The organism is Myroides odoratimimus (genome assembly GCF_038039805.1).
GTDB classification, from domain to species: domain Bacteria; phylum Bacteroidota; class Bacteroidia; order Flavobacteriales; family Flavobacteriaceae; genus Flavobacterium; species Flavobacterium odoratimimum_B.
In genome coordinates, this window is sequence record NZ_JBBPHK010000002.1 from 288358 (window position 1) to 346028 (window position 57671).

At 33.0% G+C, this 57671-nt stretch carries 50 protein-coding genes (2 of these 50 only partly in view); 37 read left to right on the top strand and 13 right to left on the bottom strand.

Features of this window, described 5'->3' with window-relative positions; translation table 11 throughout:
• The 3 genes from AABL85_RS03135 to AABL85_RS03145 form a co-directional block, all read right to left on the bottom strand.
• Positions 1–260, bottom strand: partial view of a PLP-dependent aminotransferase family protein gene (locus AABL85_RS03135; RefSeq protein ID WP_341309171.1) — the start only. Its footprint begins 1153 nt before the window's first position; 260 of the gene's 1413 nt are visible here — the first part of the coding sequence; it begins with the start codon at positions 258–260; its stop codon lies beyond the left edge, outside the window.
• A gap of 145 nt (positions 261–405) precedes the next feature.
• Complete coding sequence (locus AABL85_RS03140) at positions 406–882, bottom strand: hypothetical protein (RefSeq protein WP_341309172.1); 477 nt, start codon at positions 880–882, stop codon at positions 406–408.
• A gap of 108 nt (positions 883–990) precedes the next feature.
• Positions 991–1236 (bottom strand): hypothetical protein, encoded by a 246-nt coding sequence (locus AABL85_RS03145; protein WP_341309173.1) that lies wholly within the window; start codon positions 1234–1236, stop codon positions 991–993.
• A 409-nt stretch (positions 1237–1645) separates the two neighbouring features.
• Here AABL85_RS03145 and AABL85_RS03150 point away from each other — a divergent pair, with 409 nt between their 5' ends.
• Positions 1646–2383 (top strand): OmpA family protein, encoded by a 738-nt coding sequence (locus tag AABL85_RS03150; protein WP_341309174.1) that lies wholly within the window; start codon positions 1646–1648, stop codon positions 2381–2383.
• 162 nt (positions 2384–2545) lie between these two features.
• Positions 2546–3229, top strand: a complete 684-nt coding sequence (locus AABL85_RS03155) for a phosphoribosylaminoimidazolesuccinocarboxamide synthase (protein WP_341309175.1) — start codon at positions 2546–2548, stop codon at positions 3227–3229.
• Positions 3230–3281: 52 nt separating this feature from the next.
• On the opposite strand, the gene AABL85_RS03160 is transcribed toward AABL85_RS03155, so the two are convergent.
• The 6 genes from AABL85_RS03160 to AABL85_RS03185 form a co-directional block, all read right to left on the bottom strand.
• Entirely contained in the window at positions 3282–3521 is a 240-nt protein-coding gene (locus AABL85_RS03160) for a twin-arginine translocase TatA/TatE family subunit (RefSeq protein WP_341309176.1), read from the bottom strand.
• A 94-nt stretch (positions 3522–3615) separates the two neighbouring features.
• Entirely contained in the window at positions 3616–4695 is a 1080-nt protein-coding gene (locus AABL85_RS03165) for an alanine racemase (protein ID WP_341309177.1), read from the bottom strand.
• A 4-nt stretch (positions 4696–4699) separates the two neighbouring features.
• Positions 4700–5143 (bottom strand): GNAT family N-acetyltransferase, encoded by a 444-nt coding sequence (locus tag AABL85_RS03170; protein ID WP_341309178.1) that lies wholly within the window; start codon positions 5141–5143, stop codon positions 4700–4702.
• 421 nt (positions 5144–5564) lie between these two features.
• The gene (locus AABL85_RS03175; RefSeq protein WP_341309179.1) at positions 5565–6683 is read right to left on the bottom strand and encodes a GNAT family N-acetyltransferase; all 1119 of its coding nucleotides are present in this window, start codon (positions 6681–6683) and stop codon (positions 5565–5567) included.
• Positions 6684–6771: 88 nt separating this feature from the next.
• Positions 6772–7440 (bottom strand): spermidine synthase, encoded by a 669-nt coding sequence (locus tag AABL85_RS03180; RefSeq protein ID WP_341309180.1) that lies wholly within the window; start codon positions 7438–7440, stop codon positions 6772–6774.
• 83 nt (positions 7441–7523) lie between these two features.
• On the bottom strand, positions 7524–8036 hold the full coding sequence (locus AABL85_RS03185) for a helix-turn-helix transcriptional regulator (RefSeq protein WP_341309181.1): 513 nt from the start codon (positions 8034–8036) through the stop codon (positions 7524–7526).
• 304 nt (positions 8037–8340) lie between these two features.
• On the opposite strand from AABL85_RS03185, the gene AABL85_RS03190 reads away from it, so the two are divergent.
• The 10 genes from AABL85_RS03190 to AABL85_RS03235 all read left to right on the top strand — a co-directional run bounded on the left by AABL85_RS03190 (position 8341) and on the right by AABL85_RS03235 (position 17060).
• Complete coding sequence (locus AABL85_RS03190) at positions 8341–9492, top strand: M14 metallopeptidase family protein (RefSeq protein ID WP_341309182.1); 1152 nt, start codon at positions 8341–8343, stop codon at positions 9490–9492.
• 88 nt (positions 9493–9580) lie between these two features.
• Positions 9581–10060 (top strand): Lrp/AsnC family transcriptional regulator, encoded by a 480-nt coding sequence (locus AABL85_RS03195; RefSeq protein ID WP_006258948.1) that lies wholly within the window; start codon positions 9581–9583, stop codon positions 10058–10060.
• Between the two features lie 148 nt (positions 10061–10208).
• Positions 10209–11213: a metal-dependent hydrolase gene (locus AABL85_RS03200; protein WP_341309183.1), complete on the top strand. Its 1005-nt coding sequence runs from the start codon at positions 10209–10211 to the stop codon at positions 11211–11213.
• 33 nt (positions 11214–11246) lie between these two features.
• A complete protein-coding gene (locus tag AABL85_RS03205; protein WP_341309184.1) occupies positions 11247–12197 on the top strand; it encodes a hypothetical protein in 951 nt (316 codons plus the stop codon).
• A gap of 121 nt (positions 12198–12318) precedes the next feature.
• The gene (kynU, locus tag AABL85_RS03210) at positions 12319–13608 is read left to right on the top strand and encodes a kynureninase (RefSeq protein ID WP_341309185.1); all 1290 of its coding nucleotides are present in this window, start codon (positions 12319–12321) and stop codon (positions 13606–13608) included.
• Between the two features lie 276 nt (positions 13609–13884).
• Positions 13885–14472 carry a hypothetical protein gene (locus AABL85_RS03215; RefSeq protein ID WP_341309186.1) on the top strand — a complete coding sequence of 196 codons (588 nt, stop codon included), beginning with the start codon at positions 13885–13887 and terminating at the stop codon, positions 14470–14472.
• Between the two features lie 70 nt (positions 14473–14542).
• Positions 14543–15190: a DUF4240 domain-containing protein gene (locus tag AABL85_RS03220; protein ID WP_341309187.1), complete on the top strand. Its 648-nt coding sequence runs from the start codon at positions 14543–14545 to the stop codon at positions 15188–15190.
• Between the two features lie 63 nt (positions 15191–15253).
• Complete coding sequence (locus AABL85_RS03225) at positions 15254–15922, top strand: hypothetical protein (RefSeq protein WP_341309188.1); 669 nt, start codon at positions 15254–15256, stop codon at positions 15920–15922.
• Positions 15900–16511: an SMI1/KNR4 family protein gene (locus AABL85_RS03230; protein WP_341309189.1), complete on the top strand. Its 612-nt coding sequence runs from the start codon at positions 15900–15902 to the stop codon at positions 16509–16511. The genes AABL85_RS03225 and AABL85_RS03230 overlap by 23 nt, the downstream gene beginning before the upstream one ends.
• A 15-nt stretch (positions 16512–16526) precedes the next feature.
• Positions 16527–17060, top strand: a complete 534-nt coding sequence (locus AABL85_RS03235; protein WP_341309190.1) for a DUF4303 domain-containing protein — start codon at positions 16527–16529, stop codon at positions 17058–17060.
• A 38-nt stretch (positions 17061–17098) separates the two neighbouring features.
• On the opposite strand, the gene AABL85_RS03240 is transcribed toward AABL85_RS03235, so the two are convergent.
• Entirely contained in the window at positions 17099–18328 is a 1230-nt protein-coding gene (locus AABL85_RS03240) for an MFS transporter (protein WP_341309191.1), read from the bottom strand.
• A gap of 315 nt (positions 18329–18643) precedes the next feature.
• Here AABL85_RS03240 and AABL85_RS03245 point away from each other — a divergent pair, with 315 nt between their 5' ends.
• Both AABL85_RS03245 and AABL85_RS03250 read left to right on the top strand, forming a co-directional pair.
• The gene (locus tag AABL85_RS03245; protein WP_341309192.1) at positions 18644–19402 is read left to right on the top strand and encodes a hypothetical protein; all 759 of its coding nucleotides are present in this window, start codon (positions 18644–18646) and stop codon (positions 19400–19402) included.
• A 365-nt stretch (positions 19403–19767) separates the two neighbouring features.
• The gene (locus AABL85_RS03250) at positions 19768–21735 is read left to right on the top strand and encodes an OmpA family protein (RefSeq protein ID WP_341309193.1); all 1968 of its coding nucleotides are present in this window, start codon (positions 19768–19770) and stop codon (positions 21733–21735) included.
• A gap of 234 nt (positions 21736–21969) precedes the next feature.
• Here AABL85_RS03250 and AABL85_RS03255 read toward each other — a convergent pair whose 3' ends face one another.
• Complete coding sequence (locus AABL85_RS03255; RefSeq protein ID WP_341309194.1) at positions 21970–22956, bottom strand: diaminopimelate dehydrogenase; 987 nt, start codon at positions 22954–22956, stop codon at positions 21970–21972.
• A gap of 790 nt (positions 22957–23746) precedes the next feature.
• Here AABL85_RS03255 and AABL85_RS03260 point away from each other — a divergent pair.
• The 13 genes from AABL85_RS03260 (at position 23747) to sucD (ending at position 39214) form a co-directional block, all read left to right on the top strand.
• Positions 23747–24670, top strand: coding sequence for a DUF6985 domain-containing protein (locus tag AABL85_RS03260; RefSeq protein WP_341309195.1), 924 nt, complete (start codon positions 23747–23749; stop codon positions 24668–24670).
• 221 nt (positions 24671–24891) lie between these two features.
• Positions 24892–26382, top strand: coding sequence for a hypothetical protein (locus AABL85_RS03265; protein WP_341309196.1), 1491 nt, complete (start codon positions 24892–24894; stop codon positions 26380–26382).
• Positions 26383–26452: 70 nt separating this feature from the next.
• On the top strand, positions 26453–28243 hold the full coding sequence (locus tag AABL85_RS03270) for a cytochrome-c peroxidase (protein WP_341309197.1): 1791 nt from the start codon (positions 26453–26455) through the stop codon (positions 28241–28243).
• A gap of 141 nt (positions 28244–28384) precedes the next feature.
• Positions 28385–29485, top strand: a complete 1101-nt coding sequence (locus tag AABL85_RS03275) for a DUF695 domain-containing protein (protein ID WP_341309198.1) — start codon at positions 28385–28387, stop codon at positions 29483–29485.
• A 232-nt stretch (positions 29486–29717) separates the two neighbouring features.
• Positions 29718–30485, top strand: coding sequence for a peroxide stress protein YaaA (gene yaaA / locus AABL85_RS03280; protein WP_341309199.1), 768 nt, complete (start codon positions 29718–29720; stop codon positions 30483–30485).
• Positions 30486–30511: 26 nt separating this feature from the next.
• The gene (hutH, locus tag AABL85_RS03285; protein ID WP_341309200.1) at positions 30512–32014 is read left to right on the top strand and encodes a histidine ammonia-lyase; all 1503 of its coding nucleotides are present in this window, start codon (positions 30512–30514) and stop codon (positions 32012–32014) included.
• Positions 32015–32126: 112 nt separating this feature from the next.
• Positions 32127–33365 carry an HD domain-containing protein gene (locus tag AABL85_RS03290; protein WP_341309201.1) on the top strand — a complete coding sequence of 413 codons (1239 nt, stop codon included), beginning with the start codon at positions 32127–32129 and terminating at the stop codon, positions 33363–33365.
• A 30-nt stretch (positions 33366–33395) separates the two neighbouring features.
• Entirely contained in the window at positions 33396–34418 is a 1023-nt protein-coding gene (lpxD, locus tag AABL85_RS03295; RefSeq protein WP_341309202.1) for a UDP-3-O-(3-hydroxymyristoyl)glucosamine N-acyltransferase, read from the top strand.
• Positions 34419–34448: 30 nt separating this feature from the next.
• Positions 34449–35843: a bifunctional UDP-3-O-[3-hydroxymyristoyl] N-acetylglucosamine deacetylase/3-hydroxyacyl-ACP dehydratase gene (locus tag AABL85_RS03300; protein WP_341309203.1), complete on the top strand. Its 1395-nt coding sequence runs from the start codon at positions 34449–34451 to the stop codon at positions 35841–35843.
• Positions 35844–35847: 4 nt separating this feature from the next.
• Positions 35848–36633, top strand: coding sequence for an acyl-ACP--UDP-N-acetylglucosamine O-acyltransferase (gene lpxA, locus AABL85_RS03305; RefSeq protein WP_341309204.1), 786 nt, complete (start codon positions 35848–35850; stop codon positions 36631–36633).
• Positions 36634–36654: 21 nt separating this feature from the next.
• Positions 36655–37221, top strand: a complete 567-nt coding sequence (gene efp / locus AABL85_RS03310) for an elongation factor P (protein ID WP_341309205.1) — start codon at positions 36655–36657, stop codon at positions 37219–37221.
• A gap of 20 nt (positions 37222–37241) precedes the next feature.
• The gene (locus AABL85_RS03315) at positions 37242–38177 is read left to right on the top strand and encodes a UDP-3-O-(3-hydroxymyristoyl)glucosamine N-acyltransferase (RefSeq protein WP_341309206.1); all 936 of its coding nucleotides are present in this window, start codon (positions 37242–37244) and stop codon (positions 38175–38177) included.
• Between the two features lie 164 nt (positions 38178–38341).
• Positions 38342–39214, top strand: coding sequence for a succinate--CoA ligase subunit alpha (gene sucD, locus AABL85_RS03320; RefSeq protein ID WP_006258918.1), 873 nt, complete (start codon positions 38342–38344; stop codon positions 39212–39214).
• Between the two features lie 457 nt (positions 39215–39671).
• On the opposite strand, the gene AABL85_RS03325 is transcribed toward sucD, so the two are convergent.
• Entirely contained in the window at positions 39672–40757 is a 1086-nt protein-coding gene (locus tag AABL85_RS03325) for a lipase family protein (protein WP_341309207.1), read from the bottom strand.
• A gap of 124 nt (positions 40758–40881) precedes the next feature.
• Between AABL85_RS03325 and AABL85_RS03330 the strand changes: the two genes are divergently transcribed.
• The 8 genes from AABL85_RS03330 to AABL85_RS03365 all read left to right on the top strand — a co-directional run bounded on the left by AABL85_RS03330 (position 40882) and on the right by AABL85_RS03365 (position 53940).
• On the top strand, positions 40882–41523 hold the full coding sequence (locus tag AABL85_RS03330; protein WP_341309208.1) for an HdeD family acid-resistance protein: 642 nt from the start codon (positions 40882–40884) through the stop codon (positions 41521–41523).
• A 73-nt stretch (positions 41524–41596) separates the two neighbouring features.
• Positions 41597–42166, top strand: coding sequence for a hypothetical protein (locus AABL85_RS03335; RefSeq protein ID WP_341309209.1), 570 nt, complete (start codon positions 41597–41599; stop codon positions 42164–42166).
• 211 nt (positions 42167–42377) lie between these two features.
• Positions 42378–44564 carry a glutamine synthetase III gene (locus AABL85_RS03340; protein ID WP_341309210.1) on the top strand — a complete coding sequence of 729 codons (2187 nt, stop codon included), beginning with the start codon at positions 42378–42380 and terminating at the stop codon, positions 44562–44564.
• Between the two features lie 202 nt (positions 44565–44766).
• Positions 44767–50538, top strand: a complete 5772-nt coding sequence (locus tag AABL85_RS03345) for a DUF3320 domain-containing protein (protein WP_341309211.1) — start codon at positions 44767–44769, stop codon at positions 50536–50538.
• Positions 50539–50647: 109 nt separating this feature from the next.
• Complete coding sequence (gene bcp / locus AABL85_RS03350) at positions 50648–51106, top strand: thioredoxin-dependent thiol peroxidase (protein WP_341309212.1); 459 nt, start codon at positions 50648–50650, stop codon at positions 51104–51106.
• Positions 51107–51304: 198 nt separating this feature from the next.
• On the top strand, positions 51305–52285 hold the full coding sequence (locus tag AABL85_RS03355; protein ID WP_341309213.1) for a DUF2157 domain-containing protein: 981 nt from the start codon (positions 51305–51307) through the stop codon (positions 52283–52285).
• Positions 52275–53345 carry a DUF4401 domain-containing protein gene (locus tag AABL85_RS03360; RefSeq protein WP_341309214.1) on the top strand — a complete coding sequence of 357 codons (1071 nt, stop codon included), beginning with the start codon at positions 52275–52277 and terminating at the stop codon, positions 53343–53345. The genes AABL85_RS03355 and AABL85_RS03360 overlap by 11 nt, the downstream gene beginning before the upstream one ends.
• Complete coding sequence (locus AABL85_RS03365; protein ID WP_341309215.1) at positions 53335–53940, top strand: GDYXXLXY domain-containing protein; 606 nt, start codon at positions 53335–53337, stop codon at positions 53938–53940. The genes AABL85_RS03360 and AABL85_RS03365 overlap by 11 nt, the downstream gene beginning before the upstream one ends.
• An 84-nt stretch (positions 53941–54024) precedes the next feature.
• Here AABL85_RS03365 and AABL85_RS03370 read toward each other — a convergent pair whose 3' ends face one another.
• Positions 54025–54789 carry a class I SAM-dependent methyltransferase gene (locus AABL85_RS03370; protein ID WP_341309216.1) on the bottom strand — a complete coding sequence of 255 codons (765 nt, stop codon included), beginning with the start codon at positions 54787–54789 and terminating at the stop codon, positions 54025–54027.
• 853 nt (positions 54790–55642) lie between these two features.
• Here AABL85_RS03370 and AABL85_RS03375 point away from each other — a divergent pair.
• Together AABL85_RS03375 and rocD are read left to right on the top strand one after the other, a co-directional pair.
• Positions 55643–57241, top strand: a complete 1599-nt coding sequence (locus AABL85_RS03375; protein WP_341309217.1) for an ABC-F family ATP-binding cassette domain-containing protein — start codon at positions 55643–55645, stop codon at positions 57239–57241.
• A gap of 140 nt (positions 57242–57381) precedes the next feature.
• Positions 57382–57671, top strand: the 5' portion of a protein-coding gene (gene rocD, locus AABL85_RS03380; RefSeq protein ID WP_286420138.1) for an ornithine--oxo-acid transaminase. Its footprint extends 952 nt past the window's final position; 290 of the gene's 1242 nt are visible here — the first part of the coding sequence; it begins with the start codon at positions 57382–57384; the stop codon falls past the right edge of the window.

The following is a 57671-nucleotide window of genomic DNA, read 5'->3' on the forward strand; positions in this document are numbered from 1 at the left end:
TCAGCAAGTTTAGAAACGAAAGTACCACTACGCGATTTGGATATAATCCAACCTTCGCTTAATAAGACATCATAGGCTTCAATAACTGTATTTCTGTTTACTCCTAAGATTTCTGCTAGTTTTCGACTACCTGGGAGAGCTTCTTCTTCTTTTAATTGTCCTGTTTTTATAGCTTCTATAATAGCATCAGCTATTTGAAGATAGATAGCTTTCTTTTCTGCATTAATAATCTGTATCTGTAAAGGCCAAGGTCTAAGCATATTAATAAAGTGTGTAAAATAAGTCAATGAATTTACGTCAATCTCAAGCTATTTATTGCAAGATATAAGTTGGATATAAAGTGAAATCAAAGGTACAATGAAAAAGAGAATTATATTTTTTAATTTATACAGACACTGAAGTTTGTTAATTGCTTTTGTTTTTTTTGGTTATTAGTTTTCTACAAGAAGGATGTTTTTCCACACAAGAGGTGCCGTCTGACGAAGGATAGCAGTTGGCGCTATTATTAGGTGTGATGCAATGGTTACTACCATAGATAAGATACTCGCTTTCTATACGTGGTATAGATACTAAATGGGCAAGAGAAATAAGGGTGTAATCTTTATTTTTACTGATAAAGTAGTAATTGTTGTTTAATTTTAAAATCGCTAATGTAGGAGAAGTAACTTTAGAAAAATGGGGAGTAAAATATTCTTCTATCTCGGTTTTAAGAACCTTAGGCTTAATCAAGAATTGATAAGATTCTTTACCTATAGAGTCTTTTATAATTCTGACAATATTTTTTTCTTGTAAAGTTTTCTTTTGATAGGCAGTAATTGTGGTCTTTTTTTTCTGTGCAAGACAGTAAAAAGAACATAGAAGGAAAATAATCAAGGCTCTCATTATCAATATTTTTATATAAGGATAAGAGCACAAACACTATTCCAAATTTAAGATCTAATAGCAATAAAAGAGTAGTAAGGTGAGAAGTTCTATTATTCGCAAGATTCACTAAAACTGGATTAGAAAATACTTTATTTTTTTCTTTTTGAAGAGAAAGTAGTTGTACTTGTACTTATAGATAGGAATGATAATAAAACCTTTTTCTTTCAATTTCTTCGATATAGAAGTTGGCAAATTATTTATAATACATGAGTTTTTTCCTTTTATAGCTGATTCTTTTAGTTGATTTATTATTTTTTTGTACTGATCATTAAGAGCATTTTCTGCAATAACATTGAGTTCTTCTGCTGTCATTCGATTCTTAATTAAATGTTTTTTGTGCTTGTAAAATTATATAAATGATTAAAATAATTCGTAAAAAGTGTTTTTTTTATATTATTTACATCATATATGAGGCTTTTTTTATTGAATTAATTATTTAGAAGTACAGCTACTAATAATGTTTCTTTTTTGAAAGTGAAATTAGTATCAATGAGTTTATAAATTAACAATAAGTGACAACTATGGTGAAATGTTTGAATATTTTAATTCAAATTAGAATAAAGACTGAAATAGAATCTCGAATATAGATATATTATTAGGTAAAAAGTAAAAACAGAATGAATCTGTTTAAATAAAATAAGTATAATGTTAAAAATTATAAAATAAAGTGTAGTTTTGTGTAAGAGGAATAATAATGTTTATTAGTCTATACTAGAATGATATGAAAAAATTACAATTAATAACTTTAGGGCTTTCTTTATTTGGTGTTATATCTATATCTGCTCAGAAGATAGAGGGAAGAGTATTTGATAAAAAAACAAATAATCCGATAGAAGAAGGAGAAGTTACTTTCTTTAATTCAACAGGGGATAGAATAGCTACAGTATATACTTCTGCAGATGGTGCTTATGTCTTTGAACCAAAGAGAATGGCAGATATTCATAAGGTATCTACAGCTGCAAAAAATTACAGTAAAGCAGAGGTTCTCTTGAATCAAATGGACAATGGTGTAGTTGCTAATTTTGGATTGACAAGTATAGTAAGTGAATCTCAAAATAGAGGTAACGCAATGGCAAGTGGAAATTATAATACGTCCACAGCTACTGCTTTAAATTATGATAGTTCTACGTTACCATCTTTTTATTATGATTTTAATAGTTCTTATTTAAATGCTGATAATAAAGCATCGGTGGATGAGATAGTAGCTTATATGTATAATAATAGAGAGGCTAGAGTGAGAGTTCATGTTTATTTTGACACAAGAGGAAATGCCAAATATGATGAATGGTTAGCAGATAGACGAGCAGATAGAGTTATTAATTATATGATCATGAAAGGAATCTCTCCTTCGAGATTATTAAAATTAGTAGAAACTGTATATCAGAATGTACCTCCTAAAGAAGGAAGTTATAAAGGTGGAGCATCAGAAAATAGAAGATGTGATTTTGATCTTATTTAAATGATAAATGTAAAGTATAAAGAGCTGAAAGTATTCATTACTTTCAGCTTTTTTTATGTTGTCTACTTTAGGCGATAGTAACTATAAATAAAGTTTCTGAAAAATAGTTAGAGTTGGGACATTTGTCTTATTTTTGAACTTTAATAACAACACTAACACACAATGACATTAAAGTATCAAGGGAAGACTAAAGATGTATATAGTCTACCAAATAATCAAGTTCTTTTAAAGTTTAAAGATGATGTAACAGGAGAAGATGGAGTATTCGATCCAGGGGCAAATACAGTAGGATTAACTATCGATGGGGCTGGTAAAAGTGGGTTGAAAATGACAAAACACTTTTTTGAAGTTTTAGCACAAAAAGATGTTCCTACACATTATGTATCTGCTGATATAGAAGATGTATCCATGATAGTAAAAGAAGCTATACCTTTTGGTAAAGGATTAGAAGTAATCTGTCGTTATAGAGCTGTAGGAAGCTTCTTTAGAAGATATGGAGCTTATTGTACAGAAGGACAACCATTAGATAGCTTTGTAGAAGTAACCATTAAAGATGACGAAAGAGCTGATCCAACTATTTCTGACGATGCACTAGAAATGTTAGGTATATTGTCAAAAGAAGAATATGCAATTTTAAAATCTCGTACTAAAGAGATTTGCCAAATTATAAAAGATGAGTTAGCTACTAAAAACTTGGAGTTATATGATATCAAATTAGAGTTTGGAAGAGATAAAGCAACTAATGATATTATTTTAATAGACGAAATTTCTGGAGGTAATATGAGAGTTTATAAAGATAATGTTTATATTGCTCCATTAGACTTGGAAAAAGAATTCTTAAAGTAAGAGGTAATAAAAAAGGGATATTTTATAATATCCCTTTTTTTGCCTAAAATCCTTATTTAATGGATTCATTTGTTGAATCAACATTGCTTTTTTGCTCTTGAACATTTTCATTCGCAATAGCATTAGTTGTATTCGTTTCTCTTGTAGCTTGTTTGAATTCTTTAATTCCTGTTCCAAGTCCCTTCATTAATTCTGGAATTTTTTTTCCACCAAAAAGTAATAAAGCTATTGCAACAACAACTATTAATTCAGAGGGAGCTACTCCGCCTAATGGTATAATTGTTGAAACCATATTGTAAAGATGTTTTGATTGAGGAAAACAAATGTAATTAAGAGAATTGTTAGATAGTTTTTTTTAACATGATTTTAATTTGAGAATAAAGGAATTATGCCTTCTCAATTACGCTTTTTTCAACATAATTAGAATTCATAATTCTAAGAATTCCCATATAGCTCATATGAAATGAGATTGTGTCACCTACTTTTAAGTTTTCTGGGTTATTTCCTAGATCCATAACCATCATGTCGGAACTGGATCCTACGAATTGTTGTTTAGTGTTGATAGGGGTAATATGGTCTTCTTCAATATCTAATAATCCTAAGTCAATAATAGCCCTATAATTCACGCTATTTTCCCATTCTGGTGCTAACTCTACTTTCTCTCCAGTCATTTTCAATCCGATTTCTCCTTCAGGCATCATTGGCTTTTCATATAACTCAATGATTTCTGCATGAAGCATAAAGATATTTTGTTCAAAATCTGGGTAAGCTACATTATCATAGGCATTAGTTCCCATAAATAGGGTCTCTCCAATTCTAAAGTGATTAATAGCAGATGGGATAGTGTCATTTAATATTAAAGGAAGAGTCACAGAAGCACCTCCAGATAAATAAGGAATTTGCTTCTTAAATTTGAGCTCTAATAAGTCTCTAAATAGAGTTAGTTGTATTAGTTTATCATTATTAGGCAATACGCCGTACATACAGGTGAGATTAGTGCCTAGCCCAATAATATCTATGTTAGGTAGTTCAAATACTTGACTATAGAAGTCTATCAGTTCTTCCCTTAGAACACCTTCTCTTAGTTCGCCAAGTTCTACCATAATAACGATCTTATGTACAATGTTTTGACGCTTAGCTTCTTCAGAAAGAAGTTTTATCGTCTCTAGTTCTGTATTAAAACTGATATCTGCGTATTCAATAATCTCTTCAATACTACCATTAGGGGCAGGTTTAATATAAATGGTTTCTACTGTAGGATCAATTTGCTTGATCATTCTTAAGTTAGAAACTCTAGAATCACATATTTGTTGAGGGTTTAATGCTAAAACCTCTCTAAGGAAGGTCTCATCACCACAAAGTAATTTACCTACAACAGCCCAGTGTATTTCTTTCTCCTGAAATAGAGCATCTAGTTTGTTGTAATTGTGTTTTAATTTACTTTGATTTAATGTTATATAAGCCATCTTCCTATTTTGTTAATCTCATTTCTATATATTTTTTCTCAAAACCTTTTCGTTCATATAGGTTTTGAGCAGGGTTATCTTTATCTACATGTAAGGCAATAGAGCCATGTGCTTCTTCTTTTAATCGGTCAATTAATTGTCCTCCTAAACCTTGACCACGTACACTAGAATCTATAGTGATATAGACAAGGATATGTTCAGGAATAAATCCACCCATTAAAGTGTCTAACAAGACCGTGATACCAACGATTCTTTCTTCTTTATTTTTGGCTACTAAAATAAATCCACCAGGTTTATTGTCATAAGAAAGGGCATAGTGAATTGCTTTTTCTATATCTTGTTTTTCGTCTCCATATTGTTCTAAATGAAGGTATAGAAAATCGACGTATTCTTTGATTTTTGATTCGTTTGTAGGTGTGTGTTTGTCTATTTTATGAATTGAAAGCATAAAAAAATGTTTATATGCTTATTTAGGCTTTACAGAAAAGATGAAGACAAAATAGAAAAGGTATAAACCTTTGATTTGAAAGTAAAAAAATAGAAACGAATATTGTGTTTCTATGGAATATCTCTTTTAATAAAATAGCTAAATAAGCTTGATTAAATAAATTTGATTTTTGTAAAAATACAAAAAATATGATATTTTGACAAGTTTAAATGATTTTTGTTGAGAAAAAGCAATTATTAGGGGTTGTGATAGTGCTTTGTTTGTATAGATAAAAGTAGGAGTAATACCTTTGTTATAAAGGGTTTAGTGATGATGTGATAAGAAGAAGGAAGTTATAAAACAAAGGGTGCTGATTATCAGTTCATATTTTTTTAAAAAATAACAAACAAGGCTAATAGTGAGTTCTATTAGCCTTGTTTGTTTATTGAATATCTAATCGATATGTTTTGCGTTCTTTATGAATTTCGGGGTCTAACTGTTTCCACAATTGTTGAATTTTATTGTTTTCAACCAACAGAGGATTGGTTTCCACGAATGTGATATTGTGCTTTGTAAAACACTTGTATATTTCTTCAAATATTATTGCAGTTACTCCTTTGTTTCTGTATTCTGGATCTACACCAATTAAATAGAACTCTGCGTGGCTATTTTTCTTAATCGCTTGTAGTAAATGCCAAAAGCCAAAAGGGAACAGTTTTCCATTTGCTTTTTGAAAAGCCCTAGAGAAAGAAGGCATGGTAATAGCAAAAGCAATCATTTTATTATTTTCATCCATGATACAAGAGATGTAGTCTGGGTGAATAAATTGTAAGTATTTCTTCTTATAATGTTCTATTTGAAAAGGCTCTATCGGCACAAAGCTTTGTAAATCAGCATAAGTTTTGTTTAGCAGAGCAAACATTTCATCTACATAAGGCATCAGTTCTTTTATCGTTTTAAACTCTAATACTTTTACATTGTATCTCGTTTTAACTAACGCAGACATCTTATCTATTTTTGGCTTGTTAAATTTAGAAATATCAAGTTTGTATTCAATCCATTCAGCCTCAGGTTTAAAGCCAAGTTGTTGCATATGTTTTGGATAATACTCAAAATTGTATAGTCCTATCATAGTCGCTACATAGTCAAATCCTTTAGTCAGCATTCCTGCCTTATCCATATTAGAGAATCCCATAGGCCCTTCTATGTACTCCATCTTTTGACTTTTACCGAATGCGATAACAGTGTCTATTAATGCTTTAGTCACTTCAATATCATCAATCATTTCTAACCACCCAAAGCGAACTTTAGGTTTGTGTAGATCTTTTACTTCTGTCCAATTGATACAACAAGCAACTCGCCCTACAATCTCATTGTTTTTATAAGCTAGGTAAAAGTGTACATCTACGGTCTTAAAGATATCATTGCTTCTATCAAAACTTTTAATTTCTTCTTTAATCATAGAAGGAACCCAGTACTTATTGTCTTTATATAGTTTAAAAGGGAACTTAACGAATTCTTTAATTTCTTGATTCGTTTTAGCTTCTCTAATTTCAATCATTTTATATTGTTTTTATAAACTCAGGATTACAAAGATACTTATTTGTGATATTAGTAAAACAAGCTTTGTTTAATTAAAAGTTTGGGTGTTATAGTAGTTTTTTGATAGTAAGGAGTTCATTGTACTTCTGTTGTTTAGGATAAGATCGGATAGAATAGTTTTCTTTAGGAAATAAAGTATAGAACTGTTCATTACGAGTTTCATCTTCTTTTGTTAATACTATAGTATTAAATAGTATGAACCCATTTGGATTTAATATTTTTTGTATTTGCTCAACAAAATAGCGTTCAAATAAGAAGTCAGGCATTTTGGCATCTTGAAAGATATCTATGATAATTAGATCATAAAAGTCTTTAGAGCGCAAGACAAACTCAAAGGCATCTATGTTGTGAATCGTGTGGTTTGTGTTATACTGATCTATGTCAAAGTATTTCTTTCCAATAAACAAGATAGCTTCATCCAGCTCAACACTATCAATAGCATTTAAGTATTTTACTTCATCTCTTAATGTTTTTAGAACTCCACCTGCTCCAAGGCCAAGAATAAGCACTTTGCTCATTTTTTGTATTTTTTCAAAGCCTATAAAACTCAGACCATTTTTTAATACCTTTTCTAAATTTCCATAAGAGTAGTTAGTGTGTTTAGTGTCTACTACTAAATGACCATCTATCCAGGTGACCTCTAACTGCTGACTAACTTTTGAAGGAATTCTCTTTTCTATAACAGGGGTAAAATAACTTATGATTTTCTTTATCATTTTTATAGCTCAACTTTCCTTCAAAGATAAATCAAATATTAAATACATAAAGCTTCTATTTTATTACTTGATATGAAATGGAATTATCGTGGTTTAAATTGACTGAATGTACCATCTTTATAAAAAATAACCACTTGCTCTATCTCTCCTTTATTTGTCCCAAAGGGAAAAGGAGGAAGAATATTTTTAGTATTATTTTCTTCTTTGGGCTCTTGAACTGGGGTGTTTTTTTCGACTACAATTTCTTCTTCTTTCTGTGAAATAGAAGAGGGTATTTCATCTTCTTTTTCAGCGGAAAAAAGATCAGTTGAGTAAGGAGAGGTCATGGGAGTAGAAGGTGGTGTTTGGATGATTTTAGTGATAGTAGTGGTATTATCTTTTTCTAAATAATTACCAGTTCCTTTGATTAACCATTCTAAACTTAGCTCCGGAAAAGCTTCATTTATCTTTAAAATAAAGTCTAAGCTAGGTTTATTTCTACCTGACAAAAGGTGAGATAAACTAGATCTTTGCACACCGATTTTGTCTGCAAAAGAAGAGGCAGAGTAGTCATAGTTGTGAAGTATAAATTCAAGTCTGTTTACAAAGTTATCCATAGCATTTTGTTTATAGAAGTAAATAGTTTTTATGTTTACAAATGTAATAAACTATAATATATTACAAATGTATACATATTTATGCTTGTAAACAATATTAAATATTAGGTTTAATTAATCACTATTAATCATCTGATAATTAACTACTAACACATTGATGTTTAATTTTGTAAACTTCTAAAGGATTACTAGGAGTACTCAAGGTTTAGATATGTTACTTCTGTAAACAATAGGTGCTTTTAAATTGTTTACAGATGTAAAAGATAAGTTATTTACATTTGTAACATCATATAATAATCAAGGGATGGACTATAACTTTTTAGTAGAAAACTATACGTATAAATGTGTGTCAGGTAGATATGTGACAGCTGACATGATTAGTGATTTTTTAAATGACTTAAACCAAAACTTCAAGGTCGAGGAGAAAGGAAGATCAGTAGAAGGGAGATCAATAAAAGCGATAACATGGGGCGTTGGTGCTAGACGTATTTTTATGTGGTCTCAGATGCACGGAAATGAATCTACTACAACAAAAGCAGTATTAGATTTTCTTCATTTACTGAATCAAGAAAAAGAAAGTTTTATTAAAGACTGGTATGCTAATTTTACCTTCTATATAGTTCCTATTTTAAATCCTGATGGAGCCCATTATTATACACGTGTAAATGCTAATCAAGTTGACCTTAATAGAGATTCTATTGAACTGACTCAACCAGAAAGTAGATTACTGAGAACTTTACTTGAAGAGTATAAACCAAACTATGCTTTTAACTTACATGACCAGCGAACTATATTTGGTGTAGGAGAGACTGGGAAGCCAGCTACTGTGTCTTTTTTAGCTCCTTCTTATAATCAGGAGAGAGAGATTAATGATAATCGATTAGAAGCGATTAAATTAATTGTAGCGATGAATATAGAGCTTCAAAAGGTCATTCCAGGTCAAGTAGGAAGGTTTGATGACGGATTTAATATAAACTGTATTGGTGATTATTGTCAAGCGCAAGGAATACCTACTATATTATTTGAGGCGGGGCATTATCCGAATGACTACGATAGAGAATTTAGTAGAAATATTGTTTTTAGGAGTCTTTTAATATCAGTTTCTGCCCTAATTGATAAAAACTACACAAGTAACACAGTAGAATCATATATAAGTATACCAGAAAACTGTAAAAACTTTAATGATCTTGCAATTGAGTTCGTTAGATTGAAAGAAACTGGCGAGGATTATATTGTGAAAATTCAATATTTAGAGCAATTAGAAGGTGATAATGTTAAATTTTGTCCTATAATTGTTGATATTATTAAAAAAGAAAGTAAATTTGTCCATCATCGTGTCAAAGAAAATCTGTTTTTTATAGAAAGTATTAAAAGGATAGAAGATGCAATGGATAAAAGATTAACTGATGTTGTAGAATTAGAGGGGCGAGAGGTTAATTATTTATTAAAAAAATAATAAAGTTTATTTTTTTTTCAAAAAATGTAAATTTTATTTAGTATTATTGTACAGAATTATAGATTATAATAAGATAAATAATTGATTTATGAGTAAATTTCGTTTAGATGAAATCGATCACCAAATCTTAGATATGTTGATTGACAATACGAGAGTTCCTTTCACTGATATAGCAAAAAAACTATTAATCTCAGCAGGTACTGTTCACGTTCGTGTTAAGAAAATGGAAGATGCAGGTATTATCCAAGGATCTTCTTTAACATTAGATTACGAAAAATTAGGATATGCTTTTATTGCATACATTGGAATCTTTTTACACAATACTTCACAAACTAAGTTTGTATTAGAACGTATTAATGAAATTCCTTTCGTAACAGTAGCTCACGTTACTACAGGTAAATTTAATGTTTTCTGTAAAATTAGAGCAAAAAACACTCGTCACGCAAAAGAAGTTATTTATATGATTGATGACATTGAAGGAGTTTACAGAACTGAATCAATGATTTCTTTAGAAGAAAGTATCAATGATAAAAAACGTTTAATGCACACTATCTTTAAAGAATTATAAGAACTGTGTATTTATAATATAGAAAGAGGATATCAATTTGATATCCTCTTTTTTATTATAATGATCAATATACTTTTATGTTTCTTTGTCGTTTAGGTTAGTTTTTCAGAGCACTTTTCTTTTTCTTTGTAGCTTTAATAAAAAAAATATGGACTCATTAACTCAAATTATACTAGGAGCTGCTGTAGGTAACGCTGTTGTTGGTCGTAAGATTGGTAATAGAGGAATCTTGTATGGGGCTATTGCAGGTACTATTCCTGACTTAGATATTTTAGCTATGTTCTTTACAGATCCTATAACTGCTGTAGAATTGCATCGTGGATTCACACATTCTATTCTATTTGCTTGTTTTGGAGCCATATTATTTGGGTATTTACTTTATTATAGAGAAAAAAAGAATAAAGTAACTTATGAAGAGGGGTTTTGGCTTTTCTTTTGGGGATTCTTTACTCACGCTCTCCTAGATATGTTTACTACATGGGGGACAAGGCTGTTTTGGCCTCTTGACTATTCTTTTGCATTCAAGTCTATCTTTGTGATAGATCCTTTATATACATTGCCGTTTGCTTATTTCTTAATACGCTCTATGAGAGAGAAGTCAGATCTAGACAAAAGAATGTTTTATAACAGAATGGGCTTCTATGTAAGTTCATTCTATCTGTTTATAACCCTAATGCTAAAGGCATTTGCTTTTTATAGCTTTACTGATGCATTAGATTGTCAAGGAATTAAGTATACAGAAATGTCTGTAAAACCTACAGTGATGAATACCATTCTGTGGAATGCGATAGTAGAAACAAAAGATTCTTTTTTAATAGGAGAGTATTCTTTCTTTGACAAGTCTGCTATTGTCTTTCAAGAGTTCCCTAAAAACCACATTCTGATAAAGTCCTTAGAGAACCATCCATTAATTATTCGACTAGTAAGAATTAGTGAAGGATATTATACTTTTTCAGAAAAGAAAGACGAAATTTATTTCAATGATTTGCGTTTTGGTTTACTAAAAAATGAAGGAGAAGAGGTACAGTTTGCCTTTAGCTATAGATTTTATTTAGATGATAAAGGTGAGTTGCAAGTAGAAGAAGTAAAAAAAGAACGAAAAGATGGGTTTAAGTTGTTGAAAAAGTTATGGTTTAGACTCCAAGGAGTATAATTCTATTAGAAAGACTTTATTATACTTTTATTTATGTATCAAAAGCATTTTATTCATATTATTTCAGAACAATTACCCGAGGGAGTAAAATTAGTTGACTTTATCTCTGAGTTAATTCATTTAGGAAAAGAGGCTTGCTATAGAAGAATTAGAGGAGAAGTAGAGTTTACTTTGACAGAAGTAGTAACGATAGCAAAAGCAATGAACATAAATCTTACTTCTTTAATTATTAGAGAAGGAGGAGATAAGATTACTTGTAACTTAAGGGTAATAAAGGATGATTCTTTAGAACAAATATACATCAGGACGTTAGAAGCTGAGTTAAACGTCCTAGAGGGGTTTAAACAAAAAAGTGGACATACACTTCATATGGTTTGTAAAGAGCTTCCAGAGTTCCTTTATTTTGCTTCAGATAACCTAATGAAGTTGCGTTTGATGAAAATAGAATTAAATCAAGACGTTCTACCACTGACACCATTAAAAAAAATAGAAATTACTTCATCTATTAAAAAAATTCAACAATTATATTGGCAAGCTTTACAGGACTTTAACCTTACAGTATATTTAGATCCAGATATTGTCAATGTTTTAGTATATGATATTCTATATTTTTACAAGGTTAATACACTGACAGAACAGGAGAAAGCTTTATTGCTGAGTGAGCTTAATGAAGTATTAGATCGACTTAGCCTGATAGGAAGCACAGGCAAGTATAAAAATAAAGATATAGAGCTCTATCTGTCTTATTTAGGATTAGCTGTTTCGCATAACTATTTAAAATCTGAAGGGCTAGAAGCTAGTATAGTTCACCTTGATAATCCTAATAGTGTCTTATCATTCGACCCTGCATTTAATAAAGCACAAGAAGAACGTATTAGAATGATAAAACGGACTTCTACCTTGATTAGTTTATCAGGAGAACTTGAGAAAATAGCCTATTTAAACAAACAAAGAGAGATTATAAAAAATATAAAGAGCAAGTAATTGCTCTTTTTTTGTGGGAATAGACATAGATATTCTCCTTTGTTTCGTTATTAGACACAGATTGAAAAGCTAGTTTTCTTTTATAATTGTTATTTGCATCTAATAAAAAAATGATGCAACAATGGCAAATAAAAATTTCGAACCAGGTATAGAACAAGCAAAAGCGCTTGATGAGAGAGATGTATTATTCAAGTTCAGAGAGCGATTCTTCTCTCTAGCTGATAATAAAATATATATGGATGGCAATTCTTTGGGATTAGCCTCTAAGGATGCAGAACAGGCTTTGTTACAAGTAATGGAGGTTTGGAAGAAGGAAGGTATTCTAATTTGGAACGTTGATAATGGGCATTATTTTAATTACGGTAAGAATCTAGGGAATAGGGTAGGGCGTCTGATTAATGCGCAAGAGAACGAAGTAATGATTACAGCTAATACAACACTTAATATTCATCAAGTTATCGCTACGTTTTGGAAACCAACTAAAGAACGTTATAAAATACTAGTAGACGATTTAAATTTCCCAACAGACAGATATGCTATAGATAGCCAGATAGCTCTAAAAGGGATGAAGGTTGAAGAGGTTCTAAAAGTAGTAGAGAGCCCAGACGGCGTATTTATTAATGAAGAAGCAGTGATAGAAGCGATGACTCCAGATGTGGCAGTCGTCTTATTGCCTTCTGTCCTATATAGAAGTGCTCAACTCTTGGATATGCAGCGCTTGACAAACGAAGCTCATAAACGCGGTATCTACATCGGTTTTGATCTATGTCATTCTATTGGAGCAGTAGCACATGATTTTGAATTAATCAATCCAGATTTTGCTATCTGGTGCAATTATAAGTACCTATCAGCAGGGCCTGGTTCTACAGCAGGACTTTATGTCAACAGAAAGCATTTTGACAAATCAGTAGGACTCGCAGGTTGGTTTGGAAATAAAGACGAAACACAGTTTCTGTTAAACCATCAGTTTGAACAGGCTGCAGATATAACAGCATTTCAGACAGGGACACCTAATATCTTTTCGATGGCTCCTTTAGAAGGCGTGCTAAATATTTATGAAGAGGCAGGAATGAAGCATATAAGGGAAAAGTCATTAAACTTAACAGCTTATATGATGTATCTCATCGATACTAGACTTAGACCATATGGATACTCTTATAACAACGAAACAGAAGATTATAAACGCGGTGGACATGTGGCATTAGTACACGATGAAGCTTATAGAATTTGTTTAGCGCTAAAGCATCATAATATTATTCCTGATTATAGAGAGCCTAATGTAATTCGCCTTGCCCCTGTGGCTCTGTATAATTCGTATGAAGAAGTCTATACGTTGATCGAAGTATTAGAAGTAATCGGTCAAGAGCAACAATGGAATAACTTTAGCAATGCAAGAGCGATAGTGATTTAAACGTGATTCAATTGCATAAGAAATTATATTTGTATTGATTTAGTAGCAGATTGCTTGAAGAGTTTTTGACCATTTCTTCGACAAAGATGCCCTCTGGGCTAGCAAAGCCCAAGAAATCCCCTAGCAATCCTCTAGAAAGCGCAAGCCGAGTAGCTTTATTATTCAGTACTATTGGCATTGTTTTAAATAATCTGGATTTAAGAAAAAAAAGGCTCTATAACCGTGTTGAGAGCCTTTTTATCTTTAGTTTTATAGAGTCAAACACAAAGATGAATAATGGTTATAGAAGTAGACCAATTGATAGATAACTATTTGATTAAGTACAAAGGGTTTATCAATAAAGAGAAAAGATTTTACGCAGAACAGAATGTAGATAGCGATTTTGTAGATATTAATCTGTTTTCGACGAGTAGTGATATTCCTGTTTTTAATATTAGAAGAGGAGAAGGCACAGGTCTATTTAAGCCAGCAAAATATGTCTTAACAGATCAACAAGGGAATATAGCAAGGTTAGAAATGCTTTCTTATTGGAAAACTCACTATCAATGTCGTCATAACTATAAGGTATATGATATTTATGCGCATCGCGGGCTAAAGTGCTCTATTTTTGAAAATAGGAAGCAAATCGCTTGGTGGGATAAGGAAAGAATAAATATTAGCTATGCTGATAATTATTTTATGATTGCCAATAATGATGTTAATCAAGAATTACTTATTGCGTTTTGTCTAGCGTATGATGATTATCATTTTGAACCATCAGATTATAGAAGACATTTCATAAGAGACAAAATAAGAATAAGTATAGGAAATATCTTTTTTGAGAAGAGAAAATTTGATAAAAACTGGAAGGCAAATAAATATTGAGTAAAACAGAATTCAATAGATAATATTATCTAAATTTATAAATAGAACTAGAACCTTAAAATATACAGAAATGAGTATTCTAAAAGCAACACAACAAGAACAAGATAACTTCTTTTGGAAGATTATAGATGAGTCTAATGAAGTAAAAGACTTTGATTGGGAAGAATATGACCAAGATCAACACATTGACCAAATGATTGATTTATTAAGTAAAACAGATAAAGATCATTTAATTGTTTTTGAAAAAGTAATGCAACAGCAATTACATCGATTGTATACAGCCGAAATAGCAGAATTGTACATTGTGTTGAATAATGACTTTGATGTAGAGGATGGTGTGATAGACTTCGATGATACTATTTCTGATGATGCATTTATTTATTTCAGATGTTGGCTATTACTTAAAGGTAAAGATTTCGTAGAAGAAATTACAAATGATATTCAGAACTTTGTAAACGGGGAGTATAGTTTTGATATCGGAGAGTGTGATGCAGAGGAGTTATTGTATGTAGCAGATTTAGCTAATGAAGAAATGACTGGTATCGAAGAGTCTGAAGAGATTAGAGATGCTATTTATGAATCTTTTCCAGAAGTAGTAAACTATGATGATGTGGAGGTAAAGATGAATAGAGAAGTAAAAGGAGGAACTGCACTACATAAGATGTATCCAGAGCTTGTAGAAGAAATATGTGATGTACGTTCTGACGTAGAAGAATAAGATAAAAAGAAGTATAGAGCACAGATGTTTTATACTTCTTTTTTTAAACAGTAAAAGGTAAGTATGAAAGGAAAGACATTGTTTAGGAGTTTGTTTATAGCAGGATTGTTATTTGTGGTAACAGAAACACAAGCTCAAAAAATAGAGAAAAATTATAGAGAAGACTGGACTTACTCGCATAATAGATATGATGCCAAATTAGAGAAAGCTTTCTTTGGTGGTCTAGATTTTTCGGATAATAATAGAAATAAAATAGAATTTTCAAAAGAGTATCTGAACCTAGAATACAGCGGAATTCTGGAAGATGATGAGTTACAACAATTGTTCTTAATGGATTTAGTTAAGAAGTATAAGTATACTAATCGTTATACAGCAACTTATGAGGTGGATATGTTTGGCAAAGTGACGATAAAAGATAACCAAGGAAATAAGATAGAATACGGTACAGATCTTTTTGGAAATAAAATATACGAAGACAAGAAAAGGGGAATAAAATATTCTATCGGAAAGGATTTAATGGGCAATTATAACTATAAATCTGGTAGAGAAAGCGCTAGTTTAAAGAAAGATATTTTTGACAAGTGGATGTATACAGATAGTTTTGGTAATAAATTAGAAATAGCACCAGAAACTTGGGGACGTTGGATAGCTCAGTTTAGAGACGAAGAAGGAGTATTATTCTATTTGATAACATTATTCTTTAGACCAAATGATAACATTATGTATAGATAAGAAGGAAGACATCATTATTCCTTTTACTACTATAGGTGATTCTTTATGGGAAGAAAATACCAGGCTAATCATAGCGTCTTTAGCAGATAATTGGGGAAATGATTTGGCAAATCCTAAATCAGAAAGAGAAATCCAAGAGTTAGAAGCTAGAATAGGAACAAATTTACCAAATTCTTTAAAGGAGTTCTATAAAGTGTTTGGGGTAGCCGATATAGGAGAAAAGCTGATTAGCTTTGATGAAATAGATTATATTGGTAAAATATGGGAACCTCATCCAGAGTACGGACCTCGATTTTCAGAGAAAGACTTAATGGTTTTACCTTACTTAGTTACTTTTAGTGATTATTTAGGTAATGGTAATATGTTCTGCTTTCATAAAGAGACTAAAGAAATCTATTATTTTGACCATGATAGTCAGCCTTATTTTACTAAGATGTTTGACCATTTTGATGATTATTTAAAAGGGTGTTTGATTTTTGCACAAGCAGATTTGTTTGGAGAAGTAGGGCAGGATAAAGTAGATCAATGGACAGAAGAAATAGTAGAAGAGTTGATAGGAACTGATTTGCTTCGCAAATGGAGATACTAAAATAAAACAATAAACATGATAGAAATAGTGAATTGGAAAGCGTTTGAGGAACACTATAAGTTTGAAGAATCTGTATATGGTTATGTGAGACAGTCTATAGAGTTGATTAGTCGATCTAGTTTAAAGGAAGAGGTGTTTTGTTCTTTTGCTTTTAACTGTAGTGCTTATAATGGGTATGTGTTATTGAGTTTAGATACAGATGTACTGAATAGAGAGAGGCAGTATTACCCACCAGATTGGACATATGAAGTTGTAGAAGATTATGTTTTAGAGCTTAGAGATCTTGGAGCTCGTCTTTATGAGCCTATAGAAGATGCATATCACAGTATTGTAAAGGATTTAGAAGATCAAGATCAATTCGATGATTTTACTAATGGCTTTTTAACTAGTTTGAGAAGAGTAATGGTAAGAATAGAGAGAGAAAGTATACTATCGCAGTATTTAAAAACAACTAATGATATATGGACTTTAGTGACAGAGATAGATGCAGATGAGGAGGAGGAGGAACGCTTACTTCAGGAGGAACGTTCTCGTACTACAGAGGTATAGATAAGCAATAAGGGAGGTATTACCTCCCTTATTGCTTATTATAAAGTTCGTTTGCGGATCAGTTTGTTCACTCTACCCATTAAAAGAATACTAATCGTAGAAACAACAACAAGTACATATGCCACAATATTATAATTGACAAGAGGACTGTTATCGTGCTCTTGATAGACAATCAGTCCTGCTATAGCAGCCGCGATACCACCTGATATTTGTTGAAGAGAAGAAGTAATACTCATATAAGCTCCTCTGTCAGCTGTATCAGGCACAGCACTGTTTAAGGCTGATGAAGGAACCATACGACTCATAATACCGATCATCATTAAGATATTTGTTCCAACGACTAAAGCAAATGGGATCTGAGAAAAGTTAGTATACACAACACTAACTATCATTAGCCAAATAGATGCAATGGTAAATAGCTTGTACTTACTTACTCTATCGCTTAAACGACCTATAAAAGGCATTAATGTTAATGAAGTAACTCCAGATATCATAAATAAGATAGGTAACTGATCTGGATGAACACCTAAGTTGTTTACAGCGAATATGGTTCCGAAGGGCATCATCATAAATCCTCCTACAGATAGCATGGTGATAGACATAAATCCTATTCTATAATCTTTGTTTTTAACAGTATTCCACAGATGTACGAGCACCTTTTTTTGAGGTTGCAGACTTAAGTGGTCTTTTACAGGTTTTAAATAAAGCGCAATGGCTATAGCAATAAGTAATGATAACCCTACAATCATAAAAAACGGAGCTTCCCAAAACCATTTGTTAGCGATGTATAGTCCTATAGGAATCCCAAGTACTTGACTCGCTCCAAATCCCATTTGTATAAATCCCATTACTCGTCCTCTCTGTTTGAGCGAGAATATATCTGTGATAATAGCCATAGAGATAGAGCCTATAACTCCTCCAAATAACCCTGTAAAGATACGAGCGAATACTAATGTCTCATAAGAGTTGGCTAAGCCACAGAACAAGGTTCCAATGATAAAGCCAATATAGAAGAATAGTAAAAGCTTTTTTCTATCAAATTTGTCAGCAAAACCTGCTGTCAGCAATCCTGCTGCTCCTGCACTAAATGCATAAGCAGATACTGCTATCCCAAAATTTTGTGTAGACATAGATAAGCTTTTTAGCAAGAGATCTCCTAACGGAGCCATAACCATAAAATCTAGAATAACAGTGAATTGTGTAATGGCTAATATAAAAATAACGAATTTTTCGTATTTTGTAAACTTCTGATCTAGTGTCTGTGTCATAGTAATATATAGAGATAATCCTTCGATTTATATATAAATAGATTGAAAGAGTGCGATGCAAATATAAGTGATTATTCTTTTCTTTATCTTTAGCTATTGAATGCTAAAATAATTAACTTTATTACTCAGAAATTTATTGTTTATACTATTTTATTTCTCTGTGCAGAGTAAGGATAACTTAAGTTTAATCAAATAGCACATATAGAGAACTTTAGTGACCTAATCAGGAAGGGAATGTCTTAAGAAAATGATCTTGTAGAACATTTATAAAAATATCTAGGATATAGGAGGAGATAATTAGATTTAATTAAAAAGATGATGAGTATAAATTTATATAAAAAAAAGTATAATGAACTTTCTAAAATGTTTAGAGAGAGTTATAGTGTTAATGACTTAGCGTCTGATTTATTTGATTTATTGTATGAACTACAAGCAGATGAACAAACGAGTGAGAATTTATTGCTGCAAAGTCATATTTATGCATTATTAGAGTATTGGGAGTCTGCTTATAAATTATTGCTTGAAGTTGGTGGGGATAAAAACCATAAGCTTAAAAATAAACTTTTTGTTTTTTCTGAAAAAGCAAAGACTCATAAAGATATTTTTGGAGTCAAGGATCTTCGAAAATTGAGAGAAAGAAAAACAATTGATCTTTTATTCCCCGAGGATATCGCTCTTGTAGATAACTATACTAATCATTATTGTATCAAGAACAAGCAAGTAGTGATTTTTAATAAATACTGTCCACTTGATCGCTTTGTCATTATTAGCTCTATCCCCTTCGATGACAGAGCTAAAACAAAAGTAATAGACTATATATATTGGCTTGCTGATTTAAGAGAGAGTTTAATTAGTTTCTATAATAGTGAAAAGAATAGCTTTCTTCCGTTTTTGGATGGAAAAGCAGATGACTACTGGTATGATACTTTAGCCTTATTTAGTGCTAGAATTTACTTGCATAATCTGAGTGATATTACAGCCTCTATTTCGATAGGAGACGAGCTTATAGCTGATCATATTATAGATATAGAACTTTCTAATAAAGAATGTATTGAAATGAGCATAGATGGGTAATAGAATACTATGACTCTTTCTGTCTATATGGAGCCTGCATTAGTTCGCTTACTAAGCTAATTAATACAGGCTTCCTTTTTTTGGTAAGAGAATTGCCTAAAAGAATCAAAAGCTTACTAGTCCAAGTGTATTAAGTGGACATTATATAGAGTGTAGACTTATTATATCGCATGGTGTTAAAAAGTATTAAATATTTAGTTTTTATTTGGTAATGATGTTTTTGTATTAGGGCTTGTTTTGTAAATATTTATAAAATACATATTAAGTGGTATTATTGTAGGTGTAGTTCTTGTTTTGTTGTGTTTTTGACAATACTTAATGTAGTTTTGTATTAGGTGATTAACCCCATATTCCCAATCTAACGTATGAGAAAACAATTACTAAAAACAGGTTTATTAAGTATTGCTTTATTTGCGCTAAGTACTAGTGTACAAGCTCAGCGTGTAGCTGAGAAGAAAGCCGATAAAGAGTATGAAAAACTAGCTTATATAGATGCTATAAAAATCTATGAACGCATGGCTAAGAAAGGATATATCAATGGAGATATATTGATGAAGTTAGCCGATTCATATTATTTTAATGGAAAGTTGTTGGATGCTAATAAGTGGTATACAGAGCTATTCAATGGTGAGTATGATGATAAGGGTACAGTGAAGATCCCTTCTGAGTACTACTATCGTTACGCACAGACATTAAAAGCAGCTGAACAATATGATGCTTCTAAAAAAGTAATGGAACAGTTTGTAACCTTAGAGAAGGAAGATTCTAGAGCCAAGTTGTATATCGCTAATAAGGATTATTTAAATACAATAGAGAATAAAGTAACTCGTTATGAGTTAGTGCACGCTAATATTAATACACCTTATTCTGACTATGGGGCTAGTGTAGTGGAAGATCAGCTTATTTTTACTTCTGCACGCCCTTCAGACAAGCTGTCTAGCAAAAAATTACACGAGTGGACGAATGAGAGTTTTACTACCCTGTACAGTAGTACGATCTTAGCAGATGGTAAGTTAGGAGAGCCTGTTGTGTATGCACCTGAATTGAGTTCTAAGGTGAATGATGCTACAGCAGTGTTTACGAAAGATGGTAAAACGATGTTTTTTACTCGTAATAATTCGAATCTAAAAGGAAAGCGTAAGAACAATAAGAAGAATTCTTCTCTATTAAAGATATTCAGTGCTACTAAGCAGGCTAATGGTACTTGGGGAGATATAAGAGAATTGCCTATCAATTCAGATAACTTCAATACGGCTCACCCAGCATTGACACCAGATAATGAATGGCTGTACTTTTCTTCTGATAGAGAAGGCAGTGAAGGGCAGTCAGACATCTTTAGAGTAGCTCTGTACCCAAACCATGTGTATGGAGGAGTAGAGAATATCGGAAATAAAGTAAACACAGCAGGGCGTGAGACATTTCCATTCATCTCTTCTGATAATTATTTATTCTTTGCTTCAGACGGTCATCCTGGTTTAGGAGGGTTGGATATCTTTTCGGCTAAGTTAGAGAAAAACGGAGTGATAGGAGAAGTAGTTAATTTAGGAGCGCCTATTAATAGCCCATTTGATGATTTTTCTATTTATATCAATAGAGAGACGAATGCAGGATATGTGAGTTCTAACAGACCTGAAGGCTTAGGAGGAGATGATATCTATTCTTTTATCCAGAAAGCGTGTTTAGAACATATCGTAGGTACAGTCTATGATGTTAAAACCAAAAAAGGAATACCTAATGCTACTGTAGTAATATCTGATGGATTATATGAAAAATCTAAAACTATACAGACAGATGAGCAGGGTAGATATAGTTCTGAGACTTTAGATTGTAGTGATAAATATCGTATTAAGGCAGAGGCTCCTGAGTATAGTACAGTAGAGTTAGTATTTGCAGCTGCTGATGTGACGGGTGATAAGGAAGTGAATATTGGTTTAGATAAATCATATGAGACAATAGGGATTAATGATGACTTATTTAAAAAATTAAAGCTACAGCCTATCTATTTTGACTTTGATCAATCATTTATTCGTAGAGATGCAGCCATTGAGCTAATGAAGGTTGTTGAGGTAATGAGAGAGTATCCAGCTATGAAGATAGATGTGCGTTCACATACAGATAGTAGAGGAAATGACACTTATAATTTGGCCTTATCAGATAGACGTGTGAAAGCAACTATTAAATGGATGATTTCTCAAGGTATAGAACCAAACCGTCTGACAGGTAGGGGATATGGAGAAAGCCAACTACAGAACAGATGTTCTAATGGAGTGCCATGTAGTGAAGCGGATCATCAGCTAAACAGAAGAAGCGAATTTATTATAATAGAAATGTAATTAAAAAAAGAGGCTTATGCCTCTTTTTTTAATTAGGAATTACCTGCCCTGCGGGCAATAGGTTAATCACCCCGCCTTTCAGGCACCCCTCCTAAGGTGGGGAATGTATAGTGTGCTGACTGCATGTCTAATCGGTGTGATGGACATATGTGATACGTCCTTACCTTGGTGTGCCGTATGGACGTGATATACGTACCCTATACCATAGGCAAAGATTCTAAATTCCTAATTGAATTACAGTATTTCTCTTCTTAGATCTTCAGCAGACTTAGGAGATAACGCACCTAGAGGGATATCATATACAGTCACAGCACCTGTTTCTCCTTTTTGAGCTAATTTATATACGGCACGTGAGAAGGCTACTAATACACTAGCTGTGAACTCAGGGTTGCTCTCAAGAGTTAGTCCAAATTCTATATTTTGTTTAGTCTCTGTCCCTGTGATACCAGATCTAAATACCTTACCACCATGAGGCATAGCAGAGTGATTTGCTTTAAGTTCTTCCTCAGAGATAAAGTGTACTGTAGTGTTATAATCAGCAAAGTAGTTAGGCATTGTTTTAATAGTGTGCTCTATGATAGAAGTATCAGCACCATCTTCTGCTACTACATAGCAGATACGCTCATGCTTCTCAGCTGTAGTTAACACAGGGTTTTCTCCTTGGCGAACTCTATCTAAAGCACTTTCTATCGGGATAGTATATTGTACACCGCCTTTAACTCCAGAAATACGTCTAATCGCGTCAGAGTGTCCTTGGCTTAGTCCTTTCCCCCAGAATGTATACGTTTCTCCTTGAGGTAAGATACTTTCTCCTAATAATCTAAGCATTGAGAATAGCCCCGGATCCCATCCTGTAGAGATAAGGCTCAACTTATTGTGATCTTTAGCCGCTTTGTTTACCGTATTAAAGAACTCAGGAATCTTAGCATGGGTGTCAAAGCTATCAACTGTATTAAACCATTGTGCAATATAAGGCACTTGCTCAGGTAGATCAGTAGAAGACCCACCACAGATAATCATTACATCGATGATATCTCTATAATCTGTGATTTGATCGATATGTATCGCTTTGGCTTTAGTAGGGATGCTTTGAGGATCTCTTCTAGTGAAGACAGCTACTAATTCTAAATCAGTATTTTGACGAATAGCAAGTTCTACACCTTTTCCTAAGTTACCATAACCTACAATACCTATTTTGATAGGCTGATTAGAAGTATTCATATTTTTATTTTAAAAGTCTGTACAGTCCCTTTAGTTGTAGGGAATTTCGTTTATAAGGGAGCTAATTTAGTTAAAACTTTAGACTTACTGTACACTAAATAGATTATCCGCAGTACTCCCATATATCTTTCTTTGATTCACGATGAGAAAAATAGGTTCTATAAGTCATTTTCTTATTCGTTAGGAGGGATTTGATTTGTAATCTCAAAAGGAGTTAAAGTTTTTTTGTATATTTGCAGAGTATTTTGCTTTAAATCAGATCCTTGTCTGCATACTTGGTAACTTAAAAGTATATAAATCAAAGCAAAAGCACTTCTTTATTTGGCTTTAAAAAGTACTATATTTTTTAAGGTTAAAAAACTCTCATTTAGTACTATCGGTTTAAAATTACTAAAAAACGCTTGTCTTGTTTTCCTAGTGTTTATGCGGTGTTTGTCGGTGCTTCGTCGGAAAAGCCCCCCTTTTTGCAATACTTTTCCGAACAACTTCCAAAGCGTGCCCGAACAAAGTGCTTTTTTTAGCTCTTAACCTCTTGTATTTACTGGGTTTGTATATGGTTCGGTAGTTACAGAACTAACATTTTGAGAATAAATGTTAGTGCTTTTTGAGAATAGTAAAAAGTACCATTTTCGTTTTAATAGATAGAATATATTTAGTTGTTATTATGTAAATCAAATATTTTGTGCCATTCAATTTGATAAAGGTCGATTATATATTTTTAGTAGAGTATATCTCATTCACTTTATAAAATATAAATTTCCTAATTTTAGCCTTGAAAAATAAAAATAGTATGGAAGAGGCACAAGTAGTAATAGATCGTATATATAGTTATCTAGACAGGTATAGTTTAAAAACGAATACAGATACAGTAGAGGATCTTATTGCTTTTATAGAAGAACAATGGAGGATAGCAGATGATAGTAAGTATAATGTACAGGCTGCTTCTATTATTATAGGACGTATGACTAATGAGTATATCCGATTAAAGGAGTTTGATAATATGATGTATTGGCTTGATGAGAGTGATAAACACATTAGCCGAGATCGCAATCCTGAACATATCCGAAACTACTATAAAGGAGAATGCTGTCTATCGTGTGGCAATGAGGAGAAAGCGCTGTATTACTTAAACTTATGCTATGCTGTAGAGCCTGAGTATATCTTCACTAGAGCGCCGTTTTGTTATACATTTTTTAATGAACATTTAGAACATCCAGTGGTATTGCCAGAACATCTAGATGAGGATGAGGTAGAGATTGAAGTAGCGTTAGAATTGCCTTTTTGGAAAGATTTTTTTAAAATGAAAAAGCCAATGCGCTGTGAGGTATTGTTAGATTATTTAGAAGAGGAAATCTCGCAAGAAGAGGCAGAGGCTCTCTTGCTAACAACAATCACTCAGCTAAAGGAGAAAGAACAATTCATTTTGGATAGATTATTAGAAGGACTGATGTCAAAATATAAGGAGTGGCAGCCTCGTTATGGATATGAGGGGGAAGATAAAGATGCTTTTATGCCTGATGTAATAGCTGTAGAGGCATTCGGTATGCTGATAACTCCTCTAACTGTTTATATTATACCAGAGACCTTAGCAGATAGCCCACATATTGGTTATTTATTTGATTGCTCTTGGGATAGTGAGCACGCATTAGGTTTTATGACCTATAATGATAAAGTAGAGCAGATAGGTGGAGCAGATAGTGCTTTTTGTTTGTAGTGATTTTTCTGTGTAAATTATTGATATACAAGGCGGTATTGGTATTCTGAATATTAGTACTGCCTTTTTTTATGAACTATATTTTGGAGATTTTACATTAAAGATACAATTCCTTTAAGTTGAGGCTGTTTATTTTCTTTTTGTTAAAGATTTATTAATTCGTGAGTAATGATTTTATTAAATGTCAATAGTAATTTTGGCATAACAAAAAATTTAAACTAATGAAAATTAACTACACATTGCCTACTTGGATTTTAGGTTTAATCATGACAGCGACAGTCGTGAGTTGTAATGACGATAATTCTACAAAGTCAGGAGAAGAAGACAACAAAGAAGAGCGTATCGAGTTTAAAAATCATTCTAAAACACCTGCATTTGTATATGCTATGCCAGGTTTTGAAAAATTAGAGATATTCTCTCTTATCTCAAGTGAAGATAAGTTAAGTGAATCTCCAGATTTTGTATTCGGGGGTCAGCCAGATGGAGCAGGATTTATGAAGGATCCTAAAGGAGAAGGATATTTGATGATTACGAATCATGAGATTATGCAATCTGTATCTCGTGTGACTTTAGATAAGAGTTTTAAACCTGTAAAAGGAGAATATATAGTAGATGGTATAGGAGGAATCACAAGGTTATGCTCAGCGACACTAGCAAAACCAGAAGTTCATGGATTTGGACCTGTTTTTTTGACGGCAGGTGAGTCAGGAGAAGAGAGTATGGTACATGCTATAGATCCATTAGGATCAACAGACCTTAAATCGAATACAGACCGCGTATTACCTGCATTAGGTAAAGCGAGTATGGAGAATGCTGTACCACTTCCGGCAGATGTATCTAATGGAAAGACGATTATATTAATCGGAGAGGATCAAGGGTATAGCTCTAGTCATCAGAGTGCTGGACAGTTAATTATGTATGTAGGGAATAAAGGAGATTTAAGTGGAGGTAAGCTATATGCATTGAAACGCAAGTCAGGAGGATATACTGAAATGGATATGCAGAAAGGAAAAGAATACGATGTAGAGTTCGTAGAGATACCAGCTGCTAAAGATCTAACAGGTGCTCAGATTAATCAAAAGAATATGGATCTAGGTGTAATCCGTTTCTCTCGTGTAGAGGATGTAGATTATAGAAAAGGGGCAGGTAATGGAAATGAAGTATACTTTACAGCTACAGGTCAGGCTAGTGGAGGTAATCCTGTGGCAGGATATACTATGTGGGGACGTGTATATAAATTAGTATTAGATAAAAATGGTATGATGACAGGTAAGTTATCAGTGGCTGCAGAAGGAGATAGTAAGCCAGGTACTGATCTAATCAATCCAGATAACTTATGTGTGACTGAGAACTATGTATATATCCAAGAGGATGGAGATTCATACTATGCAGATGCTAAGCACGATTCTTATATCTGGCAATATAAAATAGCTGACGGGTCATATAAACCGTGGTTAAATATGAAACACAACAGAGGAGATGCTGAGTGGCAAAAGAATTACAATCAATCGGGGAATCTAGAGAAGTTCGGATCGTGGGAATTCGGCGCGATGGAAGATATCTCTGATTTAGTAGGAGTACCTAATACGTTCTCAGTAAATATTCACTCACATACTTGGCAGAAAGACGAGTTTGCTAATGCAGATAAAGCTGGAGTGAATAAGAATAAAGAAGGAGGTCAAGTAGTGATCATCCGCAATGTAGAAAGATAGATTAGAATATAGTGTTTTGTAACCTCTAGAGGTATATTCTATATACTGCTGGAGGTCTTTTTTTATGCCTATGAGAATTTTTAGATATATTACAATAATAGTTTTAGCTATAAGTCTATGGAGTTGTACTGATAAGACTAAAGCGTATCAAGACATTAAGTATAACAACTACTTAATACCTAAAATAGATAGTTTAGCCCATAATATAGATCAATTAGTAAAAAAAGTAGAAGATCGAGCTGATAGTACAGCGATTAGAGAAGCTTTTGTCTCTAGTAGATTAGCTTATAAAGAGATAGAGTGGGCAGTGTCTTACTTTCTACCCCATACGAGCAAAGCAATTAATGGGCCAGCATTAGACAAGTTAGACTTAGATGAAAATAAGTTTATCCCTGCAGAGGGATTTCAGGTAGTAGAAGAATATCTATATCCAGAAGTTAATACAGAAGAGTTTTCTGACCTATTATTAGATAGTAAGCGGCTGAAGAACTTTGCTCTAAGTATGCGTAAGAATTTTGAGGTGATTACTATTTCAGAAGACTTGGTATTAGAAGCGTTAAAGATGGAGGTATTTCAGATTATCGCATTAGGAATTACAGGTTTTGACACTCCAGCTAGTAAATTACAATTTATAGAGGCTACTGCAAGTTTAAAAGGAGTAAAGCAAGCACTACTTATAAATAAAGAGTGGGATAAATTAGAGGAAGTAAAAGAGGTTATTAGCTTAATAGATAAGGCAATGGCCATCTGTGACAAGAATCCTGATAAAAACACATTTGATTACCTAACGTTGATTACTGCGTATCTAGATCCGATTTCGCAAGGGATAGTAGATGTACAACATGCGTTAAACATACCGTTTAGGGATGGAAATCAAGTGGTAAAAGGAAGTGTGAGATCTTTATTTGATAAAGATTTGATTAACCTTAATGCCTTTATGCCAGATTCTACCTATTACTTGACTCCTGATAAAATAGCGTTAGGAAAAGAATTGTTTTTTGACAAACAGTTGTCTAAGAATGGCGTGAGAAGCTGTGCAGACTGTCACCATAAGGATAAAGCTTATACAGATGGGCTGAAAACTGCCTTAGACCTAAAGGAGAGTCCATTAGCGCGCAATACACCATCTCTAAACTATGCGTCTTATTATCACGGACAATTCTGGGATATGAGAAGTGTGACTCTAGAAAGTCAGTCTTCTGATGTGATTACGAATAAGGATGAAATGCATGGAGATCTAAAAGAAATAGTCATTCACTTAAATGAATCAGAAACATATAAGAAGCAGTTTAAAACGGTCTTTAATTCGGATAAAGATATTGAAGTATGGCAGTTAGAGAATGCTTTAGCAACATTTATACGTTCGTTATCTGTTTTTAATTCTCGTTTTGATCAATATATGCGAGGAGATAATAAAGCGATGACAGAACAGGAAAAAAATGGTTTTAATCTATTCGTAGGTAAGGCACAGTGTGCCACTTGTCACTTTATGCCTGTGTTTAATGGAACAGTGCCTCCGTATTTTACCAATTCAGAACAAGAAGTATTAGGTGTTCCAGCTAATAAAGAAGGGACAGTGTTAGATGCTGATTTGGGTAGATATGTCTATAATACAGATCTACCACAACTAAAACATTCCTTTAAAACTACTACGGTTAGAAATATAGGAGAGAGTGGTCCTTATATGCATAATGGAGTGTATGGCACACTAGAGGAAGTGATGGATTTTTATAATAAAGGAGGGGGATTAGGTTTAGGACTAAAAGTCGAAAGTCAAACTTTGCCAGAAGATCCTTTAGATTTAACAGAAGGTGAAATCGCTGATATAATAGTATTTATGAAAGCATTAAGCGATCAATAATAGAAGTTAAAATAGTTTTAAAGCTCACTGTGTAGGACAATACATAGTGAGCTTTTTTAGTTATAAAAGTAGAACAGAGGAGTTTCTTGTATTTTATTGAAAAAAGTGTACTTTTAGTGCTTAAGTTTAAAAAGAGAGGTTATGGGTTTTTTCGATAAATTATTTGGAAAGGGTGTTAAAGAAGCTAATACTGTTGAATTAGAGGAGCAGTATCAACAGTTTTGGGATTGGTTTATTGCTAATGAATCAAAATTCTATAAGACAATAGAAAATCATGAACGAGTAGTGGAGGATTTTATAGATATTGTCAGTCCTAGGTTAAAGGCTATTAATACAGATTTTAATATGCTAACTGGTATGGGTAAAGATGGAATAGGAGAATTAATAATTACTCCTGATGGTAGGTTAAAGTCATTGCCCTTTGTGGATGAATTTGTTCAGGCAGCCCCTGAGCATAAGAGATGGAGATTTATCAGCTGTAAACCAAGTGTAAAAGGAATAGGGCTCAATATGAATGGTTTTTTATTAGATGAAGAGACTGTTTCGTTTATACCTATTCATGACGATGTATATCCAGATTATATCCACCTGCGTTTTATAGTGAAAGAATGTACACCTGAGAATGAAGAAGAAATAGGAAATGCTCTCTACATATTCTTAGACAACTATCTAGGTGAGATTAAGACAATGACGATGATTGATTACTTAGAAGTGAGTGGAGAAGAAGGGGTTGAAGGAGAGGTGATTCCGGTGTCTAAGTTAAGTGATTATTTAAGTTATAGGGAAACAGAGTTTGTAGAAAAATATGATAGTGTAATTCGCAATAATGAGGAGGATACTTATTCTATATTAGAAAGTAATACTGATCATGAGCCTTTAATTGTGGTCGTTAATACGAGTTTCTTAAACTGGGATCAAAAAATGTCCTATCCTTGGGTGGTTAAGGTATCTATAAAATATAAAGGTCGTGAAGATGGATTGCCGAGTAAAGAGGACTTAAATAGTATGGATGACATAGAAGATGTGATTTTAGAATCAGGCAATCTTAATAGTGTAGCAAGAGAGACTGGAGCAGGAGAACGTACCTTATTCTTTGCAACAAAAGATTATAAAAAGGCATCTATAGATGTCTTTAAAACAATCAGTTTATTTACAGATCGATTTGATATAGACTATACTATATATAGGGATAAATATTGGATGGGCTTAGAAGTATATACAAGGGCAATTAATAAATCCTAATACGTTCAGAGTATTTTAGAAAGTACATTCTGAGTATGGTTTCATTTTTATAGATTTTATTTTAGATATTATCTCTTTAGTAATGAGGTAGGTGGGAGTTATAGAGAACTCTTTAGGAAGAAAGTCTGTTTTAAAAAGTGTTAAAACAAGGATAAAACCTAAAAACACAAGAAGGCGAAATATGAAAATCTAAATAGTTATCCTATATTTGGGATGCTAAAAAAAAGAGAATATGAAAATTTTAATATCACCTGCTAAGAGTTTAGATTACACAACAGCAGTGCCTGTAGAAAAAGCTACAAAAGCTTCGTTTATCAAAGAATCAAAAGTGATCAATGAAGTGCTACAATCTAAAACTCCTCTAGATTTAGAGTTATTGATGAAGATTTCTAATAATCTGGCAGAACTAAATTGGAAGAGAAATCAAGAGAGAGCTTTTGTGAAAAAAGCAGGAAGAGAAAATGATTTTAGACAAGCTGTATTTGCCTTTAATGGAGATGTATATGCAGGGTTAGACGCATATAGCTTAACAGCAGAAAAAATAGATGTATTACAAGATAAATTGAGAATTTTATCAGGTCTTTATGGCTTGTTAAAACCTTTAGACGAAATAGAACCATATCGCTTAGAAATGGGAACCAAAATGGCTGTAGGAACAAATGCAAATCTATATGAGTTTTGGAAACCAATTTTAGCGGATGCATTAAACAAAGAAATGAAACAAGATGAGTTATTAATTAACTTGGCTAGTAATGAGTATTTTAGTGCCATAGATAAAAAGGCGATTAAAGGGACTATAGTTACTCCTGATTTTAAAGAACTAAGAGATGGCAAGCTAAAGACAATTAGCTTCTATGCTAAAAAAGCAAGGGGGATGATGGTGCGTTATATCATAGATAATAACGTAAATGATATAGATGGTCTTAAGAAGTTTAATGTAGATGGGTATGGATGGAGTGAAGCGGACTCTAAAGGTAACAATTTAGTGTTTACAAGATAAATTTTATATACCACCAATATACAAATATGGAATTAGTACATTATATTACTTCAGATGTATTTACAATCGAGAAGTTAAACGAGATTTTAACTCAAGGTCAAAAAATACAACTCTCTGAAGAAGCAAGAGCAAATATTGTTAATTGTCGTATGTATTTAGACGATAAAATGGCTAAACAAGCAGATCCTATTTATGGGATTAATACAGGGTTTGGTTCATTGTGTAACGTTAAAATAGACAATGATAACTTATCTCAACTGCAAGAGAACTTAATGATGTCTCATGCGTGTGGAACAGGAGAAATAGTTCCTGAAGAGATTGTTAAAATAATGCTATTACTAAAAGTAAAATCTCTTAGTTATGGTAACTCAGGGGTTCAGTTAGAGACTGTGGAGAGATTAATGGACTTCTTTAATAACGATATCCTTCCTGTAGTCTATAATCAAGGTTCTTTAGGGGCATCTGGTGACTTATCTCCATTAGCTCACTTAACTTTGCCTTTGATCGGAGAGGGAGAAGTGTTCTGTGACGGGTTTAGACAACCTGCGAATAAAGTATTAGCTAATCACGGATGGGAACCAATTAAACTAAAATCTAAAGAAGGATTAGCTTTGCTAAACGGAACTCAGTTTATGAGTGCTTATGGATGTTATATCTTATTAAAAGCAAAGAAATTATCTTATTTAGCTGATGTAATCGGAGCTATTTCTTTAGAAGGATTTGATGGAAGGATAGAGCCTTTTAACGAATTAATTCACTATGTAAGACCGCATAAAGGACAGATAGAAACAGCACAGTTTTTTAATGAAATTTTAGAAGGGTCTGAATTAATTAGCCGCCCAAAAGAGCATGTACAAGATCCTTATTCATTTAGATGTATTCCACAGGTACACGGAGCGTCAAAAGATGCAATAGATTATGTAAATCGCGTATTTAAAACTGAAATTAACTCGGTGACAGATAACCCTAATGTATTCTATAAAGACGATATCATCGTTTCTGGAGGTAACTTTCACGGGCAACCTTTGGCTCTGGCATTAGACTTCTTAGGGATCGCTCTAGCAGAATTGGGAAGTATATCAGAACGTCGTACTTATCAGTTGATTTCAGGACTTAGAGGTTTGCCAGCTTTCTTGGTTTCTAATCCAGGTTTAAATTCAGGGTTTATGATTCCTCAGTACACTGCTGCGAGTATTGTGAGTCAGAACAAACAATTAGCAACTCCTGCAAGTGTAGATAGTATTGTGTCTAGTAATGGACAAGAAGATCACGTGAGTATGGGGGCTAATGGGGCCACTAAAACGTTGCGTATAGTAGATAATTTAGAGCGCATCTTAGCTATCGAATTGATGAATGCAGCACAAGCTTTAGAATTCAGACGACCAGCTAAATCAAGTGAGTTTATTGAATCATTCTTAAAAGTCTATAGAGAAGAGGTTTCTTTTGTTGATGTAGATCGTATTTTACATTATGATATAGAGAAGTCAATTGTATTCCTAAATTCGTTTCAAATAGACTTAGAAGCTTAAGAGTTATAAAATTACAGAAATATTAAGATTAACCGCATCTTTCTTTCTAAAAGGGGTGCGGTTTTTTTAATATATATGCTATATTTGTATATGTTTATAAAAATGACTTTAATTGGCTAACATTAATAAACTTAAGATTCTAAATGATCCTATATATGGATTCATTTCTATACCAAACTCTTTGGTATACGACTTAATAGAACATCCTTATTTTCAACGCTTGAGAAGAATTTCTCAAATGGGCGTTTCTTATTTAGTATATCCTGGTGCTCATCATACTCGTTTTCATCATGCCTTAGGTTGTATGCATTTAATGCAAAAGGCAGTACAAGTTTTGCGTTTTAAGAATGTAGATATCTCAGAAGAAGAAGAGAATGCTCTATATGTTGCGATTTTGCTTCACGACATAGGACATGGTCCTTTCTCGCATGCAATGGAAGAAAGCATCGTAGAAGGAGTGCATCATGAAGAGATTTCGATCTTATTTATGAATCGCTTGAATAGAGAGTTTGGAGGAAAGCTAGATTTAGCTATTAAAATATTCAAAGGTGAATATCACCGCAAGTTTATGTTACAATTGATTTCAGGTCAATTGGATATGGATCGTATGGACTACCTAAAAAGAGATAGCTTCTATAGTGGTGTAGCTGAAGGTAATATTAATTCAGAGCGATTAATTCAGATGCTGAATGTCGTGAATGATGAATTAGTTGTAGAAAAGAAGGGGATTTACTCTGTAGAGATGTTCTTGATCGCACGTAGGCTAATGTATTGGCAAGCTTATTTACACAAGACAAGTGTATGTGCAGAACTAATATTAGTACGTGTGTTAAAACGCGCAAAAGAATTGACTCATAAAGGAGTGGAGCTGTGGTGTAGTGAGTCTTTGCAATTCTTTTTAAAGAATCAAATAGACGAAGGGGATTTCGATCAAGTAGGATTAGAAAACTTTGCTCTATTAGATGATTCAGATATCTTAGGAGCGCTTAAGTCATGGCAATTTCACAATGACTTTATTTTGTCAGAATTGAGTAAAATGATTATTAATCGAGAGCTATTGCGTATTGAATTTGTTTCAGATAAAGAGGAAACAAAATTAAAGTTAAATAATATGCTAGATAAAGTATCCAAGAAATATTCTATTTCTAATGAAGCTTCTAAATACTTCGTGTTTAAAGGTAAAATGGAGAATCAAGCGTATAGTAAAGATAAAGAGCCTATTATGATACTAAAAAAAGATGGCACGACAAAAGATGTCTTGTCTGTATCTGATGAGCTAAACTTAAAATCATTGACGAAAGTGGTGACAAAGTATTTTGTTTGTTATCCAAAAAACGTTTTTGAAAGTTAAATTTCAATTATATTTTATATTTTTGCCCCGATGAAAATAGTAGCAGAACAAATAGCGTCAGTATTAGAAGGAGAGATTGTAGGAAACCCTACAATCGAAGTAAGTACATTGGCTAAGATAGAAGAAGGAACAGAAGGGTCTATTTCTTTTTTAGCAAATCCTAAATACGTACACCATATATATACAACAAATGCCTCTGTGGTTATCGTTAACAAAACGTTCGAACCAGAGCACCCTATCAAGGCAACTTTAATTAAAGTAGATGATGCGTATAAGGCATTCTCTAAGTTATTAGAGTACTACAATCAAGTGAAATTAATGAAATCAGGAATAGAGCAACCATCAGTTATTTCAGAGGGAGTGGAGTATGGTGATGATTTGTATCTAGGAAGCTTTGCTTATATTGGCAAGAATGTAAAGATAGGTAATAACGTAAAGATATATCCGAATACATTTGTAGGAGACAATGTTCGTATTGGAGAGAATACAGTTTTATTTGCAGGAGTTCGTGTCTATTCAGAGACTGTAATAGGAGCTAATTGTACTTTTCATGCAGGAGTAATTATAGGTTCTGATGGATTTGGTTTTGCACCTAATCCAGATGGGACATTTAATAAAGTTCCACAGATTGGTAATGTTATCATTGAAGATAATGTAGAGATAGGTGCTGCCTCAACAATTGATAGAGCTACACTAGGGTCTACTGTTATTCGCAAAGGAGTAAAGCTGGATAATCAAATTCAGATAGCACATAATGTAGAGATAGGTGAAAATACTGTAATCGCTTCTCAAACAGGAGTGGCAGGATCTACAAAAATAGGGAAGAACTGTATGATCGGAGGACAAGTAGGAATAGTAGGACATTTAACAATAGGTGATAATGTACGCATTCAGGCTCAATCAGGTGTAACTAAAAATTTAGAGAACGGTGCGGCTGTGCAAGGTAGTCCTGCATTGGCACATAATGAATTCTTGAAATCATATAGCTACTTTAAGAACTTCTCAAAGATAGTTAGTGATATCGAATCAATGAAAAAGAAAATAAACGAATAGCCTTTTCAAAATACTTAAAGAAATTTAATTATGGTTAAACAAAAAACCATCCAGAATGAGGTAACTCTTAGTGGGGTTGGATTACATACAGGTCAATTGGTAACAATGACTTTAAAGCCAGCACCTATTAATAATGGGTTTACTTTTGTACGTATGGATTTAGAGGGACATCCAATTATAGAAGCGGATGCTAATTATGTTGTGAATACACAACGTGGTACAAACCTTGAAAAAAAGGGAGTTAAAATACAGACAACAGAGCATGTATTAGCGGCTTTTGTAGGATGTGATTTAGATAATGTTATCATTGAGCTAAATGCATCAGAACCGCCAATTATGGATGGGTCTTCTAAGTACTTTGTTGAAGCAGTTGAAAAAGCAGGTATCGTAGAACAAGAAGCTGAACGTGAGGAATACATCGTAAAAGAAGTTATTTCTTTTGTAGATGAACAAACAGGAAGTGAGATAATTGTAATGCCTTCTGATAGTTACCAAGTGACTGCTATGGTTGATTTTGGTACTAAAGTATTGGGTACGCAGAATGCTACATTGAAATCAATGTCTGACTTTAAAGAAGAGATTTCAGAAGCGCGTACTTTTAGTTTCTTACATGAGCTAGAAGCATTGCTAGCGAATGGACTGATTAAAGGAGGGGATTTAAATAACGCTATTGTGTATGTAGATAAAGATATATCTCCAGAAACAATGGAACATCTAAAAAAAGCATTTGGTAAAGACGAAATAGCTGTTAAACCAAATGGAGTTTTAGATAACTTAACTTTACATTACCCAAATGAAGCTGCTCGTCACAAATTACTTGATGTAATCGGAGATTTAGCTTTAATAGGGACTAGAATTAGAGGTAAAGTGATTGCTAATAAACCAGGACATTCGGTAAATACTAATTTTGCTAAAAAAATGTCTAAGATTATTCGCAATGAAAAGCGCAATCAGGTTCCATCTTATGACTTACATGCAGAGCCACTTATGGATGTGAATAAGATTATGGCTTTATTGCCTCATAGACCACCATTCTTATTAGTAGATAAGATTTTAGAAATGTCTGATAAGCATGTTGTGGGACTTAAGAATGTAACCATGAATGAACCATTCTTCGTAGGACACTTCCCTGGTGCACCAGTTATGCCAGGAGTACTTATTTGTGAAGCAATGGCTCAGTCAGGAGGGATCTTGATCTTGAGTACTGTACCAGATCCAGAGAACTATCTTACTTATTTTATGAAAATGGATAATGTTAAGTTTAAAAATAAGGTACACCCAGGTGATACTTTGGTATTTAAATTAGAACTTATTACGCCAATAAGAAGAGGAATATGTCATATGCAAGGGTATGCATATGCAAACGGAAAATTAGTAGCTGAGGCTGAATTAATGGCTCAGATTTCAAAAATAACAAATAACTAAGAATATGAATCAGCCTTTAGCATATGTACATCCTGGAGCTAAAATAGCTAGAAATGTTGTTATAGAACCTTTTACAACCATTCACAATAATGTTGAAATAGGGGAAGGAACATGGATAGGATCAAATGTTACTATTATGGAAGGAGCTCGCATCGGAAAGAATTGTAAGATTTTTCCTGGAGCAGTTATTTCAGCAGAACCACAAGATTTAAAATTCGAAGGAGAAGTTACTACTGTAGAGATAGGTAATAATACTACCATCAGAGAGTGTGTAACAATCAATAGAGGAACAAAAGATAGATATAAAACAATTATCGGAGATAACTGTTTGATTCAAGCGTATAGTCATATTGCACACGATTGTATCGTTGGTAATAACTGTATTTTTTCTAACTCAAGTACACTAGCAGGACATGTTACCATAGGGGACTATGTAGTTTTAGCAGGATTAGTTGCTGTACATCAATTCTGTACTATCGGATCACATTCATTTGTGACTGGAGGTACATTAGTGCGTAAAGACGTTCCTCCTTATATTAAGGCAGCTCGTGAACCAATCTCTTATGCTGGTATTAACTCAGTAGGATTGAGAAGAAGAGGATATGAGCCAGAAAAGATAAGAGAGATTCAAGAGATCTATCGTATTTTATATCAAAAGAACTATAATACAAGTCAAGCACTTGAGATTATAGAAGCAGATATGGAAGCAACTCCAGAAAGAGATGAAGTTTTAATGTTTATCCGTAATTCTTCAAGAGGAATTATGAGAGGATATTCAGGAATATATTAGTAATACTAAATACAAAAAAGAATGGCAACAACAGCTGATATTAGAAATGGTTTATGTATCCAATACAACAATGATATTTATAAAATTGTTGAGTTTTTACACGTTAAACCTGGAAAAGGGCCTGCATTTGTTAGAACAAAAATGAGAAGCGTTACTAATGGAAGAGTATTAGAGAATACTTTTTCTGCTGGTCACAAAATCGATACAGTAAGAGTAGAGACGCATAAATTCCAATATTTATATCCAGAGGGAGATCAGTTCCACTTTATGAATGTGGAAACTTATGAGCAAATTACGTTATTAAAAGATGTATTAGATGCTCCAGAATTATTGAAAGAAGGAGAAACTGTAATGGTTCAAATTAATTCAGATACTGAATTACCATTAGCAGTAGATATGCCTGCATCTGTAATTTTAGAAGTTACTTATGCTGAGCCAGGAGTAAAAGGAAATACAGCTACTAATGCTACAAAACCTGCTACTGTTGAAACAGGTGCTACTATCAATGTACCTTTATTCATCAATGAAGGTGATAAAATCAAGATTGATACATCGAATAGCGCTTATATGGAGCGTATCAAGGAGTAATCACTTTTAGAAGAAGAGAGATGCGTTTTGCAAAAGTTCAAGATTTACAGACTATAGCGGAGATTATTGGATGTAAGTTTGTAGGAGATTCTCATTTTCCAGTTTATGGAATGAATGAAATTCACGTTGTACAAGAAGGTGAAATCGTTTTTGTGGATCATCCAAAATATTATGATAAGGCATTAAACTCTAATGCAACGATTATCTTGATCAATAAAGATGTAGAATGTCCTGAGGGCAAAGCTCTATTGATCTCTGATGATCCTTTTAGAGATTTTAATAAGTTATCAAAGTTCTTTAACCCATTTAAACCTGCAACTGAAGTTCAAGCTAAAGATGCTATTATAGGGGAAGGAACAATCATTCAGCCAAATGTATTCATTGGTCATAATGTAGTGATTGGTAAAAATTGTGTTATTCATCCTAATGTAGTTTTGTATGATGGAACTATTATCGGGGATAATGTAGTTATACATGCTGGAGCTATATTAGGTGCTGATGCATTCTACTATAAAAAGAGACCAGAGGGCTTTGATCCATTAGTGTCTTGTGGTAGAGTAGTTATCGAAGATAACGTAGGCATCGGTGCTGCATGTACTATAGATAGAGGTGTCACAGGAGATACTACTATTAAAGAAGGTGCTAAAATAGATAATCAAGTTCATATCGGACATGATACTGTAGTAGGAGTACGTTCTTTAATTGCAGCTCAATGTGGTATAGCAGGTTGTGTGGTGATAGAAGATGAAGTAACACTTTGGGGACAAGTAGGTACTACAAGTGGTATCACAATTGGAACTAAAGCTGTTGTTTTAGCTCAATCTGGAGTTTCAAAATCGCTAGCAGGAGGCAAAGTTTACTTTGGTTATCCAGCAGAGGAGTCAAGAGACAAATTAAAGCAATTAGCAAGCATTAAGAGAATACCAGAATTGGTAGAGAAAACTAAGCATTTATAGTATTTGACCGTAGAGTCTGACATAAATCAGGTTTTTTGAGATTGAAAACAAAGAATGTTATTAATTAATCAATTAATCTTACTTATAAGGGAGTAAAAAATTTTAATACTAAGTAGAATTGTTTATTTTTGTGTAAGTAAGTTTAAATAAATAAAAACAAGATCATGAGTGTTTTAGTAAATAAAGATTCAAAAATAATCGTTCAGGGGTTTACTGGAAGTGAAGGTACATTCCACGCTTCACAAATGATTGAGTACGGAACAAATGTAGTAGGTGGTGTAACTCCAGGAAAAGGGGGAACAACTCACTTAGACCGTCCAGTATTCAACACAGTTTCAGAAGCTGTAGAAAAAGCAGGTGCTGATACATCTATTATTTTCGTACCACCAGCATTTGCTGCTGACGCTATAATGGAAGCTGCTGATGCAGGTATCAAAGTTATTATCTGTATTACAGAAGGTATTCCAGTAGCTGAAATGATCAAAGCTTACGACTACATCAAAGGTAGAGATTGTAGATTAGTAGGACCTAACTGTCCAGGTGTTATTACTCCAGGTGAAGCTAAAGTTGGTATCATGCCAGGTTTTGTTTTCAAAAAAGGTACAGTAGGAATCGTTTCTAAATCAGGAACTTTAACTTATGAAGCTGCTGATCAAGTTGTAAAGCAAGGTTTAGGTATTACAACAGCTATCGGAATTGGTGGAGATCCAATCATTGGAACAACTACAAAAGAAGCTGTTCAATTATTAATGGCTGATCCAGAAACTGAAGCAATCATTATGATTGGTGAGATTGGTGGTCAATTAGAAGCTGATGCTGCACGTTGGATTAAAGAAAATGGTAATAAAAAACCAGTTATTGGATTCATCGCTGGAGAGACTGCTCCTAAAGGAAGAACTATGGGACACGCTGGTGCTATCGTAGGTGGAGCTGATGATACAGCTGCTGCTAAAAAACGTATCATGAGCGAATGTGGAATCCATGTTGTTGATTCTCCTGCTGAGATTGGTAAAAAAGTAAAAGAAGTTTTAGGATAGTTCTATTCTAAAATAAGATAATAAAAAGGCCTATGCATAATATGCATAGGCCTTTTTATTTCTCATCTTGTCTATTCTATATTTTCAATATTCTAGACTACTCATCAGTTTTTTTAAAATATCGAATTTATAGCAGGTTTTATATTTAGTATAATCTGTTCTTATATCTTAATAAATAGTTAATTAGTGGTTAAAAAATAGATGTTTTTTTAATGTATTTTTAGACTATCTGTATTTAGTGTTCAGAATTAACAAAATAAAAAAATAATTCGTTTTAATGAACAGAGTATTTGTGCTAATAAAAATCTTATGTATATTGTAATGCGCTTACAAAATAGGTGAAAGGCTATCCCTTTCTAACGTAAGTCTTAATTTAGAACCCTAACCAAACTATAACTATAACAATTGAAAGATTGTTTTATTTCAAAAAGAGACTCTTTACAAAGAGTCTCTTTTTTTATTCTTTATCTAATAAGTATAAATATGCTGGTGGTAAGTGATGAGACATGATGTTCTCAGGTTTATGAAATTTGATTTGATACTCTTTATCTTTAAGACCATCTAATATTATAGGATTGCTACATCTTGCATAGTTACTATTGAGTACGTATTGAGGTTCTACTAATTCAGGCAACTGTTTGTGAATTAGGTTAAATACAAATGAACCTAAATACTTGTTGTATTTTTTGACACTTTTCTCTGTTGGTTTTTTTATCCCATTAAAGATGCTATTAGCAACCATTCTCTTAGGCCAAGTAACTTTTTTTAATGCTTTTTTTACTTCGTGGTCTGCTAATGGGCTAATTTCATTAAAGTCCTTGAACGTTTGAGTAGTAGGGGGAAGTTCTGGGACCCAATCTTGCGTATTGATAATAGAATAACTCCAGTTTTTAGCTAGTTTTTCATACTGATAACTGAAATATAGATTTCCTGGTTTAGGAGGAGCTATTGCATAGGTCTTAAATTGTAAATCTTTAGGTAGTTTTCCCTCTAATTGTTGATTCATCAGATTTGCTGTAATTAGATAAGCTATTGCAGCACCTTGACTATGTCCAGAAATGATAAAGTCCTTGTGTTTTTTTTGAACTAAACTATCTAATTTAGGTTTTATATCTTCCATTAGATATAAAGAAGCAATAGTCCAACCTGCATGTACACTAGCACGTTCATCTTGTGAAAGTTTGTAACTAACTTTTTTATTGTTTTCTAATTGTATTTCTCCAGAAGAAGGAATCATGGCAGCATAATAATTGGCTAACCAACTTGATCCTTTGTTTACAGAACCTCTAATAACGATTTCTATAGTATTTGTTTTTTCATTGTGATATAGCGCCCACATATTGGTCAATCCCATTTCTGGAGATCTGTAAGTATTTTTGTATCCTGTAAGATTTTGGAGAGAATCTGTAGGAAAAGCTTTGTGTATATCTGTCGCTAGTTGTAAACTGTTGTATATTTCTTGCTTATCAGCTATTGGCTTTAAGTTTTGTGCAAAACCAATAGAACTTGTACAAAGAAAGAAAAGACAAATTCTTTTTATCATAGAAGTATACTTTATATATAGGATTTAGTTAAATCATTAAACGATTTAAATCAAAGTTAAGCTTTTAAATTTTTGAATGCCGTTAAAAATGTATAAATTAGATGTAAACTTTAAATAAATAGATATGGCTAACTCGTTTGTAAAAACTGTAAAAGATCGAATTAAGAATTGGTATATACCAGTAATCATTGGGGTATTATTTATAATAGGAGGTATATATATGTTTAGTACTCCTATTACAGCATATGCATCATTGACTGTCATTTTTAGTTGTATGTTTTTGATAGCTGGTATTTCAGAAATTATCTTTGCTTTTTCTAATCACGATCAACTAGATGGTTGGGGATGGTTACTTTTCTCAGGGATTATTGATGTGGTATTAGGGGTAATTTTAATAGGAACACCTACGTTATCAGCAGTAGTTCTACCGATTTATGTTGGTTTTGGATTAATGTTTAGATCGATTAGAGGAATGGGGACAGCTTTTGATCTTAAGAATTACGGAGTAAGATCATGGACAAGTCTATTTGTTTTTGCTCTACTTGGGTTAGTATTTTCATTCTGTATGTTATGGAATCTTGAGTTTGGTGCATTTACCATAGTATACTGGACAGCATTCTCATTCATATTATTAGGAGTGTATAGCTTATTGTTTGGTTTCTTTTTAAGAAGAATAAAAAAATATTCAGGAAAGGTAGACCAAGAGCTTTTAGAGCAATATGAGAGAATTCAAGAAGAAGTTCGTAAGAGACTACACGATAAATAAGTATAATTATTTGATAAAGTTTGTAAGGTGTAGTAAAAAATCCATATTTTGCAAGTAATAAATAAAAGAGATTATGAAAAAAATTGCAATGTTATTTGCTTTTGTAGCGACTTCACTATTAGTAGGGTGTGAAGGATCTACTGGACCACAAGGACCTCCAGGGCCAACAATGTATCCATATGTTGAAGAATATAAATTAAGTTTTACTAAAGATTTGAATAGTTTTGTTCAAGGACAAATCATTCCGCATCCAAATGGATTTATAGATGGTGACTTGGTATTCGTCTTTATAGCAGATAAATTTAGTGACGATGGTAAACCACTTTTTTCGCCTTTACCTACAAGATACTTTGTGGATGTAGATAAAGTAGAAAAAGAACTAGAATATAGTTATAATTACTCTCCATATGATACTGAAATTGTAGCAAGGGCTAATGCTCCTCTAGGCTTTTTTAATGGAGATGGAGATAAAAATGAAGGCTTTATAAGAGATATGATCTTTAGAATAGTATATATAGAAGGAAGTACGCCTGTTAAAGGAGTAAGAAATGCAACTGAAGAAGGAGTAAAGACTCCAATATCTTATGACGAACTTGTACAAAAGTATAATTTACAAGATGTAAAAGTAGTTAAGAAGTATTAAATTACAAGATATCGTATATTCATTGAAAGGTAGAGGCACTAAGTTTCTACCTTTTTTTGTTTCTATAGGTAAAAGACAGGGGGTGTTAGTACTCTTGAATGCTCTTTTTAAAAAAAATTACAAAAATACAGGGGGTGTATGTTGTTTTTAACTACTTTTATTTAAATTTGTAGTCATAAAACAGGGGGTGTCCCTTCAAAAACTATTAATTATGTCAACATTTCGTTTTCGAGCAATTGAAAAAGCAGCATCTAGAGAAGCTGTAAAGGTAGAAGAACTGGGTAGAAAATCATTGATCTTTGGTGATCACGTATTTAATGACAAGTCTATGCGACAATTTTTAACCCCTGAAGCTTATCAGGCAGTTAAGAATGCACAGCTAGGAATTAAAATAGATCGTAGATTAGCTGAGTACATTGCTTTGGGAATGAAAGAGTGGGCATTGTCAAAAGGAGTGAGTCACTATACACATTGGTTTCAACCATTAACAGGAACTACAGCAGAGAAACATGATGCTTTCTTTGAAACGTCTTTTGATGGCGATCCTGTTGAAAAATTTAATGGTAGCCAATTAGTACAACAAGAGTCGGATGCTTCAAGTTTCCCTAATGGAGGTATTAGAAATACATTCGAAGCAAGAGGGTATACTGCTTGGGACCCTACGTCTCCAGCATTTATCTTTGGTTCTACATTATGTATTCCTACTGTATTTATCTCTTATACAGGTGAGGCTTTAGATAATAAAACTCCATTGTTAAAAGCAATTAATGCTATAGACGATGCTGCAACTGAGGTAGCAAAGTTATTTGATAAAAACGTAAAGAAAGTTACAGTAACATTAGGGTGGGAACAAGAGTATTTCCTAGTAGATAGTGCATTAGCTGCATCTAGACCTGATATACTTACTACAGGTAGAACATTATTAGGACATACAGCTGCTAAAGGACAACAATTAGATGACCACTATTTTGGATCTATTCCAACTAGAGTATTAAACTACATGCATGATTTAGAGAATCACTGTATTCTACTAGGTATTCCAGTTAAGACTAGACATAATGAGGTAGCACCTAACCAATTCGAATTAGCACCTATATTTGAAGAGGCTAACTTAGCAGTAGATCACAACTCATTATTAATGGATGTGATGAAGAAAGTAGCTGAGAAACACCATTTTAAAGTATTATTCCATGAGAAACCATTTAAAGGAGTTAATGGTTCAGGTAAGCATAATAACTGGTCATTGGCTACAGATACAGGTGTGAACTTGTTAAGTCCTAGTAAGACCCCAAAGAGTAACTTACAATTCTTAACATTCTTTATCAATACAATCAAAGCTGTAAATGATAATGAAGAACTATTGAGATCTGCTATTGCTTCAGCGAGTAACGATCACCGTCTTGGAGCTAATGAAGCACCTCCAGCGATTATGTCTGTATTTATTGGTCAGCAATTGACTAAAGTACTAGAGGAGTTAAAAGAAGTGACAGATGGTAAATTATCTCCTGAAGAAAAAACAGACCTTAAGTTAAATGTAGTTGGAAAAATACCAGATGTATTATTAGATAATACCGATAGAAATAGAACTTCTCCATTTGCTTTTACAGGAAATAAATGGGAATTCAGAGCAGTAGGATCTACGGCTAACTGTGCTGGTCCAATGACTGTCCTAAATACAATAGTGGCTAAGCAACTTAGAGACTTTAAGAATGAAGTAGATACGTTGATTGAAAAAGATGGTCTGAAAAGAGATGAAGCTATCTTTAATGTATTAAGAGAATATATTAAACAAAGTGAAAGAATCCTCTTTGAAGGAGATGGATACGGTGACGAGTGGGAAAAAGAAGCAGAAAAACGTGGATTGAGTAATAACAAAACTACACCTTCAGCTTTGAGAATTAAGAAAGACCCTAAGGTCATCACTATGTTTGAAGAGATGGGAGTAATGACAAGTGTAGAAATGCATGCTAGATATGAGATAGAGTTAGAAGAGTATGTAAAACGTATTCAGATAGAAGGACGTGTATTAGGAGATATCGCAAGAAATCACGTAATACCAACAGCTATCAAGTATCAAAACTTAGTAATTGATAATGTAAAAGGTCTTAAAGAGATATTCGGTGCTGAAGATTTTGGTACCATAGCAGCAGAACAATTGCAAATGATTAAAAAGATATCTCATCACATAGAGCAAATTAATGCTAAAGTTACTGAGATGACGAATGAGCGTAAAAAAGCTAATCTAATAGATGATGTAGAAAAACAAGCTCATGCATACTGTGATACTGTTAAACCTTATTTTGATATTATCCGTTACCACAGTGATAAATTAGAATTAATGGTAGATAATGAACTTTGGACTTTAACGAAGTATAGAGAACTGTTATTTACTAACTAATAATAGTGATAAATTGATGAGAAGACGACTTAAGCTTTTGGCTTAGTCGTCTTTTTGTTGGTATATATAGTATTACCACTATTTGAAGATGGTGTTTATTGTATTTTTCGTGATTAAAGTATATTTTGTTTATTTTGTTAATTAGTATGTAAAAATATATTACTTTAGAAAATTCTTATGGATAACGAAATTGACAGTTGTTGTGAAAAATAAGATTGATATTCTTTATTTAGGACAACATAATTGTGATGCTATGGAACAAAATAAAAGTATTAAACTCTCAATACAGAAGTACGATTATTTTAATTATACTTTTTGTATTCAAAAATATCATTTCATACAGCGTATCTTGATTGATAATCAACAAGAAAGTTACGAAGGTGTTAGATTGGTTATTTCTTCACAACTAGGCTTTTTTGAAGATAATATAACCAATATAGATAGATTAGAAAATAATAGTGCTTATACTATTACTAAATTTGACTTTAAGTACAATTTACATTTTATACGAAATGTAGTAGAGAAAGATATAGATACTATTCAGATAACACTATTATCTGAGGAAGGCGTAATCACAGAAACTTCGTTTACAATAGAAGTATTGCCTATAGATTATTTTGGAGGAACTAGTGTTTTTCCTCAATTATTGACTTCGTATATACTCTCTAATCACGATGTGATATATCCTATTAAGACGAATGCGATTCGTATTCTAGAGAGTAACAATCTTAAACCTTCTTTTGAAGGGTATCAATCTGGTAATCGTGAGCGCGTACTACAGATGGTGTCTGCGATGTATAGATCTATACAGAGTATGGACTTAGTGTATAGTGCATTGCCTCCTAGTTATGAACAGACAGGACAGCGTATTCGATTATTAGATCAAGTTATTGATACCAAGTTTGGTAATTGTATGGATATTACCTTACTGTTTGCAGCTTGCCTAGAAGCTATAGATTTACATCCTATCTTAGTGCTTACTCGAGGACATATTTTTGTTGGAGTGTGGTTAGTGGAGGATAGGTTTGACAGTATGGTTAATTATGACCAAGCAGCTATTACGAAACGTACTGCAGCTAACATTAGTGAATTAATCGTTATAGAATCTACTATGATGTGTAAAGGGGGAACCTATACACTGAAGGAAGCAATAGCGTCTGCTGAGATGCAATTGTTGCAAAGTTCTGATTTCTTACTGTCTATTGATGTTAAAACATCTCGTATTAATAATGTACTACCATTACCGATATATCGTAAAAAAGATGGAGAGATTGAGATAGATGCTAAATTTGAAGTAAGTAAGATTAAAGATAGTATAGATAAGACTTTTGAACAAACACATGTCTTTAATGACTTAGAATTAGGTGTGGGACAAGAGTTGTCTAAACAACGTATATGGGAGAGAAAGCTACTTGATCTATCTCTTCGTAATAATCTATTAAATACTAGATTTACCAAGAGTATACTACAGCTTATAGATGTCAATGTTAGTTCATTAGAAGATTTATTAGCAGAAGGTAAAACTTATACAATACAAGGGAGTAAAGAACAAGAAATATTAAGTAGATACAACCTTTATTTTCTACCATTACACCCATCTCAGCACTTATTTGAGTTAGTACAAGAAGAGTTTAAAAATAATAGATTATACAGTTATTACAATGAATATGATCTAGATAATGTACTGGTTCATTTACATCGAAATGCGAAGTTAGCTGAAGAAGAGAATGGAAAGAGTACGCTGTATCTAGGATTAGGATTACTAAAATGGTATGAGTCAAAATCAGATGATACAGTTAGATATGCACCTATTTTATTAGTTCCTGTAGAATTAAATAGAAGATCGATTAACTCAAAGTTTGTACTTAGAGGTAGGGATGAGGAGACAATGATTAATATAACTCTGTTAGAATACTTAAGACAAGAGTTTAAGTTAGACATGTCCGCTTTAGAAGACCTACCTATGGATGATGCAGGTGTAGATGTACCAAAGGTATTAGCTTTAGTTAGAAAGACGATATTAGATCTGAAAGGATGGGATGTATTGGATCAGGTGATTTTAGGAACTTTCTCATTTAATAAACTGATTCTATGGCAAGACATTTCGAAGTATGCAGATGAATTACAAAAGAGTACTATTGTAAAGAGTTTGCTTACAGGTGCTCTTACAGAACCTTTAGGTAGTCTGAGTAGTAATGACGAAGAATTAGAACAGCTTTCTGCGACAGAATTGACATTGCCTATTTCGACTGATAACTCTCAGTTAGAAGCAGTGAGAAATGCTCATGCCAATAATAGTTTTGTGTTACACGGTCCTCCAGGAACAGGTAAGTCTCAGACAATTACTAATATTATTGCAGATGCATTAGCAAACGGGAAGAAAGTATTATTTGTAGCTGCTAAGAAGGCAGCACTAGATGTAGTACATCATCGATTAGAAAAGATAGGGTTAGGCCCATTCTGTCTAGAGTTACATTCCAATAAAACACGTAAATCAGATGTATTAGCTCAATTTGAAGCTACATTAGACGTTCCGAATTATCAAAGTAATTATGATTATAAGGAGGCCTCTAATCGAATAGATGAACGTAAAGCAGAGATTAGAAAATATGTAACTCAACTACATCAACGCTTTAATATTGGATGGACACTTTATGATAGTATTGCTTATCTAGAATTAAATCAGGTGACTTTAGACAATGATTTACTGGTAGATATAGACATAAATGAAATATCTCATTCTACTTATTTGAAGTGGAAAGATTGGGGTATTCAGATAGCTTCATTGTGTCAGCGTATAGATAATCCTATTGAGCATCCTCTTCGTTCTTTAAATATCACAGAGCATAAGTACGATATTCACACTACTGTTAAGGAGGTTCTATCGGATTATAAGTATGTCGCTAGAGAATACGAACAGCTCAGTGCAGAGTATAACTTTAAGCTGTTATCAGATAAAAAAATAGATGTTAATGGCTTACAGATCCTATTTGAGTTATTAGCTAAAAGTAATTTATCCTATGAATTAATAGATTTATATTTTGATGCTAATCAGTTTTCTCTATTACATAAGTGGATTGAATTACAACAGAAAAAGGATCGCATAGAAGATAGTCTTAGTCAGCATTTCAATAAAAAGATATTGGATGTTGATTTGTCTATTTATGAGCAAGAATGGAATAAAGCTAAGCATCTTTGGTTCTTACCGAAATGGTTTAAACAAAGAAAAGTCAAATCCTTCCTTAATGGATATGCAAAAACGAAAGTAAAGTCTGAAGTAGAAGTTGATCAGCTATTCGGATTAGTAGAAGACTTTAAAACAGTTAAGCAGCAATGTGAAAACGCCAATTATAAGGATATTAATAGGCTGAACTCTGTTTATTATACAAATAACCGTTTAGATATTGACGCTATTTATACAGAGATAGAGAACTTAAGTGGTATTTCTAAACTCGCTCAACAGAATGGTTTGTCTGGAATAGATAGATGGTTATTAGGTTTTTATAGAAATCAAAATACAAGAAGGGGAATCGCTGAGATTACAACTTTCTTAAAGACGTTTATAGTAAAATATCAAAGTGTACAAGCGTTCTCTACACTAGTACCGTCTAGTGATGAAATAGAAGGTATTTTAGCTAACTTGGACAAACTTGGAGATTGGATTAATTACAATGTATATAAAGAGGAAGGAATAAAGCTTGGGCTGACTTGGTTTATTGACCTTATTGAACGAGGGAGAATAAATAAGAATAACCTTGATGGTGATTTAGAAAGGATATTACATATTAATCTGTTTGTCAAGGTAGTTAGTGGTTCATTTGCGCTTAGTGGCTTTGATGCAAAGATTTATGAAACTTTAATTAAGCAATATCAAGATATTCATAACGAGTATACTGAACTAAATAAGAGCCAATTGATTCTAAAGTTGAGTACACGTATACCTAGATCTTCAACAGAGTTTATACAAAGTTCTGAATTGGGAATGCTTAAACGCGCTATTCGTAGTAGAGGGAGAGGGATGAGTCTTAGGAAGCTGTTTGATCAGATGCCTAATCTGTTGCCCCGTCTAAAGCCCTGCATGTTGATGAGTCCTATTTCGGTAGCACAGTATTTTAATGTTAGTACAGAGCATTTTGATTTAGTTATTTTTGACGAAGCTTCTCAGTTGCCTACAGCAGAGGCTATTAGTGCCTTAGCTAGAGCTAAGCAGGCTATTATCGTAGGAGACCCTAAGCAGATGCCACCTACCAGCTTCTTTAGTGCTAATAAGATAGATGAGGATAACTTAGAGTTAGAAGACCTAGAGAGTATCCTAGATGATTGTTTAGCGCTATCATTACCATCTAAGTATTTATTGAGACATTATAGAAGTAAGCACGAGAGTTTGATATCATTCAGTAATGCTAATTTTTATGATAACAAATTACTAACTTTCCCATCTAGAGATGACTTGGATAAGAAAGTTACGTTTGAGTATATTGCCAATGGAGTGTATGAAAAAGGAAAATCTAGAACGAATAAGAAAGAAGCTGAAGCGATCATTCAATACATAGAATTACACTATGAACAGGCCAATCCTAAAACATTAGGAGTAGTTACATTCAGTCAGACTCAACAGACCTTAATAGAGGATATGTTAGCTAAGATGCTAGCTAGTAATCCAATGGTAGAGGAGAAGATGCTAGGTGCTTCAGAACAGTTGTTTATTAAGAATCTAGAGAATGTACAAGGAGATGAACGAGATATCATACTATTCTCTATAGGTTATGGGCCTGATGAAGAAGGTAAAGTATCTATGAATTTCGGTCCTTTAAATAGAGATGGAGGATGGAGACGTCTTAATGTAGCTGTAACAAGAGCTAGATATGAGATGAAAATATTCTCTTCTATAAAAGGTGATCAGATTGACTTAAGGCGTACTAATTCTGAAGGGGTTAAGGGCTTAAAAGGTTTCTTAGATTTTGCAGAGAAGGGATATGTAAATATAGTGGACAATGAAGATGTTAGAAAGAATGATAGACTAATAGAATCTATAGCACAATATTTAAACGAAAATGGGTTTGATGTCAAAACGAATATTGGAACGTCAAGTTATCGCCTAGACATAGGTGTTGTAGATAAGAATAATCCGAATGAATATGTATTAGGGATTTTAATAGACGGAGTGAATTACTATAATGTAAAGACTACTAATGATCGAGAACTGTTAATTCCTAACGTATTAAAAGGCTTAGGATGGGATATTTATCGTATATGGACATTAGATTGGTTTAAGAATAAAGAACAGATTCTAGAAGATCTAAAGAAGAGGGTAGAAGACATTTATAATAACGTCAAGAGAGAAGAAAAAGGAATTAATCCAAGTGATTTTATTCATAAACACTTAATAGAAGTTAGTGATAAAAACGTTGAATCTAAGCAAAAGCCTTATCAGGCAGCTGTAGTTACTAAAGTGGTTTCTGAAGATGGAGAGGATATCTATACTCAAGCTAATAAGAATCTGATACAGAATCAAATGTATGATATCATTGAAGTAGAAGGTCCTATTAGTCAAAGTTATCTATTTAAAAAAGTGATGAGTATTTGGAATATCTCTAGAACTAGTACGAAACTCCAAGTTTATCTGACAGAATTAGTTAATACTATACCTAACTGTACTAGTGTGAATTCTTACCAAGAGTTCTATTGGAATTCAAATTTATATAAAGTAGGGTTGACTCATTATAGAGATAATTCTGTAGAAAAGAGAAATATAGAAGACATCTGTCCAGAGGAGATAGAGCTAGCAGTTATAGAGTTATTAATGGCTAATTTTAGTGTTCCTCATGATGACTTAACCAAAGCAATAGGGAAGGTTTTTGACTTTAGTAAATTAGGAAGTCAGATGGACTTAGTGATCCAACATGTGATTCAGAAGATGATCGTAGAGGACAAGATTATTAATCAATTTGGTAAAATAATATTAAAGGAGTAAGGCTCTGAGATAGGTTAAACAAATTATTAAATAGAGAGACTTTATAGATAAACCTTGATAGTTCTTATAAAATCTGCTATTTTTACTTAGAATTTAAAAAAGAAAGAGGATGAAGACATTAGAAGTAGGACAGAAGGCTCCAGAATTTAAAGCCTTAGACCAAGCAGGAAATACACATCAGTTAAGTGATTATAAAGGAAAAAAATTAGTGGTATTCTTTTACCCAAAAGCTAGTACTCCAGGATGTACATGGGAAGCGTGTAACTTACGTGATAACTATGCCGAATTAAAAGCAAAGGGTTTTGAATTACTAGGTGTTAGCGCGGATTCAGCAGCGAGACAACAGAAGTTTATAGAGAAGAATAATTTGCCTTTTCCATTATTAGCAGATGAGGAGAAAGAAGTGTTAAACGCTTTCGGAGTATGGGGACCTAAGAAATTTATGGGACGTACGTATGACGGTATTCATAGAATGACGTTTGTAATTAATGAAGAGGGAATTATATCTGATGTAATTACTAAAGTAAAAACAAAAGATCACGCAGATCAGATATTAGAGACAGTATAAGTTTGTAATAGATAATTATTGGATAGACAGTATTTAATGCTCGATTAGATACTGTCTTTTTTTGTTTGTGACTTAGAATATGATGTGCTAGCATCTCCCTTTTTTCAGCTAATCTATGAGCAGTATAGGGTGTATTCTAAGGTGAAGTAATACAAGTTTCAATAAATTGTATTACGTTTGATAAAAGAAAAAAGGGGTATGAAAGAAAAAATAGACAAAGGAGATTTGTATCTTCTAAAAGAGCATAGTTCCCTCACTGATTCTCAATTAGGAGAACTATTAGAGGAGAGGAGTTATGCCAATATCACAGATTGGCAGAAGTTTGTCAAGTATTTGACACTTGCCTTAGGAGCAGGTTTTTTACTATCAGGTATAGTATTTTTCTTTGCCTATAATTGGGCAGACCTACATAAAAACATCAAGTTTTTACTTGTATTCACTCTTTTAACTGTCAGTGTTATAGGAGCTGTGTACCCTAAATTGAATGCTGTGGTAAGACAGGTTAGCTTGTTAAGTGCGAGTATATTAGTAGGGGTGTTATTTGCTGTATATGGTCAAGTGTATCAGACAGGAGCTAATGCTTATGATCTCTTCTTTATGTGGGTATTAGCCATTACAGCATGGACCGTATTGAGCAGATTCTCTCCTCAGTGGTTATTTTATGCTGTGCTAGCTAACACAACTTTGATTCTTTATTTCTTACAAGTAACGAGTGATGATCTATTGTTCTATAGTGGATTGTTTCTTTTACTATTGAATGTAGTATTATATTTAGCACCTATATATTTAGCTAAAAAAACGAATTATAAATTGGATAGATATTATACGGGACTACTTTCTTTAGCCTGTTTTTCAGTTGCAACTAGTGGTATTATTACTTTTATTTTTGTAAGTACAGACCGCTATATTAAAGCTGATTTAACAGGGTTATATATGCTAGTAATAGCTTCTGTCACTTGGTTTATTGGAAGTTTCTTATGGAGTAGAAAAGCTAAGGATTTATTGTTGTATAGTTATTTTTTACTTTCTGTATTTGCTATTGTATTTGCTTTAATTATCAAGATTGCTGATATCAATGAGGCTTCGTTATTATTATATGCATTGTACTGTATAGGTGGAACTTTTGGAATTGTGAAGTTGATTATAAACCAGAAAAAAGTGTGGAGCAATGAACAGTAATCAATTTAAAGATATAGTTACTTCTTTAATCCAAAAAGGAGTAGAAGTAGAGCAAGATGCCCTACAAGTGGCACAAAGCAAATTAGTACTTAAGTCAATCATAATTAGAGTAATATCAGTAATAGGAAGTCTTATAGGTTTAGGACTATTTATGGGGTTTATTGCTTTGATATCAAGTGATTTGTTTTCTAATAATACTTTTTTAAGTATTATGGGATTATTGTTTTTAGGAGGCTCATTTGCATTAAATAAAAGTAAAGACAGCGCTGTAACAGATAGTATTGCTGTTTCTTTATTTATCATAGGATATGCTTTTTTAGTCTTTGGACTAGCAGAAGCTACAGATTTAGCAGGTCTGATTATGTTAATTACTGGCGGAATCACATTGCTACTTTATAATAATCAAATTATAGCATTTTTGAGTAGTTTATGTGTATTAGTCTCTATTCACGTAATATTATTTCAATTAGAAATAGAAACTTTCTATCATATTTATTTAGCTATTGTACTACTGTTCACTGTTTATTTATTTTGGCAAGAACAACGATTAAGAACAATAAATAAACTGATAAGAGACAGATATTTAGCTGTTTTTACTGCTTCTTTTTGCTATACACTTGTAATGGGGATTATTGCTTCTACTATGAAGTATGGTTATTATTATTTTAGTGAATATAGAGGAGTTCACCTTTTTTTAGTTATTACCATATTAGCTTTAGTAGTAGCAACGGTTTATTTAGTACTAAATAAAATGAAAGTAACTCAAGTCAGCATTAAAGTGATGGCTTATGGCTTAGTCCTTATCTTTAATGTACTAATAGCATTTAATTATCCAGCATTTGGTATTGCATTTTTATTGATGCTTTGGAGCTTTAAAAGACAGTATAAGGTTGGTTTTGCTTTAAGTATTGCAACTCTAATTTGGGCAATGGGCATGTTTTATTATGACTTAGGCATCTCTTTATTAGAGAAATCTCTATCTATGATGGGCATAGGCGTATTATTCTTGGGTATCTATTATTTAATTCAAAAAGGTGAGGGACAGACAAATGAAAAATAAGAAAAACATAATTATTATAGTTGTATTTGTACTTATTGGGATATTCTTTGTAAAAGCAGTATTACAAAAGGAAAAGACAATAAAAGAAGGACAATTCGTATTGTTAGAATTAGCTCCTGTAGATCCTAGATCCTTAATGCAAGGAGATTATATGAGTCTTAACTATGCGATATCAACTAGACCAAGTGTTTTTGATCAAAGTATCATAGATTCAATAACGCCTGTTAGCGAGAATGAGATCCTTACAACTACAGAAGAAGAATTATCAGCTAGAGCTGTGAATGATATAGAGGAGGTTGTAGAAAAGAGTAAACTGAATAAGCGTGGATATGTCTTACTGTCTTTAGATAAGAATAATGTAGGGAGTCTGGTGAAGATGATCAATGAAATGGGAGAGAAGAAAGCTAATCAAGTTTACATCAAATACTTTAATTATGAAGGCTGGAGATTTAATATTGGGGCAGAGAGTTTCTTCTTTCAAGAGGGGGATGCAGAGAAGTATGAACAAGCTAAATACGGTGGACTACGCGTAGATGAAGAAGGAAATAGCGTTTTGGTAGGGATGTATGATCAAGACCGCAAGCTAATTAATTAGGAATTTAAAATTAAGAATTATTTGCCTATGGCATTTATAACAAACAGGGAGCTTATCATCATGATAAGCTCCCTGTTTGTTTACTTATTTTGCTTCGAAAGTTAGCGTATGTGTTTCTTCTGAAAATTCTTCTAAGTAACCATAATTACTACTGATGGTAATCTTTGTAAAACCAACAGCTCTTAAGGCTAGTTCAAATTCTTTTACTCCCCAGAAGCGAAGAGAGAACAGATCTATCTCAGAGTTAATTAATCCCTTTTCATTGTCCCAATGCTCATACCTCAATTGAGATATAGTAGTTTGCTTAAGATAAGATGTTTCTACTCTAGATTCTGTCAGTGTAAGCATTCCATTATCTACATTCCACTGTCTAGCTAGCATAGGAGCTTCTGATAACGAAGATAAAGGAGATAAGTCTATGATTAATCGACCACCTTCTTTTAGAGCTGATTTAAAGCGTTTTAATACTTCAATAGCCTCATCAGTATCCGTAATAAGCTGAAATGACCCTGCAGGGATTATAATTGCTTCATAAGGGGTAGTAGAGGTGAAGGTATTAAACATTTCTTGTCTAAAGATACCATCGAGACTTCTTTGTTTACATTCTTGCTTACAGTAAGAAAGCATTTCTGCCGAAGCGTCAAATCCTTCTATTTTTAACCCTTTTTCTAATAGAGGGATTAGTATTCTCCCATTACCACATGCAGGCTCTAGGATTACTCCTTCTATGTTTTTTAATCTTTCACTATAGTATTCAACATCTCCAAAGGATCTTCCAATAGGTTTATCGATGTGATACACCCATGAGGCCAATGACCCATATCTATTTGTTAATTCTTTATTACTCATATTTTTTTGATTATAGGACTGTAAACATAAAATAAAAAAGCGTTTAATCTGATTTTGATTAAACAAAAAATAGTTTTGTTCTGACTTGCTAGAGGATTGCTTGAGGTGTTCTTGCACCTTTCTTGGAGAAAACCACCTTCTAGACTAGCAAAGCCCTAGAAAACCCCTAGTAATCCTCTAAGAAGTGCAAGCTTTAAACCCAGATTAAGCGATAGACACATAAACGAAAAGTAATTATACAAAATAGCTCTGAATTTAAGAAAAAAGCATACTGTAGTATGGATTTAGAAGAAATGAAAGAGATATGAAGTAGAATTGCTTTGCAGTATTTGGCTAATGCTTAATCTGAGTTAAAACAACATCAGTGTATAATCATGTACATAGTCTTTATAATCAAACAGCCGTTTTTAATAAAAATATCGTTCAAATAATTGTTTAAAACCAAAAGTAGATATACATTTGTATCAGTATTAACGAATAATAGTCTAAATGTACACAGCTAAGTAAAGATTGGTTATATATAACCAATAGATAAAAGGACAAACTTCAGTCCGACGAGTGGTTATCATCTTTATAAATTGACAACAGCCTTGTGTTGTCATAATACTTAGTATCGTGTAAATACATATTTTTTGACCGTGAGGAGTGGTGTACGGGCCACGTATGGATTATTCACATCAGTAAACCTAGAATCAGCATCAATCAAATACGACAAAACAAATCTACTTCATAGTTCTTTCATTAGTTTTAAAATCATACTATAGTATGCTTGTATCGCTAATTCAGACCTATTTTGTATACTTACTTTTTGCCTATTTGTCTATCACTTATTCTGGGGTAAAATTAGAAGACTATGAGCATAGTTATATCAAATTTATCTTATTATCACGCAGATAAGACACCTTTATTTACGAATATCAGCTTATCTATTCATGCTGGAGAGAAGGTTAGTATCATCGGTCAAAATGGTACTGGCAAAACAACTCTTCTTAAACTAATCGCTAGGGAATTAGAACTAGTAGAACCGGCTATTCATATTAATGGAACAGTATTCTACTTGCCACAAAATAAACAATTAGTCGAATCTCACACTATTTATGAAGCAGTAGGGGTAGCTGATAAGGTTAGGGCACTCCGTGCTATACTAGCCGGTTCGGTAGAAGAACAGGATTATGAAGTACTTAATGATCAATGGGACATAGAAGAACAGATCGCTAAGGTATTAGCGTATTGGGGATTAGAGACGATATCACCAGATACGACAATGGATTGTCTGAGTGGAGGACAGCAGACCAAGGTTCTCTTTGCGAAGATGATGCTAAGTCAGGCAGATACACTGTTATTAGATGAACCTACTAACCACTTAGATTTAGAAACCAAGGAATTATTCTATGAGTATATACAAGAGTTTAAAGGTACTATCGTTATTGTCAGTCATGATAGGGTATTACTTGAGTTAATGCCTATTACTTTTGAGCTAACACCTAATGGTGTATTTAAGTATGGAGGGAATTACAGCCTATACAAAGAACAAAAAGAACTGCGTCTACAAGGTATCCAGAGTAAAGTAGATCATCTCTCTAAAGAAATGAAAGATGCTAAGAAGGCGGATATTAAACGTACAGAGCAAATAAGTAAAGATAAGGCTCAGAACAAAAAAGCAGAGAAAAAAGCAGGTCTCCCAAAGATTGTTATTAATGCGATGCGCAATAAAACAGAGAACAGCGTAGCTAAGCTACAGGATGTTCATCAGCAAAAGAAAGAGGGAATACAATCTGAATTAATAGAATTAAGAACCCAATTAGAACGAGATAAACTGTTTGCTATTCGTTTTCCCCAATCTACTTTACACAAAGGGAAGTTGTTATGGGAAGCTAAAGAAATTAACTATCGTTATTCTCCTGCATTTGCCCCAATATTTAAGACGAATCTTGACTTTAAAATCATGAGCGGAGATAGAATCTTGCTCAAAGGAAAGAATGGTTCTGGTAAGTCTACATTGTTTAAACTGTTACAGGGAATTTATCTACCTACTACGGGAGAATTATACTGTGCAGATGCTAAGGTTGTCTATTTGGATCAATTTTATTCTTTACTAGATCATAGTTTAACGCCTATAGATCAGTTAGAACTGGCTAATAAAGGGAAACACTCTCTGGCGGATCTTCGCAATCTATTATTTCAGTATGGAATAGGAGTAGCCTTATGGACGAATAAGATAAGTACATTTAGTGGTGGAGAGAAACTGAAGTTAGTGTTGTGTTATCTGACCATTTTAGCTTCAGAAATAGATGTGTTACTATTAGATGAACCTACGAATAACTTAGATATTATTAGTATTGAGAGTTTAACTAAAGCTTTAAGCGAGTTTAATGGAACCTTAGTAGTTGTTAGTCATGATGAGAGTTTTATTAAGGAATTGGGAATAGTAGACGTGATAAATTTAAATTAAGTCAAAAGTAAAGCTTGTTTTTGACTTAATTCTAACAAATATTAATTTTAGATTTCACTAAAAAAGATTTAAATTGCGAGAACAAAAACAATACAAAAACAATACAAAAACAATACAAAAACAATACAAAAACAATTATAATGTCGAACAAAATGACTTCAGCTCATGCTATTGAGCTAGAAAATAAATACGGAGCACATAATTATCACCCACTACCTGTAGTATTATCTAAAGGAGAAGGAGTATATGTATGGGACGTAGAAGGTAAGAAATATTATGATTTCTTATCAGCATATTCTGCTGTAAACCAAGGACACTGCCACCCAGCTATCGTTAAAGCCATCGCTGATCAAGCGGGTACACTAGCATTGACTTCTAGAGCATTCTACAATGATAAATTAGGATTATACGAAGAGAAAATTACTAAGCT

What these genes read in the sequence shown, in the direction of transcription:
- AABL85_RS03140 (WP_341309172.1), bottom strand. Translation starts at nt 882, where the DNA reads ATGAGAGCCTTGATTATTTTCCTTCTATGTTCTTTTTACTGTCTTGCA.
- AABL85_RS03145 (WP_341309173.1), bottom strand. Translation starts at nt 1,236, where the DNA reads ATGACAGCAGAAGAACTCAATGTTATTGCAGAAAATGCTCTTAATGAT.
- AABL85_RS03150 (WP_341309174.1), top strand. Translation starts at nt 1,646, where the DNA reads ATGAAAAAATTACAATTAATAACTTTAGGGCTTTCTTTATTTGGTGTT.
- AABL85_RS03155 (WP_341309175.1), top strand. Translation starts at nt 2,546, where the DNA reads ATGACATTAAAGTATCAAGGGAAGACTAAAGATGTATATAGTCTACCA.
- AABL85_RS03160 (WP_341309176.1), bottom strand. Translation starts at nt 3,521, where the DNA reads ATGGTTTCAACAATTATACCATTAGGCGGAGTAGCTCCCTCTGAATTA.
- AABL85_RS03165 (WP_341309177.1), bottom strand. Translation starts at nt 4,695, where the DNA reads ATGGCTTATATAACATTAAATCAAAGTAAATTAAAACACAATTACAAC.
- AABL85_RS03170 (WP_341309178.1), bottom strand. Translation starts at nt 5,143, where the DNA reads ATGCTTTCAATTCATAAAATAGACAAACACACACCTACAAACGAATCA.
- AABL85_RS03175 (WP_341309179.1), bottom strand. Translation starts at nt 6,683, where the DNA reads ATGATTGAAATTAGAGAAGCTAAAACGAATCAAGAAATTAAAGAATTC.
- AABL85_RS03180 (WP_341309180.1), bottom strand. Translation starts at nt 7,440, where the DNA reads ATGATAAAGAAAATCATAAGTTATTTTACCCCTGTTATAGAAAAGAGA.
- AABL85_RS03185 (WP_341309181.1), bottom strand. Translation starts at nt 8,036, where the DNA reads ATGGATAACTTTGTAAACAGACTTGAATTTATACTTCACAACTATGAC.
- AABL85_RS03190 (WP_341309182.1), top strand. Translation starts at nt 8,341, where the DNA reads ATGGACTATAACTTTTTAGTAGAAAACTATACGTATAAATGTGTGTCA.
- AABL85_RS03195 (WP_006258948.1), top strand. Translation starts at nt 9,581, where the DNA reads ATGAGTAAATTTCGTTTAGATGAAATCGATCACCAAATCTTAGATATG.
- AABL85_RS03200 (WP_341309183.1), top strand. Translation starts at nt 10,209, where the DNA reads ATGGACTCATTAACTCAAATTATACTAGGAGCTGCTGTAGGTAACGCT.
- AABL85_RS03205 (WP_341309184.1), top strand. Translation starts at nt 11,247, where the DNA reads ATGTATCAAAAGCATTTTATTCATATTATTTCAGAACAATTACCCGAG.
- kynU (WP_341309185.1), top strand. Translation starts at nt 12,319, where the DNA reads ATGGCAAATAAAAATTTCGAACCAGGTATAGAACAAGCAAAAGCGCTT.
- AABL85_RS03215 (WP_341309186.1), top strand. Translation starts at nt 13,885, where the DNA reads ATGGTTATAGAAGTAGACCAATTGATAGATAACTATTTGATTAAGTAC.
- AABL85_RS03220 (WP_341309187.1), top strand. Translation starts at nt 14,543, where the DNA reads ATGAGTATTCTAAAAGCAACACAACAAGAACAAGATAACTTCTTTTGG.
- AABL85_RS03225 (WP_341309188.1), top strand. Translation starts at nt 15,254, where the DNA reads ATGAAAGGAAAGACATTGTTTAGGAGTTTGTTTATAGCAGGATTGTTA.
- AABL85_RS03230 (WP_341309189.1), top strand. Translation starts at nt 15,900, where the DNA reads ATGATAACATTATGTATAGATAAGAAGGAAGACATCATTATTCCTTTT.
- AABL85_RS03235 (WP_341309190.1), top strand. Translation starts at nt 16,527, where the DNA reads ATGATAGAAATAGTGAATTGGAAAGCGTTTGAGGAACACTATAAGTTT.
- AABL85_RS03240 (WP_341309191.1), bottom strand. Translation starts at nt 18,328, where the DNA reads ATGACACAGACACTAGATCAGAAGTTTACAAAATACGAAAAATTCGTT.
- AABL85_RS03245 (WP_341309192.1), top strand. Translation starts at nt 18,644, where the DNA reads ATGATGAGTATAAATTTATATAAAAAAAAGTATAATGAACTTTCTAAA.
- AABL85_RS03250 (WP_341309193.1), top strand. Translation starts at nt 19,768, where the DNA reads ATGAGAAAACAATTACTAAAAACAGGTTTATTAAGTATTGCTTTATTT.
- AABL85_RS03255 (WP_341309194.1), bottom strand. Translation starts at nt 22,956, where the DNA reads ATGAATACTTCTAATCAGCCTATCAAAATAGGTATTGTAGGTTATGGT.
- AABL85_RS03260 (WP_341309195.1), top strand. Translation starts at nt 23,747, where the DNA reads ATGGAAGAGGCACAAGTAGTAATAGATCGTATATATAGTTATCTAGAC.
- AABL85_RS03265 (WP_341309196.1), top strand. Translation starts at nt 24,892, where the DNA reads ATGAAAATTAACTACACATTGCCTACTTGGATTTTAGGTTTAATCATG.
- AABL85_RS03270 (WP_341309197.1), top strand. Translation starts at nt 26,453, where the DNA reads ATGAGAATTTTTAGATATATTACAATAATAGTTTTAGCTATAAGTCTA.
- AABL85_RS03275 (WP_341309198.1), top strand. Translation starts at nt 28,385, where the DNA reads ATGGGTTTTTTCGATAAATTATTTGGAAAGGGTGTTAAAGAAGCTAAT.
- yaaA (WP_341309199.1), top strand. Translation starts at nt 29,718, where the DNA reads ATGAAAATTTTAATATCACCTGCTAAGAGTTTAGATTACACAACAGCA.
- hutH (WP_341309200.1), top strand. Translation starts at nt 30,512, where the DNA reads ATGGAATTAGTACATTATATTACTTCAGATGTATTTACAATCGAGAAG.
- lpxD (WP_341309202.1), top strand. Translation starts at nt 33,396, where the DNA reads ATGAAAATAGTAGCAGAACAAATAGCGTCAGTATTAGAAGGAGAGATT.
- AABL85_RS03300 (WP_341309203.1), top strand. Translation starts at nt 34,449, where the DNA reads ATGGTTAAACAAAAAACCATCCAGAATGAGGTAACTCTTAGTGGGGTT.
- lpxA (WP_341309204.1), top strand. Translation starts at nt 35,848, where the DNA reads ATGAATCAGCCTTTAGCATATGTACATCCTGGAGCTAAAATAGCTAGA.
- efp (WP_341309205.1), top strand. Translation starts at nt 36,655, where the DNA reads ATGGCAACAACAGCTGATATTAGAAATGGTTTATGTATCCAATACAAC.
- AABL85_RS03315 (WP_341309206.1), top strand. Translation starts at nt 37,242, where the DNA reads ATGCGTTTTGCAAAAGTTCAAGATTTACAGACTATAGCGGAGATTATT.
- sucD (WP_006258918.1), top strand. Translation starts at nt 38,342, where the DNA reads ATGAGTGTTTTAGTAAATAAAGATTCAAAAATAATCGTTCAGGGGTTT.
- AABL85_RS03325 (WP_341309207.1), bottom strand. Translation starts at nt 40,757, where the DNA reads ATGATAAAAAGAATTTGTCTTTTCTTTCTTTGTACAAGTTCTATTGGT.
- AABL85_RS03330 (WP_341309208.1), top strand. Translation starts at nt 40,882, where the DNA reads ATGGCTAACTCGTTTGTAAAAACTGTAAAAGATCGAATTAAGAATTGG.
- AABL85_RS03335 (WP_341309209.1), top strand. Translation starts at nt 41,597, where the DNA reads ATGAAAAAAATTGCAATGTTATTTGCTTTTGTAGCGACTTCACTATTA.
- AABL85_RS03340 (WP_341309210.1), top strand. Translation starts at nt 42,378, where the DNA reads ATGTCAACATTTCGTTTTCGAGCAATTGAAAAAGCAGCATCTAGAGAA.
- bcp (WP_341309212.1), top strand. Translation starts at nt 50,648, where the DNA reads ATGAAGACATTAGAAGTAGGACAGAAGGCTCCAGAATTTAAAGCCTTA.
- AABL85_RS03355 (WP_341309213.1), top strand. Translation starts at nt 51,305, where the DNA reads ATGAAAGAAAAAATAGACAAAGGAGATTTGTATCTTCTAAAAGAGCAT.
- AABL85_RS03360 (WP_341309214.1), top strand. Translation starts at nt 52,275, where the DNA reads ATGAACAGTAATCAATTTAAAGATATAGTTACTTCTTTAATCCAAAAA.
- AABL85_RS03365 (WP_341309215.1), top strand. Translation starts at nt 53,335, where the DNA reads ATGAAAAATAAGAAAAACATAATTATTATAGTTGTATTTGTACTTATT.
- AABL85_RS03370 (WP_341309216.1), bottom strand. Translation starts at nt 54,789, where the DNA reads ATGAGTAATAAAGAATTAACAAATAGATATGGGTCATTGGCCTCATGG.
- AABL85_RS03375 (WP_341309217.1), top strand. Translation starts at nt 55,643, where the DNA reads ATGAGCATAGTTATATCAAATTTATCTTATTATCACGCAGATAAGACA.